45 protein-coding genes and 2 pseudogenes (1 of these 47 running past the window's edge) are annotated in these 57,671 nt (G+C 46.1%); 22 read left to right on the forward strand and 25 right to left on the reverse strand.

Features of this window, described 5'->3' with window-relative positions:
• On the forward strand, nucleotides 1–1,028 hold a 1,028-nt coding region (locus QUA42_RS07630), incomplete at its 5' end, for a tetratricopeptide repeat protein (RefSeq protein ID WP_333136542.1).
• An 87-nt stretch (nucleotides 1,029–1,115) separates the two neighbouring features.
• Entirely contained in the window at nucleotides 1,116–2,465 is a 1,350-nt protein-coding gene (locus QUA42_RS07635; RefSeq protein ID WP_333136544.1) for a 16S rRNA (cytosine(967)-C(5))-methyltransferase, read from the forward strand.
• 23 nt (nucleotides 2,466–2,488) lie between these two features.
• Here the strand turns inward: QUA42_RS07635 and QUA42_RS07640 are convergent, their stop codons facing one another.
• From QUA42_RS07640 to QUA42_RS07665, 6 genes are all read right to left on the reverse strand, one after another.
• The gene (locus QUA42_RS07640) at nucleotides 2,489–5,068 is read right to left on the reverse strand and encodes a PBP1A family penicillin-binding protein (RefSeq protein ID WP_333136546.1); all 2,580 of its coding nucleotides are present in this window, start codon (nucleotides 5,066–5,068) and stop codon (nucleotides 2,489–2,491) included.
• Between the two features lie 239 nt (nucleotides 5,069–5,307).
• Nucleotides 5,308–6,318, reverse strand: coding sequence for a chlorophyll synthase ChlG (gene chlG, locus QUA42_RS07645; RefSeq protein WP_333136548.1), 1,011 nt, complete (start codon nucleotides 6,316–6,318; stop codon nucleotides 5,308–5,310).
• 630 nt (nucleotides 6,319–6,948) lie between these two features.
• Nucleotides 6,949–7,653 carry a helix-hairpin-helix domain-containing protein gene (locus QUA42_RS07650; protein WP_333136550.1) on the reverse strand — a complete coding sequence of 235 codons (705 nt, stop codon included), beginning with the start codon at nucleotides 7,651–7,653 and terminating at the stop codon, nucleotides 6,949–6,951.
• 94 nt (nucleotides 7,654–7,747) lie between these two features.
• Entirely contained in the window at nucleotides 7,748–8,095 is a 348-nt protein-coding gene (locus QUA42_RS07655) for an NINE protein (RefSeq protein WP_333035309.1), read from the reverse strand.
• A gap of 94 nt (nucleotides 8,096–8,189) precedes the next feature.
• Entirely contained in the window at nucleotides 8,190–8,402 is a 213-nt protein-coding gene (locus tag QUA42_RS07660; protein ID WP_333067199.1) for a hypothetical protein, read from the reverse strand.
• Nucleotides 8,403–8,754: 352 nt separating this feature from the next.
• The gene (locus tag QUA42_RS07665; protein ID WP_333136552.1) at nucleotides 8,755–10,347 is read right to left on the reverse strand and encodes a CPBP family glutamic-type intramembrane protease; all 1,593 of its coding nucleotides are present in this window, start codon (nucleotides 10,345–10,347) and stop codon (nucleotides 8,755–8,757) included.
• Nucleotides 10,348–10,588: 241 nt separating this feature from the next.
• Between QUA42_RS07665 and QUA42_RS07670 the strand changes: the two genes are divergently transcribed.
• The 3 genes from QUA42_RS07670 to QUA42_RS07680 all read left to right on the forward strand — a co-directional run bounded on the left by QUA42_RS07670 (nucleotide 10,589) and on the right by QUA42_RS07680 (nucleotide 14,323).
• Complete coding sequence (locus QUA42_RS07670) at nucleotides 10,589–11,950, forward strand: histidine phosphatase family protein (protein ID WP_333136554.1); 1,362 nt, start codon at nucleotides 10,589–10,591, stop codon at nucleotides 11,948–11,950.
• 181 nt (nucleotides 11,951–12,131) lie between these two features.
• Nucleotides 12,132–13,445: a dihydroorotase gene (locus QUA42_RS07675; RefSeq protein WP_333136634.1), complete on the forward strand. Its 1,314-nt coding sequence runs from the start codon at nucleotides 12,132–12,134 to the stop codon at nucleotides 13,443–13,445.
• A gap of 122 nt (nucleotides 13,446–13,567) precedes the next feature.
• Nucleotides 13,568–14,323: a 4'-phosphopantetheinyl transferase superfamily protein gene (locus QUA42_RS07680; protein WP_333136556.1), complete on the forward strand. Its 756-nt coding sequence runs from the start codon at nucleotides 13,568–13,570 to the stop codon at nucleotides 14,321–14,323.
• A 308-nt stretch (nucleotides 14,324–14,631) separates the two neighbouring features.
• On the opposite strand, the gene QUA42_RS07685 is transcribed toward QUA42_RS07680, so the two are convergent.
• Nucleotides 14,632–15,372, reverse strand: a complete 741-nt coding sequence (locus tag QUA42_RS07685) for a response regulator transcription factor (RefSeq protein WP_333061476.1) — start codon at nucleotides 15,370–15,372, stop codon at nucleotides 14,632–14,634.
• A 533-nt stretch (nucleotides 15,373–15,905) separates the two neighbouring features.
• Between QUA42_RS07685 and QUA42_RS07690 the strand changes: the two genes are divergently transcribed.
• On the forward strand, nucleotides 15,906–16,652 hold the full coding sequence (locus tag QUA42_RS07690; RefSeq protein ID WP_333136558.1) for a creatininase family protein: 747 nt from the start codon (nucleotides 15,906–15,908) through the stop codon (nucleotides 16,650–16,652).
• 153 nt (nucleotides 16,653–16,805) lie between these two features.
• On the opposite strand, the gene ndk is transcribed toward QUA42_RS07690, so the two are convergent.
• Nucleotides 16,806–17,255 (reverse strand): nucleoside-diphosphate kinase, encoded by a 450-nt coding sequence (gene ndk / locus QUA42_RS07695; RefSeq protein WP_333127444.1) that lies wholly within the window; start codon nucleotides 17,253–17,255, stop codon nucleotides 16,806–16,808.
• A gap of 634 nt (nucleotides 17,256–17,889) precedes the next feature.
• On the opposite strand from ndk, the gene QUA42_RS07700 reads away from it, so the two are divergent.
• The gene (locus QUA42_RS07700; protein ID WP_333136560.1) at nucleotides 17,890–18,648 is read left to right on the forward strand and encodes a hypothetical protein; all 759 of its coding nucleotides are present in this window, start codon (nucleotides 17,890–17,892) and stop codon (nucleotides 18,646–18,648) included.
• 1 nt (nucleotide 18,649) lies between these two features.
• On the opposite strand, the gene proB is transcribed toward QUA42_RS07700, so the two are convergent.
• From proB to QUA42_RS07735, 7 genes are all read right to left on the reverse strand, one after another.
• On the reverse strand, nucleotides 18,650–19,822 hold the full coding sequence (gene proB, locus QUA42_RS07705) for a glutamate 5-kinase (RefSeq protein WP_333136562.1): 1,173 nt from the start codon (nucleotides 19,820–19,822) through the stop codon (nucleotides 18,650–18,652).
• A gap of 75 nt (nucleotides 19,823–19,897) precedes the next feature.
• Nucleotides 19,898–20,419: a YqeG family HAD IIIA-type phosphatase gene (locus QUA42_RS07710; RefSeq protein WP_333035333.1), complete on the reverse strand. Its 522-nt coding sequence runs from the start codon at nucleotides 20,417–20,419 to the stop codon at nucleotides 19,898–19,900.
• A gap of 149 nt (nucleotides 20,420–20,568) precedes the next feature.
• The gene (gene mltG, locus QUA42_RS07715) at nucleotides 20,569–21,693 is read right to left on the reverse strand and encodes an endolytic transglycosylase MltG (RefSeq protein ID WP_333136564.1); all 1,125 of its coding nucleotides are present in this window, start codon (nucleotides 21,691–21,693) and stop codon (nucleotides 20,569–20,571) included.
• A gap of 244 nt (nucleotides 21,694–21,937) precedes the next feature.
• Nucleotides 21,938–22,516 carry a DUF3727 domain-containing protein gene (locus QUA42_RS07720; RefSeq protein ID WP_333136566.1) on the reverse strand — a complete coding sequence of 193 codons (579 nt, stop codon included), beginning with the start codon at nucleotides 22,514–22,516 and terminating at the stop codon, nucleotides 21,938–21,940.
• A gap of 313 nt (nucleotides 22,517–22,829) precedes the next feature.
• The gene (ruvX, locus tag QUA42_RS07725) at nucleotides 22,830–23,291 is read right to left on the reverse strand and encodes a Holliday junction resolvase RuvX (protein WP_333136568.1); all 462 of its coding nucleotides are present in this window, start codon (nucleotides 23,289–23,291) and stop codon (nucleotides 22,830–22,832) included.
• A 249-nt stretch (nucleotides 23,292–23,540) separates the two neighbouring features.
• Entirely contained in the window at nucleotides 23,541–24,872 is a 1,332-nt protein-coding gene (locus QUA42_RS07730) for a GNAT family N-acetyltransferase (RefSeq protein ID WP_333136570.1), read from the reverse strand.
• Nucleotides 24,873–25,063: 191 nt separating this feature from the next.
• A complete protein-coding gene (locus QUA42_RS07735) occupies nucleotides 25,064–26,245 on the reverse strand; it encodes a F420-0:Gamma-glutamyl ligase (protein WP_333136572.1) in 1,182 nt (393 codons plus the stop codon).
• 831 nt (nucleotides 26,246–27,076) lie between these two features.
• Here QUA42_RS07735 and QUA42_RS07740 point away from each other — a divergent pair.
• On the forward strand, nucleotides 27,077–28,507 hold the full coding sequence (locus QUA42_RS07740) for a hypothetical protein (RefSeq protein ID WP_333136574.1): 1,431 nt from the start codon (nucleotides 27,077–27,079) through the stop codon (nucleotides 28,505–28,507).
• A 527-nt stretch (nucleotides 28,508–29,034) separates the two neighbouring features.
• Here QUA42_RS07740 and QUA42_RS07745 read toward each other — a convergent pair.
• Entirely contained in the window at nucleotides 29,035–29,775 is a 741-nt protein-coding gene (locus QUA42_RS07745) for an SIMPL domain-containing protein (RefSeq protein ID WP_333136576.1), read from the reverse strand.
• Between the two features lie 644 nt (nucleotides 29,776–30,419).
• Here QUA42_RS07745 and QUA42_RS07750 point away from each other — a divergent pair.
• Nucleotides 30,420–30,557 carry a hypothetical protein gene (locus QUA42_RS07750; RefSeq protein WP_333136579.1) on the forward strand — a complete coding sequence of 46 codons (138 nt, stop codon included), beginning with the start codon at nucleotides 30,420–30,422 and terminating at the stop codon, nucleotides 30,555–30,557.
• Nucleotides 30,558–30,714: 157 nt separating this feature from the next.
• A pseudogene (locus QUA42_RS07755) lies at nucleotides 30,715–30,915 on the forward strand (IS630 family transposase); the annotation flags it as partial.
• A 13-nt stretch (nucleotides 30,916–30,928) separates the two neighbouring features.
• Here the strand turns inward: QUA42_RS07755 and QUA42_RS07760 are convergent.
• The 3 genes and pseudogenes from QUA42_RS07760 to QUA42_RS07770 form a co-directional block, all read right to left on the reverse strand.
• Nucleotides 30,929–31,124, reverse strand: a pseudogene (locus QUA42_RS07760) (IS5-like element ISAva5 family transposase); the annotation flags it as partial.
• 145 nt (nucleotides 31,125–31,269) lie between these two features.
• Nucleotides 31,270–32,310 carry a glucokinase gene (locus tag QUA42_RS07765; protein ID WP_333136581.1) on the reverse strand — a complete coding sequence of 347 codons (1,041 nt, stop codon included), beginning with the start codon at nucleotides 32,308–32,310 and terminating at the stop codon, nucleotides 31,270–31,272.
• A gap of 208 nt (nucleotides 32,311–32,518) precedes the next feature.
• Nucleotides 32,519–34,579 carry an amylo-alpha-1,6-glucosidase gene (locus tag QUA42_RS07770; RefSeq protein ID WP_333136583.1) on the reverse strand — a complete coding sequence of 687 codons (2,061 nt, stop codon included), beginning with the start codon at nucleotides 34,577–34,579 and terminating at the stop codon, nucleotides 32,519–32,521.
• Between the two features lie 317 nt (nucleotides 34,580–34,896).
• Here QUA42_RS07770 and treZ point away from each other — a divergent pair, with 317 nt between their 5' ends.
• The 9 genes from treZ (at nucleotide 34,897) to QUA42_RS07815 (ending at nucleotide 50,476) form a co-directional block, all read left to right on the forward strand.
• Nucleotides 34,897–36,726, forward strand: coding sequence for a malto-oligosyltrehalose trehalohydrolase (gene treZ / locus QUA42_RS07775; RefSeq protein ID WP_333136585.1), 1,830 nt, complete (start codon nucleotides 34,897–34,899; stop codon nucleotides 36,724–36,726).
• Nucleotides 36,727–36,954: 228 nt separating this feature from the next.
• Nucleotides 36,955–39,750, forward strand: a complete 2,796-nt coding sequence (treY, locus tag QUA42_RS07780; RefSeq protein ID WP_333136587.1) for a malto-oligosyltrehalose synthase — start codon at nucleotides 36,955–36,957, stop codon at nucleotides 39,748–39,750.
• A 544-nt stretch (nucleotides 39,751–40,294) separates the two neighbouring features.
• A complete protein-coding gene (dnaK, locus tag QUA42_RS07785) occupies nucleotides 40,295–42,211 on the forward strand; it encodes a molecular chaperone DnaK (protein WP_333136589.1) in 1,917 nt (638 codons plus the stop codon).
• Nucleotides 42,212–42,409: 198 nt separating this feature from the next.
• Complete coding sequence (locus QUA42_RS07790; RefSeq protein ID WP_333136591.1) at nucleotides 42,410–42,922, forward strand: DUF4112 domain-containing protein; 513 nt, start codon at nucleotides 42,410–42,412, stop codon at nucleotides 42,920–42,922.
• A gap of 722 nt (nucleotides 42,923–43,644) precedes the next feature.
• Nucleotides 43,645–44,253 (forward strand): PadR family transcriptional regulator, encoded by a 609-nt coding sequence (locus QUA42_RS07795; RefSeq protein WP_333136593.1) that lies wholly within the window; start codon nucleotides 43,645–43,647, stop codon nucleotides 44,251–44,253.
• A gap of 270 nt (nucleotides 44,254–44,523) precedes the next feature.
• Complete coding sequence (locus tag QUA42_RS07800; RefSeq protein ID WP_333136595.1) at nucleotides 44,524–46,389, forward strand: efflux RND transporter periplasmic adaptor subunit; 1,866 nt, start codon at nucleotides 44,524–44,526, stop codon at nucleotides 46,387–46,389.
• A gap of 189 nt (nucleotides 46,390–46,578) precedes the next feature.
• Nucleotides 46,579–49,782 carry an efflux RND transporter permease subunit gene (locus tag QUA42_RS07805; protein ID WP_333136597.1) on the forward strand — a complete coding sequence of 1,068 codons (3,204 nt, stop codon included), beginning with the start codon at nucleotides 46,579–46,581 and terminating at the stop codon, nucleotides 49,780–49,782.
• 201 nt (nucleotides 49,783–49,983) lie between these two features.
• A complete protein-coding gene (locus tag QUA42_RS07810; protein WP_333136599.1) occupies nucleotides 49,984–50,112 on the forward strand; it encodes a hypothetical protein in 129 nt (42 codons plus the stop codon).
• Nucleotides 50,113–50,203: 91 nt separating this feature from the next.
• Nucleotides 50,204–50,476: a hypothetical protein gene (locus QUA42_RS07815; RefSeq protein WP_333136601.1), complete on the forward strand. Its 273-nt coding sequence runs from the start codon at nucleotides 50,204–50,206 to the stop codon at nucleotides 50,474–50,476.
• A gap of 98 nt (nucleotides 50,477–50,574) precedes the next feature.
• Here the strand turns inward: QUA42_RS07815 and QUA42_RS07820 are convergent, their stop codons facing one another.
• From QUA42_RS07820 to QUA42_RS27650, 3 genes are all read right to left on the reverse strand, one after another.
• A complete protein-coding gene (locus QUA42_RS07820) occupies nucleotides 50,575–51,216 on the reverse strand; it encodes a hypothetical protein (RefSeq protein ID WP_333136603.1) in 642 nt (213 codons plus the stop codon).
• Between the two features lie 15 nt (nucleotides 51,217–51,231).
• Complete coding sequence (locus QUA42_RS07825; protein ID WP_333136605.1) at nucleotides 51,232–53,277, reverse strand: pentapeptide repeat-containing protein; 2,046 nt, start codon at nucleotides 53,275–53,277, stop codon at nucleotides 51,232–51,234.
• A gap of 145 nt (nucleotides 53,278–53,422) precedes the next feature.
• A complete protein-coding gene (locus QUA42_RS27650; RefSeq protein ID WP_445301294.1) occupies nucleotides 53,423–53,533 on the reverse strand; it encodes a hypothetical protein in 111 nt (36 codons plus the stop codon).
• A 424-nt stretch (nucleotides 53,534–53,957) separates the two neighbouring features.
• Between QUA42_RS27650 and QUA42_RS07835 the strand changes: the two genes are divergently transcribed.
• Nucleotides 53,958–54,986 (forward strand): hypothetical protein, encoded by a 1,029-nt coding sequence (locus QUA42_RS07835; protein WP_333129130.1) that lies wholly within the window; start codon nucleotides 53,958–53,960, stop codon nucleotides 54,984–54,986.
• 60 nt (nucleotides 54,987–55,046) lie between these two features.
• Here QUA42_RS07835 and QUA42_RS07840 read toward each other — a convergent pair whose 3' ends face one another.
• The 3 genes from QUA42_RS07840 to QUA42_RS07850 form a co-directional block, all read right to left on the reverse strand.
• Nucleotides 55,047–55,295, reverse strand: coding sequence for a transporter suffix domain-containing protein (locus tag QUA42_RS07840; protein WP_333136607.1), 249 nt, complete (start codon nucleotides 55,293–55,295; stop codon nucleotides 55,047–55,049).
• Between the two features lie 198 nt (nucleotides 55,296–55,493).
• Nucleotides 55,494–56,312, reverse strand: coding sequence for a carbohydrate ABC transporter permease (locus QUA42_RS07845; protein ID WP_333136608.1), 819 nt, complete (start codon nucleotides 56,310–56,312; stop codon nucleotides 55,494–55,496).
• 229 nt (nucleotides 56,313–56,541) lie between these two features.
• Complete coding sequence (locus QUA42_RS07850; RefSeq protein WP_333136610.1) at nucleotides 56,542–56,739, reverse strand: hypothetical protein; 198 nt, start codon at nucleotides 56,737–56,739, stop codon at nucleotides 56,542–56,544.
• 64 nt (nucleotides 56,740–56,803) lie between these two features.
• On the opposite strand from QUA42_RS07850, the gene QUA42_RS07855 reads away from it, so the two are divergent.
• The gene (locus QUA42_RS07855; protein ID WP_333136612.1) at nucleotides 56,804–57,496 is read left to right on the forward strand and encodes an aldehyde oxygenase (deformylating); all 693 of its coding nucleotides are present in this window, start codon (nucleotides 56,804–56,806) and stop codon (nucleotides 57,494–57,496) included.
• A gap of 148 nt (nucleotides 57,497–57,644) precedes the next feature.
• On the forward strand, nucleotides 57,645–57,671 hold the start of the coding sequence (locus QUA42_RS07860) for a long-chain acyl-[acyl-carrier-protein] reductase (RefSeq protein ID WP_333136638.1). It continues 999 nt past the right edge of the window; only the first 27 of its 1,026 coding nucleotides appear in the window; it begins with the start codon at nucleotides 57,645–57,647; the stop codon falls past the right edge of the window.

Raw genomic sequence — 57,671 nt, forward strand, 5'->3', positions numbered from 1 at the left:
CTTTCGATCACGCGCTCAAACTTGACGAGAATGATCCGTGGGCTTGGGTTCAGCGAGGGGATGTACTCGACAACCTCCAACGCTATGAGGAAGCCTTAGAATCCTGTGATCGCGCGCTCAAACTTGAGGCCAATTATCAGTGGGCTTGGGCTAAGCGAGGCGATGTACTCGACAACCTCCAACGCTATGAAGAAGCCTTAGAATCCTTTGATCGGGCGATCGCACTTGATGACAATTATCAGTGGGCTTGGACTAATCGAGGCAATGTACTCACCTACCTCAAACGCTACAATGAAGCTTTAGAATCCGTTGATAGGGCGATCGAACTTGATGCCAGTTATCAGTGGGCTTGGGCTAAGCGAGGCGATGTACTCGACAACCTCAAACGCTATGAAGAAGCCTTAGTATCTTACGATCGGGCGCTCGAACTTGATGCCAATGATCAGTGGGCTTGGTTTAGCCGAGGCTGGACGCTGGATAATCTCGGCCGCTATGAAGAAGCTTTAATATCTTGCGACAAAGCGATCGAACTTGGTGATAAATCTTCATCCGTCTTCTTCAATCGTGCCATTGCCATTCTTGGATTAAATCGTTGGGATGAAGGCATCGCCACCTTAGACGACGCATTCCAACGCCTAGAACCAGGCGATGAAGCTGAGGCAGATGATGCCAAGTTAATTATCAACAACCTATTCGCGAACACGCAGGATAAAGCGATATGTCAGACTCGCATCACCAGCCTGATTGCAGTTTACGAAAAACACAAATATCTCTCAGTCTTAGGACAGGGAATTGTGCGAAACATCCCCGCGCTAATGTCAGAAATAGTAAGCGACAAATCCGCACGCACTTGGTTAGAATTGTGGCAAGAACTAACCAGCAAGTACGAACAATTCCAAATTCCTATCCGCCTGCTGAATGCGGCTGTCCGCTATAAAGAAACAAAGGGCGACAGACGAGTTTTGCTAGAACTTGCCATAGAAGAACGCCATTTATTAGAACCATTGGTGTCAACCAAACCAGAATAAGCAGAAAACTAAACTTGCAATAATTTAGATAAGCAGCAATTTACACTATACACTTAACATTGTGTAAGTCCTTGTATGTAATATGTTATGCAAAATCCCCGCCAAATAGCCTTTCTCGCACTCCGCGAAGTCCACCGCCGCGGTGCATTCGCAGATACCGCACTCGATCGCGCTTTCAGCAATTCTCAACTCAACGACCTCGATCGGCGTTTAGTGACAGAATTAGTTTACGGTAGCGTCAGGAGAATGCGATCGATCGACTTCATCATCGACAAACTAGCTACAAAGAAATCCTCCCAACAACCACCCGAACTCCGTACCATCCTACATTTAGGGTTATATCAACTCGAATATCTAAACCAGATTCCCCCCTCCGCCGCCGTCAACACCACCGTTCAACTAGCAAAAGAAAACGGATTTTCCGGACTCAGCAGTTTTGTCAACGGTTTGTTGCGCCAATACATCCGTTTAACAGATAACGGCTTAAACCCATTAACAGTTACTAATTATAAATCAACCGTTGAACGCCTAGGTATTTTGCACAGCTTTCCCGAATGGCTGGTGAAATTGTGGATCGAACAAATAGGCGAAACCGAAACCGAACAACTCTGTGAATGCTTCAACCAATCCCCCACAATTGACCTAAGAATCAATCCTTTAAAAAGCTCGATCGCCCAAATTGAAACCGCCTTCAAATCCCAAAACATTAGTGTTAGCAGAATCCCGCACTTACCACAAGCATTAAGACTAAATGGCAGCATCGGCGCAATTAAAAACCTCCCTGGATACAGCGAAGGTTGGTGGACAATCCAAGACAGCAGCGCTCAATTAGTCACCCATTTACTAGCGCCCCAGCCCGGGGAAACTATCATCGATGCCTGCGCTGCGCCGGGGGGAAAAACCACCCACAGCGCCGAATTAATGCAGGATACAGGCACTATTTATGCCTGCGACAAAACCGCCAGCAGACTCAAAAAACTTAAAGAAAATGCAGACAGACTCCAGATGAAATCCATTAAAATTCATACCGGAGACAGCCGCCATTTCCCAGAGTTTGTTAACCTCGCAGACAGAGTTTTACTAGACGCACCTTGTTCCGGCCTCGGAACCCTCCACCGCCGCGCCGACGCCCGCTGGCATCACACGCCCGAAAACATTCAACAACAATCTCAACTGCAATCGGAATTACTAGCAAATGCAGCGACATTTGTCAAGTCCGGCGGCGTATTAGTTTATGCAACTTGCACAATTCATCCCTTGGAAAATGAAACAGTCATTCGATCGTTCTTAGACAGCAATCCTGACTGGCAAATAGAACCGCCAACAATTGATTTACCCGTACAGTCATCACCCGAAGGATGGGTGAAAGTTTGGCCGCACAGACATCACATGGACGGCTTTTTTATGGTGAGGCTAAAGCACTTGAAAAAGCAGTAAAGTCCTTACTCCAAACCGATAGTTTAATATCCCGGTTCTTGATAAGCAGGTTCTTCATAAGCAGGCTCTTGATAAGCAGGTTCTTCATAAGCAGGCTCTTGATAAGCAGGCTCTTGATAAGCAGGCTCTTGCGGTGGGTAATACTTCGGTTCAGGATTAGGATTGTAAGGCACGATCGCACCATCCTCATTCACAATCATCCCCCGAATAATCCTCTTAGGCTCCACCGGTTTCGCCTTAATACTGCCTTTGCGGCCCTCCAACTGCGGCAACTTTGGAAACTTCTCAACCGGCATTCCCTTAACTGCTTGACTCATAAAATCGCGCCAATTGTAAGCTGCCGTACCGCTAGTTCCCCAGGTGGGATAATTGTCATCATTCCCCAACCAAACGCCAGTCACTACCTGCGGAATGTAACCAATAAACCACAAATCCCGCACGTTTTCCGAAGTACCGGTTTTGCCCGCTACAGCGCGATCGTTTAAAGCAGCAGGTCCCCCCGTACCCTCTTGCACAACGCCCTCCAACATCCAAGTCGTAATCGCAGCACTATCCTTATCCAAAACCCGCTTCGGTTTAAATTTAGCCTGATAAATCACATCTCCCCGCTGATTAATCACCCGCTTAATTCCGTGGGCTTCAATAAAATTCCCTTGGGCTGCTAAAGTACCGTAAGCATTAGTTAACTCCAGCAAATTCACCTCTGAAGAACCCAAAGCCAGGGAATAAATCGGACTCAATTTAGACTTAATCCCCATATCGTTGGCTACTTTGATCGCCGGTTCAAACCCCACATCCATCAACACCTTCACAGCTACGACATTCACCGAACTCGTCAAAGCATCAGAGATCGATCGCCAACCGCTAAATTTTTTGCCATAATTATTCGGTTGATAGCCGTCGATAATAATTGGTTCGTCTTCGTAACTGTCATAGGGAGAAAAACCAGCCGCCATCGCTGCGGCATAAACCAACCCTTTAAACGTCGATCCGGGCTGCCGCAAAGCCTGCGTAGCACGATTAAACTGACTTTCCTTAAAATTTCCACCTCCTACCAGCGCCTTAACTTCCCCAGTCTTAGTGTCCATAGAAACTAAAGCGGCCTGTTCAAAACCCTGACGGCGACCATCAACTTCGATCGCATCTTTAACCACCTTTTCCGCTATTTTCTGCCACTTCAAATCCACCGTCGTCTCGACAGTCAAACCGCCCGCTTCCAAAGCATCCAGAGAAACATAGCGCGGCAATTCCTTGCGAATGTAACTAGCAAAATAAGGGGCCACTACATTAAATCGCTTCGGCGGACTTGGTTTAACCGCTATAGGTTCCGCCATTGCCTCCTTCGCCTGAACCTCTGTAATTACCTTCGCTTCCTGCATTTCTTGTAGCACAAGATTGCGGCGTTTCTTAGCCATATCCGGATTAACTAAAGGCGAATATTCGCTCGGTGCCGGCGGCAAACCCGCCAAAGTTGCCATCTCTGCCAAAGTTAATTTATCGACTGTTTTGCTAAAGAAAACCAAAGCTGCATCTGCCACTCCGTAAGCATCCGAACCCAAATAAACCAGATTTAAATATCTTTCTAAAACCTGGTCTTTACTCAATTCCCGCTCTATTTTCTGAGCTAAAAGAGCTTCCCGAACTTTCCGCCTAATACTTCTTTCCTGATTAAGAAAAACCACCCGAGCCAATTGTTGCGTAATTGTACTGCCGCCCTGCACTAAATCTCTGGCTACCAAATTAGAAACAATCGATCGCACAATACCTTGATAATCCACCCCGCGATGTTTGTAAAAACGGCGGTCTTCTATGGCAATAAAAGCTTGAACCAACTGTTCAGGAATTTCTTTAAGTTTCAGTTTATCTCTAGTTGCAGGCCCCGACTGCAACAAAATCGTATTATCTGCCGCCTTAATTGTCAGCGTTCCGTCGCGGTTAAACGCTGACAAATCGTTAACATCCGGCAAACCTTTGTCTAAGGTGTACAAAATCCATAAACTGTAGATTAAAGCGCCCCCGCCTATACTGGCCACACCTAAACTTATCCAAAATCGAGGGGGGCGGGAGATCCGTTTTTTAATATTTGCCTGAGGTGCGCTATTTTCCTGTAGTGCCGTATTTATCTGCAGTTGGGTGTTCTGCGATTCGCTATTTTCCGGCAATTCGCTACTATCCGATTTTTGGGGTGATTTAGTTCCCAGCAAAGTTAATCCCGGCCGCAGCAATTCTTTTCCCTTGGTTTGCAAGCTGGTAACTTGAGGTTCAATTTCCAACCAAGCAATTAAGCGCTTCAACCCTTCCCACTCGCGTTTGACTATTGGATATCTATCGTATTCTGGTTCTAAATATTCTGATTCTAAATATTCTGATTCTAATTCAGACTCTTCTAGAGGTGCAGCCTCTTCTGATACCACATACTCCGATCTTTCCGCCGTTGTCCCTCTATAAAATTCCGCCTCCGATTTCGGCGAGTTGAGCTTATTGCCCTTCGCAGGCTTCGGCGGTTCTCGATCGGAATTACCGCTTATTGCGTTAGTGACTTTGCTCAATGTATCTTTGATATTTGAGAAAAATTCTGCCACGTTCAGACCTTCAAACCTCATCAAGTCCGATTAAAAATTAAAAATTTAAAAAGCTAGCATTCTTAAATTCTTAATTTTTAATTCGACATTTTTTATTGAATAACACGCTGCCTTGAATTAGATTTTTTGAATTAAAAACTTTTTAATTCAAAACTCCAAATTCAAAACTTTTCTTAACGCTGCAGAGCTTGGTATTTTTTTGAGAAGTGAATTATATTTTTTGTATTCAAAATTTTTTAACTCAAACCTCAAAACTCTGCTTAACTCGCATGACCCAGTGCCAAGGCTGCTACCAGCATACCCAAAACCAGGAAAGGCTGAGCACTTGCCTGATATTTAACATCATTTTCCAAGGGATTACGCAAAAAGTACATATCCTGAAAAGTAATTTGGGGAATTATCAGCAGTAGCAGAATGACAGCGTAAAGGTTTTGGTGGATGCTGATCAGGTAGCCTGCAATCCCAGCTTGAAATATGTCGATCATCAACACGCAAATCCAAGCTGCGGTGCTAATGCCAAACATCACTGGCAAAGATTTTAACCCTAATTGCCGATCGCCTTCCACACTTTTGAAATCATTGACGATCGCAATCCCCAGCCCTGCCAAACTATAAAACAGGGTCAAGATCATAATGGTGGGATCTAGTGTACCAAACAAAGCTTGACCAGCCCACCAAGGCAGGGCAATGTAGCTAGCACCCAGGGCATAATTTCCCAACCAGCCATTCTGCTTGAGTTTCAGCGGGGGCGCAGAGTAGATATAAGCTAGAAACGCGCCGCCGAGAGTCAAAACCGTCATTATTGGGAATTCATGACCCGCCCACAAGTCTAGAGCATAAGCCACCCCAATGCCAGCCGCTAATAATACCAAAATTTGCGTTACTACTTGGGGAATCGAGATAATACCGGAGGGAATCGGACGGTAGGGCTCGTTAATGGCGTCGATGTCGCGATCGTAAAAATCGTTCAAAGTTTGAGTGTACCCGGTCAGCAACGGCCCTGACATCAACATACAAGCTGCTGCGATCAAGAAATTCTCTAGGTTCCAAACATAGTTTCCAGAAGACGCCGCCCCGCACACCACGCCCCAAATTAGGGGAATCCAGGTAATCGGTTTCATCAATTGCAAGCGAATCTTCCAGATGGAAGTTTCCCCGCTAGCGGCCCCTTTCATGCCCAACAGTTGCCTAGTTTTGGCAGTGCGGTTTTCGGTAGCAGCACTTTCCGGTGCAGCTTCTGGGGAGATTTGGGATGGAGGAGAGTCAGACATAATTTGATGTTAGCGGTACTGCTACTATTGTGTCGTTTTGCATTTCAATAATAATAATTCAGATAGCTTACCACTGATATTTAAGGCAGATTCTTGAAAACTTACCCTGGTTTGGAGTTGATGCTAGGGAAAAGTACGAGTTTCACAATATATTGAAATATCATTATTTTTTGTAAATGTCAAGAGGATAAATACTTTTTTTATAATTTCGCTGAGCCCGCCTGCTGGGGGAGATTTTTGCCAGCAGGTGCATTTAATGTCAATTACCAGGAGGCGATCAAGTTTTTTGCCATAGTACCCTTGAATCACCTCATCTGGCAGAAAATCAATCCATTTTAGATTTTATCTTTTAGATTTTAGAAACGCTACCGCTTCTTTGATCCGGTTTAAATTGCCATTTAAGCAAGTGCAGGAGAATTACCACCAGATTACTCTCTCAACTCCGGCGTTCACTTGGCCCCATCTCTTCTATTTCTGCAATCAGATTTTCCCAGTTAACGTTTTAGAAGTCGCGAACCTGCAACTTTTCCACAGTGGTTTCCATCCATCTCAGGTAATATGTATCATACAACTTTTGTCGGTAAACTTCTAATTTTTTTGGCATAAGCGGTTAGTGCTAACAACTCCAAATTAACAAATATGGCGATAGGAATCAAAAGGCAGTCCCGTCCGTCGCTTGACTTCGACAACTGATTTGTAAGCGCCTTTTCTCTGCCTTTCTCTAACTATTTTTTCCGCAACATATCGATCTAAACCGCTGGCAATTAACTCTTCCGGCGAAAGAATATTTAACCGTTTCCAAGTAAACTGCGATTCTTTTTGATAATTGTAGCTGAAGCAAATCATCGGGGCGATTCGTCTGACGTGACTTTCGGGAACTCCGGCTATTTGTGATAACTCTTCGGCGTAGGTAAAAATGTAGCCTTCGTTTTGCAAAGATTCAATATCGTTGGCGTAGACGATCGGCAAACCCAAGATTCTGACCATATCGTCTTTGGTACACTCGTTAATATCTATTTGGCCGCGCACGTTTGCCAGTTCTTCGGCATTCGTCGCACTCGCCGGAACCAGTAAACCTCTGGGTGCGGTTTTGATCAGATAGCGCTTTTTCAAACTAAAAGCAGTGACAATTTGAGCAATCCACACGATCGTACCCAAATTAACTGAAGAAGATACCGCTAGTGCTGCTAAAGTAATGCCAACACCCCATCCCATCCAACTACGAATATTTGACTTTTGGCCTGCATAGGCGATCGCCAATCCGCCGAAGTAGGGAATAAAAGAATACCACACCCAGTTGGGAGTTTGACGCAGCCAGTATAAATCTTGAGACACTTTAATTTTACCCTTAAATAGCTGTGATCTCACACTTACTTATTTCAATCCCACTTTTTAATAGTGGGCTTTCTTCTTCCTTCTTTCTTCTTAATTACAATTCTCGCAACAGTTTTTGGCGTTTTTCTTCATATTCTTCGGCCGTAATTGCGCCCATATCGTAAAGTTTTTTCAATTCGCCGATCGCCCCGGTTACATCTTTTGCCGCTCTGAGGACATACCCAGATGGCAACGTGCCGCCATTGTACTGAACCTGAAAAGCTTGTTCCGACATCAGCAGCAGCCCAAGAAAATCGAAAAACGCGATCACGAACGGAATTAATGTGCCAGAAAATAGCAAGTATAATACCCCTGCTAAGTTATTGCCCAAATAAAATTTGTGAATTCCGAAACCTCCTACAAAGAAAGCTAACAGAACTGCTACGGTTTTATCTTTTACCATTTTTACTTTCCCCAGTTTTTTATTTTAACTTCCGCCATCGACTTTGAATGCACGACCTTGAACGATCGAGGTAAGTAATTTTACTAATTTTTACTCATTTATTGGGGTTTTTGCGAAACTTAGACATCGCAAAATACAGTAGAACTATACCGGCTTGAGCTTGTAGAATAACCAAGTAGCCTCTCAAGAAATAATTTAGTTCGCTGCCTGAATTGAGAGAAAATATTAAAATGCCCAAGGCTGCGTAGGGTGCGAAACGCATCCAACTAGGCGTTCCCTCTAAGTTGCGGCTGTTCAAATTGCTCATGGGTTTAAGCCTCATCCTAAATTAAAATCTAGCTATAAATTAGCCGGATTGTCAACTTCCGTTTGGTGCGATCGCCCGGGTGAGTCTCTCAATCATCAGCCGACCAGATATTACTTCCATGTTAAACCCTGTTTTTCCGCTCAAGTAAGGAACCGGGGCCCGTCGAGCTGGATCTGTGGCTGATATTACAGATTAGGGTGAAGCCGCCCCTAATGACATTCCGGTTATTTTACCGGACTACATATCAGGGGCGCACCGATCACCCTACTGCTGTTTTTGGCAAGAGTCGATCACCCTGACCATCGCTGTCAAAAAAAACCAATTAATTCACAATTATTAACAACCGTCCCAATTAACTCGCGCCGCCGCCCAAAAGAAACAGACTCAGGAGAGTACCGCTGTTCCAAAGACTGTGGAGAAGCATAGGAGCAAGTAGATTGCGCGAGCGCGTGTACACAAACCCCAAAACCGCACCCAAAGTCGCCAAAGGCAGAATCTCAGAGACACTCAAGTGAGCCACAGCAAACAAGAAAGCAGAAGCTGCGATCGCCCCCCAAACGGGCAAATAGCGAGTCAGAGAAGGCAGCAGAAAGCCCCGAAACACGATTTCCTCAAAAACCGGAGCCGCGAGCGCAGCAGTGCCGAAAAACACCACCAAAGCCACGTTGTCCCTACCTTCGAGAACGATCGGCAAAATCGGATTACTGCCACCTTGTCCCTGCCAAAATTGCTGATTGATCAGCGACACCAAAACTACCAAAGGCAAAGCAACAAAATAGCCGCCAAAACCCCACAAAAACCAATTTCCCCGCCAATTAATCCGAAACCAACCTTCCGGCAAAGGCAAAAAAGACTTAACCGAAAAATACAGTACCGAAAGCCCCCCAGCCGACAGCAACAAATAAGTAGCAAAGATATAAAAAGCCTTGTCGCGCGGGTCAAAAGTAGCTGGGTTGAGTTTTAAAACAGCCAGAGAAACAGGCAGCAACAAATAGGGAATCAAGATTTGCCCGACAAAGAAAAAGCCGACCACAAGCACCTGCCAAACAATCTCACCGTCCCAAGGCACATCCCAAGTCAAGCTCGCATTGCGCGCCAACAGTGGCCCCGGATCTGCTTTCTCTAACTGCTTCCGCTGCAACAGCCACTGCACGGTCAAACCAACCAGCAAAACCGTGCCAATACAAAGTGCGATCGCCGGAACCCCAACCACAATTGCCAACTTTTCTACAGCTTGCTGGGCCGTTACTTGCTCTGCGGCTTGCAGCGCCACCAGTTCTTTAGAACGTTCTTGCAGCTTGTAAAGTTGAGCGAGAGCGCGATAGCGAAACCAGCCATCCAAAGACTTTTGAATGCGCGGCTCGGCATCCGGCAGCAGTTGAGCCGGATTGCTCCAAATTCCCGTTAAAACTTGAGCAGTTACCACCGAAGAGTCGTCATCTATTTTAGTTTTGTAGCGCTCAACTAAATTTGTCCAAGTTTCGAGCGCAGCCTCAGTTTTGCCGCTGCTTGCCTGCAAAATTCCTAAACGCAAGTCAAGTTCGTTTAGCAGCCCTGACTGTTGCTTGATTGACTCTGACGCCGCCTTATTTTGAGCCAAACTCAGAGTATTATCATCAGACTTAGAGGCGATGGCAGACTGAATTTCTTTAACTTGTGCTTGAGTTGTTTCGAGAGTTTTGCGAGTCGAGTCTCGCGCTTCTTGATATTGCGTCAAAGCCGTATTTAAAGGATCTGCACCGACAATATTGTTGCGCGCCGAACTTAAATTAGCACTCTGATTATTTTCTCCTTGCCACTCAGAGGCGTGAAGCAGCAAATTTGTCTGGTAGAGTTCCAGCCGGCTTTGAATTTGCGGCTGGTTCCAACTAGCAAGTAAAGATAAACCGACCAGGGCGATCGCGATCGCCGTTAAAATACCTAAAATAACCCGCTTCAGTGTCATTCCTGCTTTTCCGTCCCGCGCGAATCCGTGGCTAAATCTTTTCCGTCTTTAATCATAGGTCGTTGCAGACGAGAGTATCCCGACAACTGGTAAAATTTCACTGGCTCATCTTTTTGACTCGCCTCAACAAGACTTACGCCACAAATCCTCGCTCCGCCATGTATGGGTAAGGTGTGTACAGCGCACGCGCAGCGGGGTAGCAGGCTAAATCTAAAATCTAAAATCTAAAATCTAAAATCGAATGACTCGCATTATCTTAGTCCGTCACGGCAAAAGCACCTACAATCAAGAACGCCGCATCCAAGGCCGCCTCGATAAATCAATTTTGACAGAAGCAGGCCGCAACACCGCCCTGCAAGTAGGCGACACACTCAGCAGTATCGCCTTTGATGCCGCCTATACCAGTCCCCTGCAACGAGCCAAAGAAACAGCGGAAATCATCCTGTCGCGCTTGACAAATCCGCCACAACTCGAACCAACTGATAATTTGATGGAAATCGATTTGCCTCTGTGGGAAGGAATGTTGCGCCAAGATGCGATCGACAAATTCCCCGAAGCATATCAGCAGTGGCAAAAACAGCCAGACAAATTTTCCATGAAACTGCCATCTGCTGACGGAGAAATCGAACACTTTCCCGTATTGGCAATTTTTGCTAACGCCCGTCATTTTTGGCAAGAACTTTTATCGCGCCACCGGGACGGCACAATTCTAGTAGTAGGTCATAACGGAATCAACCGCGCTCTCATCGCTACAGCGTCGGAAATTAACCCGAATTACTACCAATCTATTCAGCAGTCAAATTGCGGCATTAGCGTCCTTAATTTTGGATATTCCCCTGTTACCACCGACGAGCCAGGAGAGCCAAAAAAGAAAGTTCCAGTTCAATTAGAATCCCTGAATTTAACTTCCCATACCGGGGAAATTTTTCCCAAACCGAGAGACGGACACCAAGGCCCGCGATTGTTGCTGGTGCGTCACGGCGAAACCGACTGGAATAAAGCAGGTAAATTTCAAGGGCAAATTGACGTGCCTCTCAACGATAACGGCCGCGAACAGTCTCGGCGGGCGGCAGAATTTCTCAAGGATGTAAAATTAGATTTTGCGATTAGCAGTTCCATGCTGCGCCCGAAAGAAACTGCGGAAATTATTCTCAAATATCACGGCGGTTTGCAACTGGAACTGCGCGACGAGTTGAGAGAAATCAGCCACGGACTTTGGGAAGGAAAGTTTGAATCAGAAATCGAACAATCCTATCCGGGTTTGCTTGCAGAATGGAAAACATCTCCTGAAACAGTGCAAATGCCTGAAGGAGAGAATTTGCAGCAAGTTTGGCAGAGAGCGATCGCAGCTTGGCGAGAAATCGTACAATCAGTTTCTGGTACTGGGATTGTCGTTGCTCACGACGCCATTAACAAAGCAATTCTCTGCCACCTATTCGGTTTAGAACCCGAACATTTCTGGAAATTCAAACAAGGAAACGGAGCCGTTAGCGTGATTGATTATCCCCACGGCCCCGATGGTTTGCCGGTATTACAAGCGATGAATGTCACAACTCATTTGAGCGGCGGCGTTTTTGACAAAACAGCAGCCGGAGCACTGTGATCGGTAAATTGCTGGGCGCGAACCCGTAGCGGAAGGAATGCCCACCGCTACGCTTCGCCCGCCTGAAAAATGTTTGAATTTTGATAACAACCGCGCCCGACGCTTAGGAAGTTCTTAATTCCTGAAACTAATGCGGTGGATTGCTTCTTCCTTCTTCCTTCTTCCTTCTTCCTTCTGCTATATGAGCCGCGAACTGCTACAAAATGTACGGGTGCTAGATCCAGTTTCAGGGAGCGATCGCATCGCTGATATTCTGATTACTGAAGGTGATATCAAAGCAGTTGAGGAAAAAATTGCTGAGTTTCCCTCAGACACGGAAGTGCGGGATTGCCGGGGACTGATTTTGGGGCCGGGGTTAACTGATATCTACAGTCACAGCGGAGAACCGGGTTTTGAGGATCGGGAAACCCTGGAATCTTTGATGCAGGCTGCGGCGGCTGGGGGTTTTACGCGAGTGGCGATTTTGCCGGATACCTCGCCACCTGTTGACAATTTGGCCGGTTTAGCTTTGTTGCAGCAACATATCCGCAATTTGTCGCCCGGGCTGCCCCGCTTGTATTTTTGGGGCGCGCTGACAGCGGGCGTTAAAGGGCAGCAGATGGCTGAGTTGGGCGAGCTGGCCTCCTGTGCAGTGGTTGGTTTTGCGGACGGTTCGCCGCTGTCTAATCCCGCTCTGGTGAGGCGTTTGCTGGAGTATATCAAGCCTTTGGGCAAATCTGTGGCTTTGTGGCCGTGCGATCGAACTTTGGCAGGAAATGGCGCGGTGAGAGAGGGTGCGGTGTCGGTGCGCTTGGGTTTGCCTGGAATTCCGGCGAGTGCGGAAACTGCGGCTTTGGCTGCAATTCTGGAGTTGGTGGCATCTGCGGACACTCCGGTGCACATTATGCGCGTTTCTACGGCGCGCAGCGTGGAATTGATTCGAGATGCTAAGGCGCGGGGTTTGCCGGTGACTGCGAGTGTGACTTGGATGCACTTGTTGTTGAATGTCGGGGCAATTTCAGGCAACTCTAAAGATTCCGGCGGGAGAAATGCTCTGACTGCTTCGTTGCCCTACGATCCGAATTTACGCCTAGAACCGCCGTTGGGCAATCTCAGCGACCAATTAGCGCTGATTCAAGCTGTGAAAGATGGGGTAATTGATGCGATCGCGATCGACCACAACCCGCATACTTATGAGGAGAAAACTGTGGCTTTTGCTGATAGTCCGCCCGGGGCGATCGGCTTGGAATTAGCTTTGCCTTTACTATGGCACGGACTGGTAAAAACCGGCGAATTTTCTGCTTTAGAACTGTGGCGAGTTTTGAGCGCCGGCCCTGCCCTTTGTCTCGGACAAACTCCCCCCACGGTAGCAGCGGGAGTCTCTGCAGAGCTGATTTTGTTTGACCCAGAAATGAGTTGGACTGTTGATGGGCAAAGTCTGAAGTCGCGATCGGCAAATACGCCTTGGTTAGGACAGCAATTAGCGGGAAAAGTTGTGCAAAGCTGGATTTATTGACCCTTGCGATTGAAATTCATCTGTTGTAGAACAGGCATCTTGCCTGTTTCTCAAAGTAGAACAGGCATCTTGCCTGTTTCTGGGAATACTGGATGAGGTGACTCAGAAAAGAAGATAAATACATGATTGCTGCTTTTGATTCGTGGAAGTGCCCACCACAAAACCTGACATTGGAGCTGGGCGAAATTCATGTTTGGCGCGTCTCTCTGGCTCAAACAGAATCTTGCTTGCAGAGTTTACAACAGACTCTCTCTAAAGACGAGCGGACAAAAGCCGAGGGTTTTCACTTTCCCAAAGGTCGATCGCAATTTATTGTGAGTCGTGGCGCACTCAGAGCGATTCTGAGTAGATATCTTAACATGAATTCTCACATTTTGCGCTTTGACTACAATCCCTACGGCAAACCCTCTCTCATCGTCGCCCAAGGGGGAAATACCCTGCATTTCAATTTGTCTCACTCAGGGAACATGGCTCTAATTGCGATTACCAGAAATCGAGATATTGGTGTCGATATTGAAAGCATAAATCCCCACTTTCCTTGCCTGGAAATTGCGAAAAAATTTTTTTCACCCTTAGAAAATTCTGTGTTGCTTTCGCTTACAGAACATCTTCAATCCCGTGCGTTTTTCACCTGCTGGACTCGCAAAGAAGCCTACATTAAAGCAGTTGGCAAAGGACTTTCTATTCCCCTGAATCAGTTTGATGTCAGCCTCGCACCAGGAGAACCTGCCGCGCTGTTAAATGTTGAAGACAACCCCGAAGAAGCATCGAGATGGTCTTTAATGGAATTAATTCCGAGTTCAGATATGGTCGCGGCTGTTGCGGTTGCAGGAGATTGCTCGAAACTTCATTGTTGGCAGTGGACGGGGGAGTTTTGATTTATACTGAGATGTTGCACCATTATCAATAAGCTTTTTATCCACAGGCTTTTCGGCCTGTTCCACAAAGAGTGAATTTTCTTGTGGAACAGGCCGAAAAGCCTGTTCTTGAGAATGGTGCAAGATGTGAGTTTATACCGATCGCCCAGGGTAAAAGACAACGGCAACTGTCGCTGGAATAGCTCTACTGGTTGCACCTCCAAGCTATTGTATTGCACACCCTCCATTGACAAATAAGGAGATAACATTTTTTTGTCCTTATTTGTCTATTCCACTGCAATTTGTCACTCTACAACTGATTTAATAATTTAACCAAATCGATAGCCAAACCCGCGTACCGTAATGATATATTCCGGTTGGGCCGGATCTATTTCCAACTTTTCGCGCAGCCAGCGGATGTGAACGTCAACTGTTTTGCTATCTCCGATAAAATCTTGACCCCAAATTTTTTCCAACAACTGATCGCGAGACCAAACTCGCCGGGGATAACTCATAAATAGTTCTAGTAAGCGAAACTGTTTAGGAGAAAATTTCACTTCCAGACCACGAACCAACACGCGGCACTCTTCAGGATACAGAGTTATGCTCTTATATTGCAGCGTCCTCGGTTCCGGTAATCTACTGAGGCGCTGGCGTCGCATCAGCGCCCGACAGCGAGCGATAAACTCCCGCATTCCAAAAGGCTTGGTCAGATAATCATCCGATCCGGCTTCTAGGTAAAAAGCGCAATTGTTGGCACTTCCTCTAGCACCGATAATCAAAATAGGTACGGGATTTCCTTGATGCCGTAACATTCGGCACAGATCCAAACCGTTAATTGAATCCATAATTAACAGGTTAAAGGCAAATTCGCCGTGGTATGACGAAGAAGCCTGTACAGAAGGCAGAGCGTTGCGCCCGTCGCTAGTAACCACCACCTCGTAGCCCTGTTCTTTAAGGGCTAAAGCTAGCATTTCCCGCAACAGATCTTCACCTTCTAATAACAAGATACGGCCGGCTTGTCCAACAGCCAACCTTGAAGGACTTTCGCTTAATTCAGCAGAAGACATAAATATCAGTGGGAGTGATGTTTGTATGTGGCTAGCGCCAGGTACCTTCTTCAGTAGCTGAGGCACTCTCGCGCTGCGATCGCTTGTACGATCGCCATTTGTTCGATCGCTTAGAATCCTTCGCCAGTCCATCCCACAGACACGCGCTCGACCTTTGCTACTTGCTCATGCAAGGAATACAGCCGTAGAGCAGTTGCCGGAAGCGCGCTGTCTGCCTGCGTCCAGGCCACAGAAGTCTGGTCATTTTTCGGGGTCGGTGTTAATTTCATAAAACATTGCCCGCTGTTAATTGACCACGTAACACCCAATCTAGAGGGATATGCTTGTTATACTACTCTTAAAAGGTTATTAAAAGGTAAAGTTTTGGCCATCAAGTGGTTAAATTATTAACGTTAAGTAATATAACGGTAAAGTTGCGAGCGCACTTTAGAGCTTTTTTTAAGAATACAATAATAAGTTGGTCGAAATTCCTTTTTCTTCCCGTGCCGGCTACGATCGACGATAGCAAGTAAAAATTCTGTAGACTGCCTATCATGTTGCTGCATTTGAGTACCTGGCCCGAGGTAGAAGCTTATCTCGAAAGCTCGCGAGGCATAATTATCCCGATCGGCTCCACCGAACAGCACGGGCCCACCGGCTTGATCGGGACTGACGCCATTGCTGCCAAGGCGATCGCCAGCGGTGTCGGCGAAGCTGCCAATGCCTTAATCGGCCCGACAATTAATGTAGGGATGGCCTTGCACCACACCAGCTTTCCCGGCACAATCAGCCTCCGACCGCAGACCCTGATACTGGTAATCAGGGATTACATCACATCTTTGGCAAAAGCGGGATTTGAGAAATATTTCTTCATTAACGGTCATGGTGGCAACATTGCGACAATGAAAGCAGCATTTTCCGAGACATACGCCCATTTGTCGGACTTAAATTTACCAAATGCCGATCGAATCCAGTGTCAAATCGGCAACTGGTTCATGTGCGGTTCCGTCTACAAACTAGCAAAAGAATTATACGGAAACCAAGAAGGTTCCCACGCCACCCCCAGCGAAATCGCCTTAACCCAGTACCTTTATCCAGAAGCAATTAAGCAAGCTCCGCTTTCGGAAGAAGTCGCTTCCGGGCACAAAATTTTCGGTGGTGCTGACTTCCGCCGCAGATTTCCCGACGGGAGAATGGGTTCAAATCCGGGCTTAGCAACCCCCGAACACGGTCAACAGTTTTACGAATTAGCAGTCAAAGAATTGACTAATAATTATTTGGAGTTTTTAAGTTCCGATTAACGTTTTTTATCCTCGTTACTATAAATAGCTTGGTAACGAGTAAAAATGTCAAACTATTCTATATTTTACGGTTATGAGTGAGTCAGCAACATGATATTTCATCTATCTGAGAAAAGCTATATCTCCCGATTAACCACCGGGAGAATATCAAAACTATTCCACAATCCAAGGAGTTAAAGAAGGTGTCCAAGCACTCAATTCTTCTTCCTTGAACCAAAGGCTAATTTCCGCCTGGGCAGTTTCCACAGCATCAGAACCATGAATAATATTGCGACCAACATTCACAGCCAAATCGCCGCGAATTGTCCCCGGTTCTGAATTCAGAGGATTTGTTGCGCCAATCATTTTCCTCGCCGAGGCCACAACGCCGTCGCCTTCCCACACCATCGCCACAATCGGTCCGGAAGTGATGAAGTCTACCAGTCCCGCAAAAAAGGGTCTTTCTTTATGTACGCCATAATGCTGTTCGGCAAGTTCGCGACTAGCCGTCATTAGCTTCATGCCAACTAGCTTAAAGCCCTTGGCTTCAAAACGACCGATAATTTCGCCGACGAGTCCGCGCTGTACGCCGTCGGGCTTAATCGCTAAAAAAGTCCGTTCCAAGATTAACTCCTATAATTGTGTTAACTGACCCAAAAGATAGAGTAACTCACAACGCACCTAAAGGCAATTCTGAGAATGGAAAATTGTCATTTGGAGGCTTATAGCCGCAGGAAGAAGGAAGAAGGAATAAGAAGAGGGAAGAGAAAAGAGGGAAGAAGCAATAAAAGCAAGGGTTAAAGAAACCGGGTTTGTCAGAAAAATTTTTGTTGAGCAGCTATGAATCTCCGAAGAAATCTGGTTTCGAGACTTCTATGTGTCTAGGAGTGATTTGCATGGATCACCGCGATTTTGTAAAAGGCATTTTTTAGCAGTGCGAACAGGATGCTCACTTGCCCATATAAGTTAATCATCCTTTAAATTATCGGTAAATAATCAAACTCTTGTGGGGTGGCTTTGAGCAACGCCTGAAATATGCAATCTAAATTTAGAACATTTTATCTCTAGGCAACAAGATGCTCGAACTTCTGGCACAATATGATACAAGTCACTGTTTCCTGTGACTGCCAACACTCTTACCTATGATCTCAAATACAACTATATATGATAATAAACACAATTCTTTAGGCGCTAAAATATAGATAATTAACGGAGATATGAAGATGATCTTGACAGCAACCATTCAGGCGAAAAAAGTATGAAAGGCATTGTAGCATTCATTGAATCCAAAAAGCAAGAGTTTGCAAAATTGCCCTTGTTTGACTTTCTCGCCAATAGACACATTCACGCGAATCAACGACTAATTTTTGCACCTGTACTCGCTCCTTTGGCTGTGGGATTGAGCGATTTAAATAAATATGTGCTCCGAGAATCTTCTAGTAATAACAAAGTTCAGGAGCTCCTTAATAAATATACTTATAAAAAAAACTATTATTGGCACGACTATCTAGAATACCTAGAGGAACTGGGCTTAAACCAATTAATGAGTTACGGCGATTTCAGACTGCTTTGGGGTGAAGAAACTAAAAAAACTCGATCGCTTTGTTCAGTGATCGAACGCTACGCTTGGAAAGCTTCTCCCATTCAGAAACTGGTGTTAGTGGAAGTCCTCGAAGGCACTGCGCAAGTTTTTTTTGAGGCGGCGCTAGCAGTGGTAATGGAATTACAGCAAATTAACCAAAAAGAATCTGTTGATTTTGGAGGCTCTTATGGGGGTTTAGAAAATTATCACCTTTTAAACACGCCAGAGATGTTGCAAATTTTAGCAGAGATCAAACTTACAGATGCGGAATACCAAGCAGCTTTAGAATTAGCACAAAATTTATTTGAACTGTTTACAGAAGCGATGAACGAGCTGTTCAGACACAGCCAAACAAATTCTTGCAAGACTGTGCTGCAAATATCTTCAATTTCTGCCTTCGCTCATTGCGCGATCGACTGTCTCGATATTTGTTAGTTTAAACAATCACTAAATTATCTCGGTGTACCGCCGTTTCTACGCCTGCATAGCCTAAAATCTCAGCAATTTTATCGGACTTGCAGCCCTGGATTTGTCTCAATTCTAAACTGCTATAATTCACAAGTCCTCTAGCAATTTGCTTGCCTGTTGTGTCGCACAACTGCACGGAATCATCAGCTTGAAATTCTCCTTCTACTTGAGCAATACCCGCAGCTAAAAGCGATTTTCCGCCATGAGAAATTGCCTTGACAGCACCCGCGTCTAAATATAGTTTCCCTGCCGGAATTAGCACGTTAGCTATCCAGTGTTTGCGAGCGTTTACAGGGCGCGGTTGAGGCTCAAATTGAGTGCCGATCGACTCTCCGTTAAGTATTTTCTCGATATTACCAGGAAAGCAGCCGTCAGTGATGACAGTCCGCACTCCCGATGCAGTTGCTATTCTCGCTGCTTCAATTTTTGTCACCATACCGCCGGTTCCCCAACCGCTGCGGGAATCTCCTGTTTGCACCTGAAATTCTGTGAGCTGTGCCATACTTTGGACTAGGGCAATCGGCTGCGCGTCGGGATTGCTGCGCGGATCTGCGGAATACAGCCGATCAACATCTGTGAGCACAAACAACCAATCTGCTTCTACCAAACTCGCTACTAGCGCCGAAAGCGTATCGTTATCGCCAAATTTGAGCTCGTCTACCGCCACAGTATCGTTTTCATTGACGATCGGAATCACGCCCAACCTGAGCAGTTGCTGAAAAGTATTGTAAGCATTAACATAACCGTTACGCTGCACTAAATCGCCCCTAGTGAGCAATACTTGAGCGATCGGCTGTTGCAGAGTAGTAAACAAGTCATCGTACACCCGCATCAGCCGCCCTTGACCCACAGCCGCCACAGCCTGTTTCAGAGCAATGTTTCGCGGGCGTTCCGTCAAACCCAAGCGCGCGCAGCCCACCCCAACTGCACCCGAAGAAACCAAAACTACTCGATGGCCTTGCTGCCGCAAATCAGCTAAAATTTCGACCAATGCAGCAATAGTTGAAAGAGCTAAATTTCCGGTAGTCGATCGAGTCAGAGTCGAAGTTCCAATTTTAACAACAATAGTTTTAGTCTGTTGTCGGTTGACTGTTGACGGTTGACTGTGGACTGTTGACTGTTGACTGTTGTCTGTTGCCATTAGTTACCAATTCCTAATTACCAATGCCCAATGCCCTATGCCCCATGCCCTATGCCCAATTCCCGATGCCCAATTTTAATCTTTAATTTTCAGAGATGCCCCCAAAGCTTGAGAAACCCAAACTTCAAAAGAGCGCACCGGATACTTGCGAAGCGCATACCCAGCATCAACCATTGGTTCCACTAAAATAGTGAACATACCCAAACGATTGCCTGCTAAAACATCAGTAAAAAGTCGATCGCCCACCATCGCCACCTGTTCCACCGGCAAATTCATGGCAGTCACTGCTGTTCGCAACTTGCGGCGCGACGGCTTAGCCGCACCCGTGATGTAAGGTAGATTCAAAGAATCAGCAATTCGACCGATCCGATTTTGACTTAAATTATTGCTCGCCAACCATAGCGATACCACGGGTTTAATTTCTTGCACCCACAAGCTGAGTTCAGGAGAAGCATTCATTGCCGTAATGGGAACAAGAGTTTCGTCCACATCCAACACTAATCCTTTTATCTGATATTTCTGCAGAATGTCAGCCGTTAACTTCATGACTGAATCGCCTAGAACTAAGTCAGGCTGTAGTAGTTTACCCCAAGTCATAATGATTTTAGATTTTAGATTTTAGATTTTAGATTGAGAAATAAGAAATTGGGAGTTAAAGATTGACAAAGTAAAAAATCAAAAGTGAATAATTATTGCTTTTCCTTGGTTACTTTTGACTTTTTACTTTTTTATTAGTCATTGCCCATCTATTGACCCGATCGCACTTGTCTATCCACTTTAGCCACAGCAGCATCGTGTTCGGCCTGAGTGCGGCTAAAAATGTGAGTGCCGTCATACCGCGCCATAAAATACAGGTATTCTGTATTTTCTGGAGTCAGAGTCGCCTCCAAACTTGCTATTCCCGGAGATGCGATCGGAGTTGGGGGTAGTCCTGGATTTATATAAGTATTGTAAGGAGAAGGCGTTTCTACTTGCTTAAAAGTCAGAGGCTTTTCCTTAGTTTGCCTGATGCCCAGAGCGTATTCAACTGTCGGGTCAGATCCCAACGCCATACCCTTTTTCAGACGGTTGTTGAACACTCCAGAAATGCGGTTCCGCTCGGAAGCAACCACAGCTTCTTTTTCTACAATACTCGCCAAAGTCACCCATTCTTTGAGAGAGAGCTTCGTATTATTCTGATTTTTTTGATATACCGGCAAAGCTGTCTGCTCGAAACGGGTGAGCATTTGTGTGATCGCAGCTTGAGGAGTAATTCTATCGCCGTCTAGTTGATAAGTATCCGGGTACAAAAAACCTTCCAAATGAGGCAATCCGCTCGGCAGCCAAGGGAATTGAGCGTAAGGAATTTGACTCGCGGCCGCCATAAACTCCTTAGCCGGGAAAAAACCTTGCGCTTCAAAATAAGCGCTCATTTGTTGCAGCGACCATCCTTCTGGAATCGTGAAACTCTGCTGTACGACTTCGCCCTTCCAAATTTTGTCAGCAACTGCACTCAGAGGCTGAGTCGGCGACAGTTGGTAAGTTCCTGCTTGAAAACCTCCCTCGCGGTTTTGCAGAGTCAGCCAGCGGGCCCACATATTCCATGCCGAGCTCGATCGAATCAACCCGGCTGCCTCTAAATCCCGGCCGATTTTTTGACTGGGAGTGCCCTCCGGGATTTGGATCGAAACTACAGCATCCTCTGGCGTGGAAGTTGACGTTTCAGCTATTTTAGGAGGCGCCGAAGCCCAGCTCCACCAAGCCCAGCCTTGCCAGGCGCAAACTCCCCAGATTGCCGGCAGCAACGCCAGATAAAACAACCATTTAGAGACTTGCGGAGTACCTTTTCGGCTCTCGCGCGCGCTGCCTTTTGTCATTTGTTCTTTATTCATAGTCCGTTGTCCTGGATAAGCGGCGGTTAACTAGCGACTCATGACTGATGACCTGCGATTGATGACCGAAAAGTTACGAATACAAGCCCTTTAAAAGACCCAATTCACGCGGCTCAATTCAAAAGCCCGATCGCGAAGGCAGAAGCGGCCACCTCGAAAAACTTTGATCGGGCGAGCAGTTTACTGTTTTATAAAATAGTAAAAAATTCTGCTTTTTGCCATCAGGGCTTGTGCCTGCTAATATTTAATCAAGCTCGTCAAAGAACTGGTCTTCCAGCATAGGTAACATCGGTTCCAGCCTTTGGAACTCTTCTTCCGAAAGCAATTCTGGCTTGCCGTCGTCATCCATTCTAGCCAATATAAAGAACGGGTCGAGAGGCGTATAAATGGCATATTCCTGTTCTTCGTGGTAGAAGCTGGTCAGCCACATCAGTTCCTCGAATTCGGACTCCTCATCTGGATCGACATCAGATGCCATATCCTCTTCGGGAAATTCCGGCAATTCGCCCACAACAGTCAGCGTCACCGCCGTGCGCCGGAGCGTCAAGTTCTGCTCTTGCAGGACAACTTTAGCTGTATCAAAAATTTTGTCAATTTCGGTCTCGTCTTCTACAGGAATTGCGGCTTCGTCGTTATCGTCTCCCTGCCAAGTAAAAATTTCTACTGGTGAGTCAATCGGAAGCAGCAAAGCGTATTCTTGACCTTCGAGATTCATAGAATATTCTATGTTGCAAGTCAGCGATCGCCCAACTTCATCCGTCAAGGTGACGGACTCTTCGTTGGAACTGCCATTCTCTTTTTTGCGGTATGGGGATGAGGACATCGCGTGTATCTTAGTTTTCCGTCAATAATTCAGTAACGTTTGCTTGACAATGGGGAATTTTCGTGGCGATATTCTGGCTAAGTGGGCGATCGCCAGTCCACCAGCTTAAACCGCGAGACTCGCGGCCTTTTCCACAGGCGAGGAGTGCAGCGTTTAAATCTCAGTCGAGTCAGCAAGCGACACTGAGGACAAATCACGATTTTGTGCTTCTTCAGTACCAAGGGTACAGCAGAATTTTCTCCAGTTTGTCAAGGGTTACAGGTGTGCGTAGCAAACTTGCACAACCAGGATATCACGCCTTTGTTACCAGCTATCAAGGATTGGGAAGGGCGGAGATATTTTGCCTCCGCTCGTCTAGCCACTGCTGCAAAATCAGGGCTGCTGCTTTGCGATCGATCGAACCCTTATTATTTTGCGACGGCGAAATCCCTGAAGCTTTCATCAATTCCTCTGCCTCAACCGAAGTCAGGCGCTCGTCCACGTACTCTAGGGGGAGCTCTAAGGCTGTGGCGATGCGATTCGCATATTTCTGCACCTGTCGGGCTTGAGCACCCAATTCTCCGCTCAGAGAGTAGGGCAAGCCTGCCACCAAAATTTGTACTCTCCGCTCTCGCACGAGTTCTCGGAGATAAGCTACGTCTCGATCAAAGGACGATCGTACCAGTGTTGTAATGCCCGTAGCTATTAAACCGGTGCCGTCACACCCGGCGATGCCGACTCGTTTGAGGCCGATATCTAATCCCAGTGCAGAAATCCATAATTTATCGTTGGACATTATCAATCCATCTATTTTAGATTTTAGATTTAGATTTAGTGTTTTTTTGCGAAAATAATCTTATTGGACGAACCGCGAAAACGCGAAGTAATAAGAGAATAAAGTAAGAAGAAGATAGGGAATCTTAGGTTGATATCCACAATCAAAAGCAGAAGGGATATTTTGGGATTATGACAGAAAAAATAAATTTCTTGGATGACTAATTTTATTTTTTTCTGCCTTATACCTTTTACCTTCTGCTTTCACTTATTAAGAATTGAGTTCTCCGGGCCAGCCCCCGTCAAGAGGCAAATCCGACAAATTTAAAGGCAAAATGCTGCTGCCATCAGTTGCTGCTGATTCGGAATTCTGAGCGCCCAAGGGGTTAACTTGATTTGTTTGGCTGTTTCCTGAGTCAGTCAACAGCGGTTTAATCTCAGACGACGCAGACCCTGCTGTGGCTTCCCCAGCCATCGGGCCGAGCCAGGACATCCGGCCCGGTACGGGTTTGCGAGTTGGCTGGAAGCTTTGCAACATTTCTGATAGCTGGAGTCCTTCGAGAGAGACCAATTTGGACTCGCGCAATTTGTGCCACACCGATCGAGACATCAGCAAACTGTGTTCCACGCGCACTGCTCCAAATTGCTCTAAATAAGCTTCCCGTTCCGGCTGATAGTCAGCGGAAGCCAGTTGCAGGCTTTGAACTGGGAAATCTTGAACAAGGCGCGCCATCTGGGACAGAAGTTCTGGGTAAAGCCAAGTGTAAGCCGGGTGTACAGTCAACTGGGCGACGTGCGGTTGCTGACCATTGCGGGATAGCTGCACCTGAAAATAGCCGATCGCGGCTTTGCGCTGCGGTTCAAACACGTAGCCACTGACTACCTCGGTTTTGCCCAGCCACTGTCTGACACCTTCGACTAAAGCGCCGAAAAAACTGGTTTTGAAATCTTGAATGTGGCGATCGAATACTTGGCGCACCAGCGGCGGCATAGACGCGGTATCCAGTTGGTATAGCAACTGAGCGTCTGCGTTGCTGACGGGCAGCAGGTTGGGCAAATCGGGGGTCGAGGAAGCCATTTCTTGCAGGCGTTCTGGGGCGATCGTCCAGTAAGTCATCTGGGCCAAAGGCTGAAACCCGTTTTGCCGATACAAGGCCAAGGAAGTTTTGTCGCCGACATTCACTTCCAACAGCCACGTCCGCGCCTCCCAGACTGCCTCAAAGCAGTACCGCAGCAGCATGGAACCAATTCCTTTGCTGCGGGCTTCCGGGTCTACTCCTATGCGATCGATCCGCCAAGTGCTGCGGGTGCGGTTGAAAGGAGAAATCTGAATTATGCCCTTAACACTCCCCTCTTCTTCGGCAACGTGGGCACGGAACAGGGACTGACAAGGGTTGGGAAACAAGCTAAAAATCTTTAGTAGTCCGTACCAGCGACGAATCTGCTGCAACTTTCTACCTAGTACCACGTCGCAGCTTCCGCCCTTGCTGTTTTCTGGCTCTTCGGTTGTTTCCGCGCACAGTTGTTCCATCACCTCGATGTCGCGATACTGAAACGGGCGAATCACAACCTGGTTTTGGTTTTGGGAGGGAAATGAAGTCATAGCATACAAGTGGAGAATGGAAATTTAAAAATAAAAATTCAGAAAGGGGAAGAGTTAGAGAAGTTTTGAGTTTTGAATTGGTAAATTTTGATTTCAAAACTTATAACTTTTGATTCTTCTCCCTTTCTTGCGCGATCGAAAATTAAAAATTTCAAATCATCTTTTTGAATTTTTAATTTTCTGTTTTCAACTCAAGATTTTTGTTGCAGAGGTCGAATTACAACGACTGGTGTGCGCTCGTCAGCATTCCCGGCGGGGTTGCTTCGCAAGGCTTGCTCTAAGAATGTTACCGATAAATCGGAGGTCGCTGCTAATATCTTAACTGCTTTCAAGTCATTAGCGTCTACGATCGCCGCCGCAAGTCCGGTTTCTCGTTGAATTTCTTCTACAACTTGCTGAGGATTGTCCGGGCCTAGGACAATAAATTGGTCGAAGGGAGGCAAAGTCCCCGTAACGTCGTCGATCAGCCTTGCTTGTTCCCCTGCAAGTTGGTAAAAGACTCCCGGTTTGCCGAATATTTTGGCCACAGCGCCGATCGCAAATGCCGCTACTACGCGCCAAGGGCCGACTACATCAACCAACGTCTGCATTCCGCAAGCCGTGGCCAAACTCGACGTGGGCAAGAAAAACAAACACACTCGCTTTGCCGCCCATCCGGGTTTGACTTCGCTGGGATGGCGGTAGCGTCCCTGCATCAAAGCTAGGGGAGTTTCTGCCAAGGCGACAATATCGCCTTTCTGGGCGCGCGGCAGCACGTACCGTTTGACAATTTCGACTGGATTGTCCAATTCCGCCAGTATGTGAGTGCGAATCGGCAAGACTTCTGCAACTCCGACATTTCTGGCGATGGGTACGGTGTCCGAGTTGGGAAATTGCAGGGGAACTACTACGTTACGGACTTTGGGGATGCGCCCGCCCGGGCCGTAGGTGACGAAGTGTACTTGCACCCAAGCTGACTGCAATTTGGTTAAATCTTGCCCTTGAATGTCTACAGAGACTTTAATTTTCGTGTTTTTTTGGGCTTTAACAATATAGCCGAACCAGTAATCGTCTGCTCTGGCTCCTGCCTCTTTGTGGCAAGGAATCACCTTTGTCTGGGAAGTAACGCCATCCAAACTTCCGTCTGACAGCAGTTTCACTTGCGCCCGCACTTCCGGCAACATAATCTCAAAGCGCTGTGTCAGGTTGCGGAACTCCATTTCCCCGACTAAAAGATAGCGGTTGGGTTCCGAGATGGCTAAGTGCCATTCTCCGGCTGTTAGTTCTAGTTTATTTGCACTTCCAGTCCGGCGATAGTTCAACTCTAGGCCCAATCCGCCCAATGCTAGCAGCGAACCGGCTGCTGCGATTCCTGTTGCTAAAGTCTCAATCACTCAAATCACCGCCAATAATATTTTGTGTTTACTGTAGTCGATCTCGGGTACTTTGAGCCCCGATCCGGTAGTAATTGGATTGTGCTCAGTTTGTTGGGGGCGATCGAACTTATGCCAAATTACACGTAAGTGCGAGCGCCTCTGGTGGCTACAACGGTCAAGTTGCTGTTCAAAGAGCTCGATCGTGAGTTAGATCGCTACAAAATCTGGCGTTGCTTAATCAGGGCATGAAAAAAATAACTTGAAAATCCTGAATCTTTGTGGATACTGGTTTCTATAAGTTGCATATTTAGCCTTTCAGACTGTAAATCAGCTACGTCTGCAAAACCAATCAGTTAATTCAATCATTTATTATGATAAATTTTTAAACATAAAATATATTGGAATAGTTTTTAACGTTAATTTGTAATCGAAAATCAACTTTTTAACTCCCTATTTATTAAGTATTTACACCTGTAATCATAAGAGATATTTAATAACCATTCCTTAGTTTTAGATATAAATAGTTAATCTCTTAACAACTCTGTATACATGAGTTATTTTCGCCCGTTGTCTATCCATCGCTCGTTGTCTGTCCCTCGTCAAAATATCTCAAATGGGTTCAAAAGAACCGCTATTGACAGGCTCTTCCTTTATATCTTGCCCTTTTTGTCAAGTACGATTTATACCAAATTAGATGAGCTTACCCTGCGAGCCGCTAGCGCCGTAGTGATCAGTACCTTTAAGAATCTACTTCTTAAGTAACAGTCAAAATCTAGTTCTTAGGCAGTAGATTTTCTGATAAATAGATAGTTAGCCTAGTAAATGTAGCAGTAATACCCAAGGATATCTATGACTGATAATAAGCAGCCTTTTAACCAGCCTGAAGCCAATCCTGACTTCCAGGAAAAGAATGTTGACAATAGCGAAAACCAGCAGCTTCAGGCTCAGACTAACGAAAATGCAGAATCAAAGGAAGAGCAATCATCAGGCTCAGGCCTTGGTGCGAGGATAGCTGGAGCAGCAGTCGGTGGTATATTGGGTGCTCGCTCTGGAGGCATTGTTGGTGCTGTAGCAGGCTCAGTTGCTGGCGCTATGATTGGTAAAGGTACTGCTGATACTGTTAACCGTGCTGTAGATAATTTAGGGGATGCAGCACACGCTGTAGCAGACGGTATTACACACACTGTAGAAGAGCTAGGGACAGTAGTAAAGGAAACTGCTGAGGAAGTTAAACCATCTATCAAAGCTACAGCAGAAGCAGTCAAGGAGACTGTTGAGGAAACTAAGCCTTCCATTAAAGGTATAGCCGAATCTGTCAATGAGACAGTTAGGGAAGCTAAGCCTTCTGTAGTAGATGCAGTCAAGAGTGCATCCGAGGAAGTCAAACCTACGATTAGAGAAGTAAAAGATTCAGTCAAGCAGACAGTCGAAGGTGTCAAGCCTTCTATACAAAGTGCAGCGGACTCTATTAAGAGCACTGCCGATGAAGTTAAGCCTTCTGCCAAAGCTGTAGCTCAAGAAATTGAGGGGGCAACTAAGGAGTTTAGATCGACTGTAAAAGATACAGCCAAGGCAGTTGAGCCATCTATAAAAAGTGCAGCCGAATCGCTTCAGTCATCTGGCAAGAGTGCAGCCGAATCAATCAAGTCATCTGCTCAAAGCGCAGCCGAATCTGCTAAAGGTGCAGCGCAGGATGTTAAGTCATCGGCCCAAAATGCAGCCCAATCTGCTAAAGATGCAGCGCAGGATGTTAAGCAGGATGTTAAGTCATCGGCCCAAAATGCAGCTCAATCTGCTAAAGGTGCAGCGCAGGAGTTTAAGCAGGATGTTAAGTCATCTGCCCAAAATGCAACCCCATCTCCTCAAGGTGTAGCGCAGGATTTTAAATCATCTGCCCAAAATGCAGCCGAATTTGCTAAACCTCCAGTGCCTGATTTTAGGTCATCTGCCCAAAATGCAACCCCATCTCCTCAAGGTGCAGCGCATGATTTTAAATCATCTGCACAAAATGCAGCCGAATCTGCTAAACCTGCAGTGCCTGATTTTAGGTCATCTGCCCAAAATGCAACCCCATTTCCTCAAGGTGCAGCGCATGATTTTAAATCATCTGCACAAAATGCAGCCGAATCTGCTAAACGGGCAGCGTACGATGTTAAGTCATCTGCCCAATATCTAGCCGACTCCGCAGAGGAAAATAAGGATAGCGATATTCACATCTCCGGCAGTCCTGAATTCAAAGACCAAGTGGTCATTCATGACAAGAGAATCATTAAGGACTAGGTAAAGTAAGGGCTTAACTCCAGCTTGTTAAAGCTAGCCCTAAGAGAGTTTAACAGAGAGTGGATCTTAGAAAAGAGTCCACTCTTTTCTGTTTAGGAGGAATGCGATCGCCTAGAGTTTAACAGGCAGTCTATTTATTGAGGGACTCTCCCCCTGAAGAAGGAGAGATTCCGTTCATAGTTCATAATAGGTTGTAGCCATTAGTCGTAACTGCTCACCGCAACAAAGTTGGGGTGAGCAGTTAAACTTTAACTCAGAGTGCGCCACTTAATATTTCCTTAGATAATTATGAATTTTTCCACCGACTTACTTAGAGTGAAACTTTGTTGGGCACTAAAATTGTTAAGGATGTGATTGTTGTGGCTCTTCCAGGCGAAGATACGAAAATATTTGTGTTGGACGCGAACAATTGCTCGACTACTGGCAGAAGTGGTTAAAACGGCTAAAGTTTTTTGTAGAAAAAGCTGCTTAATAAATCGAGAAATAGTTAGGGTCAAGCTGAGGTGGCCAGTTCAACCCCTAACTATTTAATATCCAAATTGCAAAGTCACAGAAGCTTCTACCTGCTGTTCCCCTCCCACCACAGGCGTTGTAGCATTAGCAGCAGCAGCGCGATCAGCAGCAAACTGCCGATACATAGGAGGCGGCGCGCTAGCACCGTTGACTTGAATGCCCAGAATCTCTCCCCGCTTCAGGTTGAGGGCGCTAAAGACTGCATCCGCTTGCGCTTGAGCATCTTGAGTTGCTTTTTTGATTGCTTGTTTCTGAGCAGATTCGATCGCACTTTCGGCGGCGGCAAAACTCACACCGTCGATGCGTGTGGCTCCGGCATTCACCGCATCGTCGAGCAAAGTGCCGGCAGATGCAGTATTAATCCGAAAACTGACGGTATTCGTCGCCGTATAGCCCGTCAAGCGCTGCTGGTTGTTTTCGTAGCTGTAAGTCGGGCTGAGGGTGATCCCTGCAGTTTCGAGTTTTTCGACTTGGCGCGATCGCAGCAACTCTACCACAGCGGACGATCGTCTCGCCGCTTCCTGCTGCACCTGGGCCGCCGTTTTGCCCTGCACCTCAACCCCCAGGCGCACTTGCGTTTGAGTTGTAGGAATCGCTTCCACACCCCGCCCAGTAACAGTCAACGTTCTGATCCGCTGTTCTTGAGCCGCCGCCGGATCTAATCCCACGAAACTGACGAGAGTTAAGGTTAAACACAACGCTGTTACCAGACTGCGGAAATTAATGCGATCGCCACGTTGCAAATTTGAACTCATAAACTTGATTCTCCTCACATACAACAGATGCTATACTTTACCTTCCCACTGAAATTGCTAAATATCCGGGTTGTTACATTTTTAGCAACTAAAAAAATAGTTAGTAATTCTGAAGAAATTGTGAGTTATTATACTGTCCGCAGGACGCTCCACTAAAAAATCGGTGTTCTGGGCAAAATCAGAGGTTTGGCAATCATAAATAACGATAAATATAGAAACCTACCGGGTTTCTGAAACTGTCGGCACAACTCCTAGTTCATTTTAATTTTAATGCTTAATAAATATTGACAGTAGTTAAGTTTTGTCGCATCTCCTAGGTAGTGCAGTTAAAATATTCTGATTATAAATGTTGTCAATTGAATCGGTGAAAGCTGGATCTATTATTAACTCAAAAAGAGTAGAAAATTTTACAGGTATGGTTTTGGGACGACATTGGATTTAGTTTAAGAGTCACCAGCACAAAAAAACTGGTGTAAAAAAGGAAGCCAAAAAAAGGTCAGAAGAGACCGAAGAAAAGGCAGAGGTAATGTAATGGGAGGAGGGAGGAATTTGTATCAAAAAATGTAAGTAGAGTTTCTCAAAATAGGCAATTAATATAAGCTTTATCAATTGCTAAAACTTTTTTATGAAGAGCTAATCAATGAATGGTATTAGCAAGTAACCAAGCCTCACAATTTGCTGAAAAAGTAGCAAAAATAGTTATCATTCTTGATAATCCTAGTTTTCCTAAGAAAGAAGAGTACCTGAAAAAACTTGAAACAGAAATGCCTAATCTTTATTAGACCTCTTGCAAAATAATTTTATGCTATAATAAAGGGTTTGGCTTAAATGAAGCAGATTGCAGTTCTATCAGCACTTTACAATTATGAGTTAGCTCTCAGGTCTAAAACTCAAAACCTTTAATTGTAACATAGATTTTTTTTGCAAGAGGTCTATTGAGAATTTCTCCCCGAATACAGCCTATACTCTAACTTAATTGAATTAGTATGGCATTCAACAAAAGAATATATACTCACCCGACTTTTTACCTCAATTGAAGAGCTAGAGTATTTATTGCCGATCCTCTTAAATGAACGAGAATTAATAATTAAAGGAGGGCGCAAAATCAAAAATAAGGGCAATGCTTGTATCACAGTTTAAATATGCAAGAGCTTAATGCTAATAGCCCTGGAGAGCAAGCACTTTGACCGCAGTTAGATCGACACAAGGTAACAAAATCACTATCTCAGTACAAGACTCCGAGTTCGTCGCGCATTTTCATATACGGGTTTCCTTTCCGAAAGGAGGTTCGTGTTCTATTAAGCGGTGATTCCTGGAATCAATGACGAGTACCGGGGGCGAAGAGTCATAATCAATTATTGAATGTGGTGCACGATCGCACAATCATTCTCGCTATTAATGGTGACTAGACCTGATGGTTTCACCCCTCAGATCGAGCCAACAGTCTCTTTTAACCGCCGAGTAATCAATGAGATAACTTCTACTTGAAATCTCCTAAAGACCGGCCGCGCAAACAGCCGCACCAATTAACCCTACATTGGGATTCAAAACCAATCGAACTGGCATCATTTCTAACAGCGAATCCATCCGGCCTTTGTGCGTAAACGCTCGCATAAAACCCCCTTCTTGAATCAGCGGCAAAATTTTAGCAGCGATGCCACCAGCTACGTACAAACCGCCGTAAGGTAACAGTGTCAGAGCCAGATTTCCGGCCACTGCACCGTAGGCTTCTACAAACATTTGCATTGTTTGTTCGGAAAGCCTATCGCACTTTTTGAGTGCCGCCTGTGCAATTGTCGCCCCCGGATCGACACTCTTCTCGCTTTTACCGATTTCTGACTCCCATTTTTTGATAACTTCCCCTATCTCCGGCGATTCAGGAGCAAACTTTCTGTCCCGCAAAAACTGGTAAATTGAAACAATCCCTAGTCCCGAAACTACACGCTCGATCGAAATTCTTTGAATGTCGTGTTTTGCTAACAAATATTTCAGCAATTCAAATTCCAACTCCGAACGAGGAGCAAAGTCACCGTGTCCCCCTTCCGAAGAAAAAACCTTGATGCCATTTGCCTCGGGAATTCCATAACAGTTTCCTAAACCTGTACCCGCACCAATCACAGCAATTGGATCGTGCTCGCGAGGTTTTCCTACTTGCAAAGTGTGCAAATCTTTAGCATCCAAAGCCCACACGCCGTAGCCAACCGCGACAAAATCATTAATTAAACTAACGTGTGATATTCCTAATTCCTGTTCCAGACGCTTCGCATCCAACATCCAAGGCAAATTAGTCAGTTTTGCAGTGTTGTTAACTACCGGGCCTGCGATCGCAAAACAAGCTTTTTCAGGCAATGGCGTCAAATCCAATTTCGTAGCAGCTTCCCTCAAAAACTGCTGCACCATCGGCACTAAATCGGGAAACTCCGCGCTCGGATAGCGAAACTCGTAAAGAGCGTTCATTTCACCGTTAACAGTCCTTTCCACTAACCGCAAAATTGTCTTAGTTCCGCCAATATCGCCCGCTAATAATAATGCCATAAATCTCCTATTTTATTAGTAGTTGTCTTGATTTCGTTGCCGAACAACCCACCTATTTTATAACAATTACAGGCAGATTGGTGAACTCTTTTTTTAAACGAACCGCAGAGGTACTCTTGACGCAGAGAAAGAGAACAGACAGAGAAAGAGAGATTCTCTTGAGGGCTTGAATTTGCGATATTACCAAATGATTGATAACACTACTAATTTAAACACCCACAGTATTAATTGCCAACCAAGCCCGCAGCACCTCAGCCACAGTCCAAGCTTGAGCCGTGCAGCCCCGAGGCGAGTGAGGGGCGTCGCCCTCAAAAATTTCACCCAGACTGCCAACTCCGCCGCCCCTTATATGATGTGCCATCGGTTCCAGGAATTCGCAAGCTTGTGCTGGATCTTTGTATACGTGCAAGTGCGCCAAGACAAACGGGCCAATCAGCCAGCCCCAAACTGTGCCCTGGTGGTAGGCGCTGTCGCGCTGCAATTGGTCGCCTCCGTATGCGCCGCGGTATTGCGGGTGCTGCGGCGAGAGGCTGCGGAGGCCGACAGAAGTTAGAAGCTGTTGAGCGCAGGCGTCCACCACGCCGCACTGCTGGATGGGCGTCAGTAAGGGTGTATAGCGAGTTTCCTGGCGCATCCCCGCTGAAAAGGAGTTGGCGGAGTGAGGAGGAATCGAGTCTAGGGGCAAGGATACGGCGAATATTTGGTTGGGCCGCAGCGAACTATCGTGTCCGTCTGGGCCGTCGAGAACGTCGTAACAGTAACCGGTTGAGGCGTTCCAGAAGCGAGGAAATCCGGCGGCTGTTCGATCGCCCAATTGTTGGTATTCATTGTGAGGCTTGCCCAGTTTTCGAGCAAAACTTGCCATTGCTTGTATAGCATTGTACCAAAGCGCACTGAGTTCGATCGGCTTACCAATCCGAGGCGTCACCACCCAATCGCCGATTTTCGCATCCATCCAAGTCAGTTGCACGCCGGTTTCGCCCGCGTAGACTAAACCGTCATCGGGATCGACGCGGATGTTATACCGAGTACCCTGCAAGTGCCAGTCAACAATCTCACATAACACCGGCCAGAGTTCGGTCAAAAGTTCGTCGTCGCCCGTGGCATCGATATAAGCGCGAATTGCCTCAAAGTACCAAAGCGTGGCGTCGGCGGTGTTGTATTCCGGTTCGCCGCCCGCATCCGGGAAGCGGTTCGGCAGCATTCCCCGATCGACATACCGCGCAAATGTCCGCAAAATCGATCGCGCAATTTCCGATCGCCCGGTACAGATTGTGAGACCTGGCAGGGCGATCGTCGTGTCGCGCCCCCAGTCGCTGAACCAGGGATATCCGGCGATGATCGTTTTGCCTTCGCGTTCCTCCGCTAGCGGGCGGCTGACGATAAATTGGTCGGCGGCGAGCACTAAGTGATCGATCCAGTCGGGAGATTCGCTGACTTTTGACCAGTTGTGCAGCAGTTGTTGGTCATAAGTGTGACGCCTTTCTAAAGCTGTACCGCCGTTGAGTTCGGGATTTTTCTCGGTGCTGGCTATCAATGTCAGAGAACTTCCCGGCGCGATCGTCATGTGAAAAGTCGCCGCGTGCAAGTGATCCTCGCTGCAATCCAATCCGCGGCGCTTTTCGGCCGCGAGGTCCAATCCGTAATGCCAATTGTATAAAGCCGCAGAAACTCGAAATTTTGCCTCGGCTTCGGCATCCGTCAGCAGGTACAGGGGTGCAGCCTTGGGAAATGCAGTCACGCAAACCCCGCTTTCCAAGGTTTCTAGGCTCATCTGCCAGTCGCCGGCGCTTGTCGTGTGGTGGTAGTCGCGGTAGTTGACTAGGGCTTTGACAGCGAGGGCAATCGGTTGTGAGGCGCGGTGCAAGCGGTATTGAATATATGTTGTGTTAGCACCTTGCTGCATCCAAATCCGCTTTTCCAGGATAGCGTCGGCGAGAGCAAACCTCCAAACAGGCGTCGTGCCTTCGAGGTGAAAGCTTTCGATGTATTTGTAGCCGTGGGGTTCCATCGTCGCGTCGGCCCAGCGGTTTGTATAAAGCGGATATGCGCGATCGTGATACACAGCCGTCTCGTCCAGCTTGGCGAGCATCAAAGTGCGTCCCAGCGGGGGTTTGAGGGCAGCTACCAGCAAGCCGTGATAGCGGCGGGTGAGGAGATTTGCGATCGTCCCGCTAGCGTAACCGCCGATCCCGTTTGTGACCAACCACTCCCGAGACTCCGCCGAGTCGAGATTGCAGCAGATTTCCCGTCCAAAAGCCATAACCATAAAATCCACACTCGCGCTGATTTTTGACCTACCTTTAGGTAGATTTCCGACATGATATTAACCAGAAATATTAACGCTTCCAGACCGTTAATTTAGCGATCGCCCCCCTGCCGATTCCTGCTCTAATTTAGACACAACCAACCGCTAATTTTGCCCCTTACATAATTTTAGCCTTTGATGCCTCTGTCTAAAGTTAGTTGTTTGTTATATTAAGTAATATTACCGTCTAAACAGGCGCTGAACGTTAAGGGCAAAGCATTTGATAGCGCGTCGGGCGATCGAACTACCAACCTATTTTATAAGGAGAACAGCTCAAAGTGAAGATAGGAGCAAATTACCTCGGCAATAACCAATGTGAATTTACCGTTTGGGCGCCCACCCTCAAACAAATCGCAGTCCAAATTGTTTCCCCAAAAAAACGCCTGATACCCCTGCAACAATCGGCAGAAGGTTATTGGCAAACCACAGCTACAGACATCGAACCAGGAACCCTTTACACCTACCAAATCGAAGGAAAAACCGACCGACCAGACCCAGCTTCAAAATATCAACCCCAAGGCGTACACGCCCCGTCGCAAGTAATAGATGAAAATATTTTTACTTGGACTGACACAAATTGGCAAGGCGTGCCGCTAGCCGAAATGATTATTTACGAACTGCACGTCGGCACGTTCACCAAAGCCGGAACCTTTGAAGCAATAATTCCCCAGCTAAAACAACTTAAAGAATTGGGAATCAACGCTATCGAAATAATGCCAGTAGCCCAATTCCCCGGCGAGCGAAACTGGGGATATGACGGCGTATATCCCTACGCCGTTCAAAACTCTTACGGCGGCCCCGAAGGCTTCAAAACACTCGTCAACGCCTGCCACGAACACGGCATTTCAGTAATTCTCGATGTAGTTTACAACCACCTCGGCCCCGAAGGAAATTATCTCAGGGACTTCGGCCCCTACTTTACCTCAAAATACGGCTCGATTTGGGGAGACCCCCTCAACTTCGACGATGCCTACAGCGACGGCGTGCGTAACTACTTTATTGAAAACGCCCTCTACTGGTTTCGAGACTATCACATCGATGCCCTGAGATTAGATGCAATTCAAGCAATATTTGAAGTAGGTGCAAGACCTTTTTTACAAGAACTATCCGATGCCACAGCCGAGATTTCCCAAGAACTAGGACGGAAACTTTACTTAATAGCCGAAAGTGACTTAAATGATGTCCGCACTATACGTCCTAAAGAACTGGGGGGTTTCGGATTAGACGCCCAATGGTGCGATGATTTCCACCACGCACTGCACGCCTTGCTCACTGGAGAAGACGACCGATACTACCAAGATTTCGGCAAGTGCGAACACTTAGAAAAAGCCTTCAAAGAAAGCTTTGTTTACTCCGGCCAGTATGCCCCCCACAGAAAGCGGAAACACGGCAATTCTGTTAAGGATGAACCGGGTCATAAATTTCTGGTGTTTGCCCAAACCCACGACCAAATCGGCAACCGCATTTTGGGAGACCGACTATCCAAAATAGTTGACTTGGAAGGATTGAAACTTGCAGCCGGCACAGTCTTAATTTCTCCCTACATTCCCTTCTTTTTTATGGGAGAAGAATATGGAGAAGAAGCACCGTTTTTTTACTTCATCTCCCACTCGGACGAAAACTTAATTGAAGCTGTCCGCAAAGACAAACAACAAGAATTTAAAATCTTTGAAGGCCGAGGCGAGTTTAACGACCCCCAGAGTCCTGAGACTTTCGATAAGTGTAAGTTAAACTGGGAAAAACAAACCGAAGGGAAACACAAAATCCTTTGGGAATGGCATCAACATCTGATTCAACTGCGGCGGACAATACCGGCCCTTAAAAAACTCGACAAAAACAGTCTAGAAGTGTCCAGCATTGAAGGGGAAAAAATCTTATTTCTACGTCGCTGGACAGATGACAGCCAGATATTCTGCATTCTAAACTTCAACAGGCAAGAGGTAGCTTTTACGGCTGCACTTCCCCAAGGCAACTGGAACAAAATTTTAGACTCTGCTGATGAAAAATGGATGGGTTCAGGTTCTAGCTTGCCTGAAAAGATAACTTCACAGCAAGAATTGACTGTTAAACCCCAGAGTTTCGCGCTTTACGAAATAATACAGAAATAGTAGGTTGAGCGGAGCGAAGCGTAGGGTTCGCTCCCGCTCAACCCAACAACTGATTTTAGATTGGCGATTTGAGATTTTAGATGGGAGCAAAAATCTCAAATCTCACTTAAATCTCAAAGTGAAGGGCTTGGGCGGAGTGAAACGGAGGGTTCGTTCTCCACTCAACCTAACTATTTCTAATTTTAAACAACAAACCCAACCAACTAATTAATTAGGAGTAAAATTAAGGTGAGAATTCCCACAACCACTTATCGGCTTCAATTTCATGCAGGTTTTAACTTTGAATCCGCCAAACAAATCCTTAGCTATCTGGAAGATTTAGGAATTACCGACGTTTACGCTTCACCGATATTTAAAGCAAGAAAAGGCAGCTCTCACGGGTACGATGTCGTTGACTCAAATCAGATCAATCCCGAATTGGGAACATCAGAAAATTTTGAAGCCCTCACATACGAAATCAAGAAACGGAACATGGGATGGCTGCAAGATATTGTCCCGAACCACATGGCTTACGACACTCAAAATTTGCTGCTGTTAGACGTATTGGAACACGGGCCAGATTCCGACTATTTCGATTACTTCGATATTGAATGGAATCACGCTTACGAACATCTCAGAGGTCGTGTTTTGGCTCCGCTGCTGGGCAATTTTTATGGAGAGTGTCTGGAAAATGGCGAGATTCAACTCAAATACAGCGAAATTGGGCTGACCATCAATTATTATAGCTTACAATTGCCAGTAAGAATTGAATCATATGCTAAATTTATCAGTCATAATTTGGGGCATTTAGCCAGAGAATTAGGCAGACGCCATCCAGATTTTATCAAGTTTTTGGGAATTCTTTATTTGATTAAAAATACACCTTCAGAAACTAAAGGTAAAACCCGATACGATCAGATAGCTTTTGTCAAAGGACTGCTGTGGGAGCTCTACAATCAAAATCCCCTTGTACAGGAATTCATTGATGAAAATATCAAAGTTTTTAACGGAGAAAAGGGAAATGCCGAAAGCTTTAATCTGCTAGACGATTTGCTTTCCGAGCAGTTTTACCGTCTGTCTTTCTGGAAAGTGGGGGCAGAAGAAATTAACTACCGAAGGTTTTTTACAGTCAACGAACTTATTTCGGTAAAAGTTGAAGAGATTAAAGTTTTTCACAAAAATCATGCTCTGATATTCGACATGGTTGATGAGGGAAAGTTTACTGGATTGAGAATCGACCACATCGACGGACTGTACGACCCCACAGAATATTTGAAACGACTCCGGGAGAAAGTCGGAGACACTTATATTACTGTTGAAAAGATTCTGGAACACGAAGAAGATTTGCCGTCATATTGGCCGATTGAGGGAACGAGCGGCTACGACTTTTTGAATTACGTAAATGGCGTTTTTTGTCGGTGCGATCGCGAGCAGCAATTTAGCGAAATATATCAGAGATTTACTCGCTTGAATGTTCCCTACGAACAGTTATTTTTAGATAAAAAAGGGCTGATTGTTGAGAAAAACTTGGCGGGAGATGTAGACAATCTAGCTCAACTTTTGAAGAATATCTCCGGTCAATCCAGACAGGGAAACGACTTTACTCGTCCCGGTTTGGAAAAAGCATTGGCGGCGGTTTTGACGATTTTTCCAGTCTACCGAACTTACATCAATCAAGACGGTTTGAGAGAGTCCGATCGCACTTACGTAAAATATGCGATCGCCCATGCCAAAGAACAAGTACCGCGACTCCTCAAGGAACTTAATTTTATCGAAACGGTGCTGTTGCTCGAAGAAGAAGAAACTCTAACACCAGAACAAAAAGAGCAACGCCGGCACTTTGTAATGAAACTCCAGCAGTTGACAGGCCCCTTGATGGCAAAAGGCATTGAAGACACGCTTTTATACGTCTACTATCGGCTTTTATCCCTCAACGAAGTCGGAGGAAATCCCAGTCAGTTCGGCGTGCCCCTGGGAGATTTTCACGAGTTTAACACACAGCAGCAAGCCGCTTGGCCGCACAAAATGAATGCGACAGCTACCCACGATACCAAACGCGGCGAAGATGTGCGAGCTCGAATAAACGTTTTGTCAGAAATTCCCGATGAATGGGAACAGCAAGTCAGGTCTTGGAGAGAGGTAAACTCTTCTAAGAAAGTCAACTTTGTGAATCGAATGGTTCCCAATACTAACGACGAATACTTCTTGTACCAAACTCTGATCGGCAGTTTTCCATTTGAGGGAATTGAAAACACTAATTATGTCGATCGCCTGAAAGATTATGCCATTAAAGCCGTCCGCGAAGCCAAAGTTTTTACGGCTTGGTTGAGACCGGATAACGACTACGAAGCTGGTTTTATGACCTTTATCGATAGCGTTCTCGAACCTTCGGAACAAAATCAGTTTCTCAACAAATTTATACCTTTCTGCAAAAAAGTAGCTAATTACGGAATTTTCAATTCTTTATCTCAAACACTGCTGAAAATCGCGGCTCCGGGCGTTCCCGACATTTATCAAGGGACGGAATTCTGGGATTTAAGCCACGTCGATCCGGATAACCGCCGTCCCGTTGATTTTGAGCGCAGAATCGAGGTTTTGCGGGAAATTAAAGAGCAAGCTCAGACGGATATTTTGCAACTGATTGAAGATTTGATTGCGACGCGAGAAGACGCGAGAATTAAGTTATTTTTGACGGCAAGAGCGCTAGAAGCGAGAAAAAAATACTTGCAAGTTTTTCAATCTGGCGATTATCTGCCCCTGCAAGCAGTTGGGACATTTAAAGATAATGTTGTTGCCTTTGCCAGAAGCTTTGGAGAGACTACCGTTATTGTCATTGCTCCCCGGTTTTTGACGGGAATTGTCAAACCGGAAGAAATGCCGCTCGGCAAACAAGTCTGGAAAGATACTAATTTGAAATTATCCGAGCAAATGCCGTCGGTTTGGAAAGATGCAATTACAAATCAGGCGGTAGAAAGTAACGGTACGTTGGCAATTGGTGAAGCTCTGACTTACTTTCCAGCAGCTCTGCTGATCGGTGAAAGATAGCAATTAAAAGCTGGAAAATTCCCTAATAATCCGAGATTGCCAGCAGGCGGACTTGAGGCTCTCCCTCAATAATATATTCCTTCCCAGGCACAGCCTGGAAGCAAACTGATAGGGACAGGGCATTGCCGTGTCCCTTTTCAGAATTGAAATTAAACCTGATTTGAAGTCAAAAAACCGATCGCCCCTACCAACCAAACAAAATTTATACAACAAAGACGGCAAATACAACACAACGTATACGGTTTGCCACAATACCCGAATGGATCGCACACCGTACATTGGGAAGAGTAAAGAAAAGCAAAGCAGTCAACAACTGTAGCGGTGCAAGCCTCACGGATGCAACCGTCCCCCAATAGGTTCGGTAAATACCCCTTCATCGCAAGGTCTACCGCCCGCAGTATAGAGATCAGCACCCTATCGAAGACTGTATTAAAGCAGGACTCACTACCCGTAAACCGCGAGGTAAAATCGCAGTCCTGAATAACCAGACTATCGCACAGATAAAACACCAAAATTTTGTAGAGATTGGAGCCGGAACACCCCTATGGGAAAAGTAGTTGGAATTGACTTAGGTACGACAAACTCCTGCGTCGCAGTTATGGAAGGCGGCAAACCCACCGTCATAGCCAACGCCGAAGGGGGTCGCACCACACCTTCTGTAGTAGCATATGCTAAAAATGGCGATCAACTTGTCGGACAAATCGCCAAGCGTCAAGCCGTGATGAACGCCGAAAACACCTTTTACTCAGTAAAACGGTTTATCGGGCGTCGGGTTGATGAAGTAGCTCATGAAACCACTGAAGTTTCCTACAAAGTCCTCAAAGTTGGCAACAGCCTTAAACTAGACTGTCCCGCCCGTGGCAAGCAATTTGCCCCAGAAGAAATTTCTGCACAAGTTCTCCGCAAACTGGTAGAAGACGCCAGCAAATACCTCGGCGAAACAGTTACCCAAGCGGTAATTACTGTTCCCGCTTACTTCAACGACTCTCAGCGCCAAGCTACGAAAGACGCGGGAAAAATTGCCGGTATAGAAGTGCTGCGGATTATTAACGAACCTACAGCAGCAGCTTTAGCTTACGGGTTAGATAAAAAGAGCAACGAAACCATCCTCGTATTTGACTTAGGTGGCGGTACTTTCGACGTATCTATTCTCGAAGTAGGTGACGGCGTATTTGAAGTGTTAGCAACTTCTGGAGACACTCACCTAGGCGGTGACGACTTCGACAAAAAAATCGTCGATTACATTGCTAACGAATTCCAAAGAGCCGAAGGCATTGACCTCCGCAAAGACAAACAAGCACTGCAACGCCTGACGGAAGCAGCAGAAAAAGCCAAGATTGAGCTTTCGAGCGTTACCCAAGCAGAAATCAACCTGCCGTTTATTACCGCGACTCAAGACGGGCCAAAACACTTGGACACGACTTTGACGCGGGGCAAGTTTGAAGAACTCTGTTCAGATTTGATCGATCGCTCTCGCATCCCCGTAGAAAATGCGATCCGCGACGCCAAATTAGACAAATCTGCAATTAATGAAGTCGTCTTAGTTGGTGGTTCTACGCGGATTCCTGCGGTGCAAGAACTGGTCAAAAAAATCCTCGGCAAAGAGCCAAACCAAACGGTAAACCCGGATGAAGTGGTCGCAGTCGGTGCAGCAATTCAAGCCGGCGTACTCTCCGGCGAAGTCAAAGATATTCTGTTGCTCGACGTTACTCCGCTGTCTCTGGGCGTCGAAACCTTGGGCGGCGTGATGACCAAAATCATTCCCCGCAACACCACCATTCCTACCAAGAAGTCGGAAACTTTCTCGACTGCTGTAGACGGCCAAACAAACGTGGAAATTCACGTTTTGCAAGGCGAACGGGAAATGGCGAATGATAACAAGGATTTGGGAACCTTCCGCTTAGATGGAGTTCCTCCAGCCCCCCGTGGCGTACCTCAAATTGAAGTTACTTTCGATATCGATGCTAACGGTATTTTGAATGTAGCTGCTAAGGATAAAGGTACTGGCAAGGAGCAATCGATTAGCATTACTGGTGCTTCTACTTTGCCCAGCAATGAAGTCGAGCGCATGGTGAAGGAAGCCGAATCGAATGCTTCTGCTGACAAAGAGCGTCGCGAAAGGATCGATCGCAAAAACCAAGGGGATTCTTTAGCCTATCAAATTGAGAAGCAGTTGGCAGAATTGGGTGATAAAGTTCCCGCTGCTGACAAGACTAAGGTTGAAGGCTTGATCAAAGACTTGCGCGATGCGATCGCTACTGAAGATGACGATCGGATCAAAACCCTAACCACAGAGTTGCAGCAAGCATTCTACGCTGTCAGCAGCAACCTGTACCAGCAAGCAGGCGGTCCAACTGATGGCCCTGGCGGCCCTGGCGGCCCCGGTGGCTATGGAGACGGCGGCCCCACTGGCGGCGGCGACGACGTGATTGACGCCGACTTCACAGAAGGCAACAAATAGAAGGCTCAACTAAAAGCCCGTAGCTAGAAGCAAGAAACCCGGTTTTGAACAGAAACCGGGTTTCTGTTCATTCAAAAACAAACCAAAGCCGATCGGCTAAAATTACTAAAAATCTTGCTTGAGGCATATAGACAAAACTAGAATATGCTTTAATAAATTTCATAAACTAGCAGTAATAGCGCAACCGAGAGTAATTAAATGTCACGTTCTCCTATACAAAATTCCTCCCCAAATACTCCCAGCCAATCTCATGTTGCATCCTTGCGCCGAATCCGCCGGATCAGCCATTTACTAGACAATGCAATTCCGATTCCTGGCACAAAATACCGCATTGGACTCGATCCAATATTAGGACTGATACCGGGAGGCGGCGATTTAATTAGTTCAATTTTTGCCGGCTATGTTGTCTTCAAGTCCGCTCAAATGGGAGTGCCGCGAGAGACTTTAGTACAAATGGCTGCTAACATCGTGTTTGATACATTTGCCGGTACTGTACCCGTTGCCGGAGACTTGTTGGATGTTACTTGGAAAGCTAATGTCAAAAATATAGAATTGCTGGACGCTCATTTAGGTTCCCCTGAACCTGGGAAAAAAGCCGATTGGCTATTTGTGGCGGGGCTGCTTTTGGGTTTGATATTAATTGTCGGAGGCGTGATTTTCTTGAGCGTGATGCTTTTTGGGTGGGTATTTCAAGTAATTACAGGGCGTTAATCTTTGGTTTGATGTTCAAGATAAATCACTCTGTTTGTGTCATATTAATAGCATATAATCGGGGAAAGTATTCCTTAAAAACCATCTTAGAGGATGATTAATAGCAGGGAAAAACATCTGGGTTTAACTACCCGTATGCTGTATTGCTTTTTTTTATACCTCAACAAAGAGCCAGAATCTCACATATTTGTACATTACAAACAGGGCGAGTAAAAACAAACCCAACCCTTTTTTGGGGGCAATACTTGAGAAGAATAATATCAGTATCAGCTACTAAAAAACAGGGGGTGCGATCAATCTTCAATAAATACTAAAATGTGTCAGCGTTTTAAAATTTAACCCACCCATACCAAGAAAAGTTCTGAGCCTCTTACCAAGAAGAGATATGTGGCAGAAATCGGATCGGTTGAGCAAAGTTTATTAAAGCACTTATTAGGCATCAAAGACCAGACAGCATCTCACTTTTGAAACAACTGAGATTCTGTCTGGTCTTTGAACGATATCCAGGTGAATCCCCACTCTTGTTATATCTCAAATGAATTTTATAATAAAAAGTAAAGCGATCGCCCTTTGTTGAACTCAAAAATATATCTTAAGAAGATTGACAAATATTATTTAATATGCTTTCGACTCTAAAATTTCTTTCAAACTCGGTATTGACCCGATAGCCGTTGAGTCCGATATAATGATATAATCCAGACTATAATATCAAATTGATATAAATGCTTGAATTATCAGCCCTTGGGCTGCTACAGTTGCAACCCCTGCACGGCTATCGGTTAAAGCAACAACTGGAGCTGTTTATGAGCAGTTGCATCAGCGTCAACTACGGAGCGATTTACCCGCTGCTGAAGCGCTTGGAAGAGCGAGGGGAGATTTCGGTAATTGCCGAAGAAGCGGGAGATGCGGGCTGTCCGCGCAAAATCTACGGAATTACCGCCAAAGGGCGCGAACTCTGGCGGCAAAAAATGCTCGAACACCCTCAAGAAAGCTGGGTTAACAGTGGTTCCCGGTTCCGAATTAAGTTTTTCTTTTTTGGTAATTTAGAACCCGAAGAACGGCTGAAGCTATTGGAACACCGCTTGCGAGCCTGTTACACCCGGCAAGACTACATTGAAAGCCTCAAGAGCGAATATCCACTAACCGATGACTATCAATTCGCCTCTCGCGATCGCTGCAAGTCAGTGCTGGCGTCAGAGATAGACTGGTTAACCGAGCAACTAGCCAAGGAAAAAAGCGCGATCGCCGGAGTGCGTGACTCCCCAACCTCCGTTGAACCCGCCAACTCCAAGGAAAAATCCTTCCAACTCACCCACTCAGGTGAGTCATAAGAAGGATGTGTAATCATTCCTGCCATCGTAACTTTTGAGAGATAACAAAAAGCTTTCCTAAAAATAATCACTCCCTGGCTTGGCTAACTGCGATCGGACTAAAGCCCTGCACATACCCCAACCCCATTAAAAAGGGACTTTCCAGATTCCATCCTGTTTAAAAGCGCTTGTCCTTATTCCCGCTCTGTTTGAGGGGGGTACCGGAAGAATCAAAGATTCCGCCAAAGTCTCAGTAAGTCAGAAGTTAAAAAAATCTAAGTGGTGCTGCCCATGAGTTATTCTAAATCCCCAGAATCGGTCGTTGAAGCCCAAGAGCAAAAATCTCCCACACCGGAACTGCACCCAACCGATGCAGGCAGGGAGAAACAGCAGGATTCTGCAGCCGTTGCCGATCGCCCACAACCTGTTGCTAAACCGGAACTGCACCCAACCGATGCAGACAGCGATCGACCGCAGGATTTTGCAGCCCTTGCCGATCGCCCCGAACCTGTTGCTAAACCACGATCGCGCTGGCCCCTAATTGCCGCGATCGCGATCGCCACAGGCGCAGCAGGTATCGGCTGGTACTCGTGGCAATCGGGTCATAATCGCGCACAGCCACCAGCAGCAGCAGCCCAACCCCCAGGCATACCAGTCAAGCTCGCAGCCGTACAAACCAGCTCAGTCCAAGATGCCTCGGAATTTGTCAGCAGCTTAGAAGCCAAGCGTTCGGTAGAAATCAAACCCGAAGTAGAAGGGCTAGTCACGGAGATTTTTGTCAAATCCGGGGACTTCATAAACAAAGGGCAAGCCATCGCCCGCATGAAAAGCGAGAGCGCCCAAGCTGACTTGAGGCAATCCCAAGCCAACCTGATCCGCGCTCAATCCCATTTAGCCGAATTGCAAGCAGGAGCCAGGCCCGAAGAAATCGCCCAAGCTCAAGCCCAAGTCGCCCAAGCCCAAGCCAACCTCGCCCAACTGCGATCGGGCTCTCGGCCAGAAGAAATTGGTCAAGCCCAAGCCCGAGTTAGCCAAGCTGAAGCCGACCTCGCCGACGCCCAAACAGGTAGCCTCTTAGAAGACATTGCCCAAGCAAGAGCGCAAATAGAGGCAAGCACAGCCGAAGCAAAATTAGCCAGCCAGCAGTTGGCCAGATATCAGGCATTGGCAAAAGAAGGCGCAGAATCCGCCAACACCCTCGAACAATACACCCAAAAAGAAGGCAGCGCCAAAGCCAACCTCCGAGAAGCTCAAAGGCGGTTCGAGCAGCGGCAAAAGAACAGACAAGCCGAGATCGAGCGCCGCACAGCGGCCTTGCAACAGCAGCGGCAAGCTTTGCGGCAATTGCAAAACGGTTCGCGCCCAGAGGAAATAGCCAAAGCCGAAGCAGAAGTCGCACAAGCCAAGAGCAGATTAGCCCAGTTAGCCAACGGCACTCGCCAAGAACAGCTCGATCAAGCTGAAGCGCAAGTTGCCGAGGCCGCGGCTCAAGTGCGCGGCTTTGAAGTACAACTACAAGAAACTGCTGTCATCGCGCCCTTCGCGGGAGTCATCGGCGACATACCAGTGAAAGTAGGTGATTACTTGCAAAAAGGTAACGCCATTGCCACCTTGACAGAGAACCAATTGCTAGACTTGCGGTTATCAATTCCTTTGGAACGGCAGCCTCAATTACGCTTAGGGCTGCCAGTACAAATGCTCGACGCTCAAGGTAAGGCGATCGCCCAAGGTCAAATCAGCTTTATCTCCCCCAACGTCAGCGCCAATTCCCAAACAATTTTAGCTAAAGCCACCTTTCCCAACCCCACCGGCGAACTGCTTAATCTCCAGTTTGTAAAAGCTAAAGTCATCTGGAAACAGAACCCCGGAATTTTAGTTCCAGTCACAGCAGTTACTCGCTTAGGTGGGCAAACTTTTGTCTTCACAGCTCAAAAGCCGGAACAGCCAAAACCTGGAATGCCACCTTTAGTAGCGCGACAAAAGTCCGTGAAATTGGGAGCCATTGAGGGGAATAATTATCAAGTTATCGAAGGTTTGCAAGCAGGCGAAAAAATTGTTACCGCAGGCATCCTTAACCTGACAGACGGTGTTCCGATTATGGCTCAAGAGGAAGAGCAAGGAGCAGGGAAAAAATTACCAGTAGAAAGCAAAAAATAAGGTAAGTAGTTGCGCTTCAGCGCTCTTAATTCACGTATGAAGAGAAGAGCGCTAAAGCGCAACTACTTACCTTACGTGAAACTAAGTGATTGCTCCGCTCTACAAAAGGGGGCTATTTTAATTTTTGACTGAAGTGCATGCAATTAGGAATTAGCAATTATCAACTAACAACTACCCATTACCCAAATAATGTTTGCAGATTTCTTTATTAAACGACCTGTCTTTGCTAGCGTCTGCGCCTTTATTATTGTTTTGATAGGCGCAATCAGCATTCCCACTTTGCCGATCGAGCGCTTCCCGGACATCAGCCCCACCCAAATCAACGTCACAGCAAACTATAGCGGTGCGAATGCTGAAGTTGTCGAAAATGCGGTAACAAACATCCTAGAAAGGCAAATCAACGGCATTGAAGGACTGAAATATCTAACTTCCAGTAGCACCAACAGTGGAACTAGCACCATTACAGCCACCTTTGATACTTCCCGCAACAAAGATATCGCCGCCGTCGATGTGCAAAATCGAGTGGCAGTTGCTCAACCACAACTGCCAGATGTCGTACAACGCACAGGAGTTACAGTTACAAAACAATCTAACAGCCTGCTGCTGGCTATAGGATTATTCACCGAAAATAAAGAATACGATACCATATTTTTAAGCAACTACGCCGACCTCTATTTAGCAGATACTTTAAAAAGAGTAAAAGGTGTTGGCGACGTGCGAATCTTTGGGGAAAGACGCTATGCTATGCGCCTGTGGATCGACCCCAATAAATTAGCGGCTCGTAATCTAACAATGCAAGATGTAACAAGAGCAATTAACGAACAAAACTTGCAAGTTGGTGTAGGAAGAATTGGCCAAGAACCCGCCCCAGAAGGCCAAATGTATCAGATTGATTTGACTGCCGAAAGCCGTTTAAAAGACCCCAAAGAATTTGAAGAAATTGTTATAAAAAGCGAAACAAATGGAACTTTAGTTAAGTTAAAAGATGTCGGTAGAGCCGAATTAGGAGCAGAAAATTATAACTCTTTCCTGCGATTCCGAGGTAATGACGCGGTGGGTTTAGGGATTTACCAATTGCCAGGAAGTAATGCTCTAAATGTTGCCCAGGCCGTCAGAGCCGAAATGGCAAAATTAGCTAAAAACTTCCCTCCCGGGGTGATACATAGAACCGCACTAGATACGACTCAATTTGTCCAAGAGTCAATGGCAGAAGTAGTCAAAACTCTGTTTGAAGCAGTCTTGCTAGTGGTGATAGTTATTTTTGTTTTCCTGCAAGATTGGCGCACTACGATTATTCCCACCCTCACAATTCCCATTTCCTTGATTGGGACATTTGCCTTTATCAAAGCTTTCGGCTTTACGATTAACAGTTTGTCTCTATTTGGTCTTACCTTAGCAACAGGTTTAGTGGTTGATGACGCTATCATCGTAGTCGAAAATATTGACCGTCTAGTCCGCCAAGGTATGAATGCCCGCCAAGCAGCTTCCGAGTCAATGCGGGAACTTTTTAGTGCTGTAATTGCCACTTCCTTAGTATTGATGGCGGTGTTCGTACCAGTGGCATTTTTCCCAGGGACAACGGGAGCACTCTATAAACAATTTGCCCTGACAATTGCTTTTTCCGTTCTGCTTTCTACCTTTATGGCGGTTACTCTTACTCCCTCACTAGCCGCTATATTGCTGCGCCCAGGTAAGAAGTTTGGCGGCCCGTTGGGTTGGGTGTTTAACCGGATTAATATTTTTCTGGATTGGATACAAAAGAAATATAGAGATTCCTTAATATTCTTAACACGATTTAAAACCATTGTTACCCTGTTGTTTATTGCTTCTCTGGGATTCACCGCTTGGCTTTATTTAGCAGTACCCACGGCATTTATCCCAGAGGAAGACCAGGGTTATTTTCTGACAATTATTCAAGGGCCTCAAGGGGTTTCGCTGCAATACACCCAGCAGGTGATGGACAAAGTTGAACAAGAAATCCTCAAAGTTCCTGAAGTTGTGGGGACTTTTTCTGTAGGTGGCTTTGGTTTTAGTGGTAACAGTTCCAACCAGGGGATTATATTTACTACACTTAAAGGCTGGGAAGAACGTCACGGAGAAGATCAAACTGTACAAGCAATTATTGGTAAGTTGCGGGGTAAGTTTTTCTCGATTCCCGAAGCGAGAATTTTCCCCGTGAATCCGCCTGCAATTCAAGGTTTAGGTCAATTTGGGGGTTTCCAATTTCAATTGCAAGACCGCAAAGGTAACAGCGGTTTAGATGGCTTAGTCCAGACTATGGGCGGGATTTTGAAGCAGGCAAATCAGACACCGGGATTGCAAGCGGTATTTAGTACGTTTGCTGCGAATACACCTCAGTTAGTTGTGGAAGTTGACCGAAATCGAGCTAAGGCTCTAGATATTCCCATTAATGATGTTTTCAGTACGCTACAAACGGCTCTGGGGGCTCAGTATGTGAATGATTTTAATCTCCAGCAGCGCAATTATCGGGTGTATGTTCAGGCGGATAAACAGTTTCGCGATAACCCTGAAGATATTGGGAAATTGTATGTGCGTTCTGGAAAGAATGAAATGATTTCTTTGAGCAATTTGGTGAAGATAACTCCGGTGGTGGGGGCGCAAAGTGTTAACCACTACAATTTATATAGGTCAATTGAAATTACTGGCACTCCGGCTCCGGGAGCGAGTTCTGGACAGGCGCTAAAATCGATGGAAAAGGTGTCGGCTCAAGTTTTGCCGTCGGGTTTTGGGTATGAATGGTCGGGGAGTTCTTTAGAAGAAATTGAGTCGGGGGGTCAAGCACCAATTATTTTTGGTTTGGGACTGATTTTTGTGTTCTTGGTTTTGGCGGCTCAGTACGAAAATTATGTCGATCCTTTCATTATTTTGCTATCGGTGCCTCTGGCGATTTTGGGTGCACTTTTAGCTCAGTCGTTGCGGGGTTTGGCGAATGATGTTTATTGCCAGATTGGTTTGGTGATGTTGATTGGATTGGCTAGTAAAAATGCGATTTTAATTGTGGAGTTTGCGAACCAGTTACGGGAGCAGGGATATTCAATTGCTAAGGCGGCAGTTGAGGCTTCTCAAGAGCGTTTACGACCGATTTTGATGACTTCTCTGGCTTTCATTTTGGGTATTGCTCCTCTGGTTAACCCAGAAGGTGCGGGTGCAGCTAGCCGCCGATCGCTAGGGAATGCGATCGCCGGGGGGATGGTTGTTTCTACTGTCTTGAGTTTGTTTATAGTGCCGGTTCTGTATGTGGTGGTTGTCTCGGCTCGCGATCGCTTTAAGAAGCGCGATCGACTAGACAATCTCCCCGAGGATGGTACAACTTTGAACGGGAAAACAGCTTCCCACGAGGAGATTGAACGCGATAAAGTATCGCCGTTGTAGTTGGTAAGTTGAAAAGGCGATCGTTCGTTTTGTGAGTAGGATTGGTGCGATCGCCCAAAACCCGCCAATCCCGCATCAAAACTCCCAAAGTCCCCAGATTAGTCCGGGGATCAATTCTTCAATCCACAATCCAAAATCCAAAATCCAAAATCGATTGACGGCGGCCCCCATCTGCGGCTACGCTTTGAAGTGAGAGGTTGCTTGCTTGTAGAGGAGGCAGCCCGCGTCGCCCAAAAATCTAGTTGCACTGCCCAAAGCTGCTACCAACAGCAATGGACAGCTAACCGCCAAACTGGTATCAGCAGTCTGGAGGCTAACGGAGCATCATAACATCCTCTGTAGCCGCCCTGCTATGCGTTGAAATGCGGGGCGGCTGGGTTTTTGGGTTTTTCTAGAAAACCCAAAACCAGGAGAACATATTATGTCACAGGAATTCGTGCCTGACGACAACAAATTCGATCGCCCAAATGACGACTCAGCAGCAGTATCGGAACAGGAAGTGGTGCTGTTAACGGTTGTCGGTTCGCCCAAGGGTGTCAGGGAAACCATACTGACTTTGTACCGGCTGGGATTTGCCCAAGTCGGCGATTGGAGTCCCGTACAACGTGCAGCCAATCCGAAGCAAGTGATGAGCGTGCTGATCCGTCGGAAGCGATCGACTGATGATACACCGCCGAGAAAATCTGGACGGTAAGCTGCGCTGTCATTTTGATTGAAGCGAAGAATCTTCGTGGGGTGGGCGTCTCGCCCGCCCTAAAAATACCATTACTTACTGGGCGTTGATATTGGATTTCAGGGTAGAAGTAAGAGACTTGCGATCGCAGGCAACAATTTACTGCAAGCTTCTACCAACGTCGCCGCACTAGGTAAACCAGCAATAGTCCCTTTCAAAATTTTCATTGCCGTTTTCCCCGCCTTTTGCATTGTACTTTTTTGGGGATTTTTCCCTACTTCTGCCAAAGTTTTTACCTGTTCCAATGCTTCAGCTTTATCATCATCAGATAAATCAGTTTCAGCCTCGATCGCTGTTTGTAACTGGGTCAATAATTCTTTTATTCCCGGTTCATCTGGTTTAGCAGAATCCGATAATTGATTAATTGTATTGGCAACAGTACCGCTGATATCACCTAAACTTAAAGCTCCAGCACCGCTAGCGTTAACGGTTCCACCTGTAATTTCTATTTTGCGACTTTGGTCGATTTGGTCACTCATACCTTTACTCTTCGATCTAGATTTAACTTCATTAGTAATTTTAACATTAACAGGCCGCTTAGCCAACAATTTTACAAATTCATTTAGCTCCAAACTTTTCTGACGGTAGATTTCTATTTCTCTGTCTTTAGCTTGTAGTTCAGCTTTGTGCTTGGCTTCTAAAGATTGTATAGTCTGTTCATAAAGTTTTATAATTCGACTGAGGCTTTCGTCACTTTGCATAGTGATGCTAGTAGTTTATGCTTGCCTCTCCTCCTGATTGATATTAATCTCTATGGGTTCTTTAGCTAAAATTTTAGCTATTTCTCTCAGTTCAGCTATTTCCTGGCGATATAAAGCTATTTCTTCATCTTTAGCTTTTAATTCTGCTTGCTCTTTAGATCGTAATTTTTCTTGGTATTTGTCTTCAATCGCTTTTTCTAATTTATCTATACTGCGATCTTCAGACAACTGATTGATAGTATTGGCTGCTGTACCGCTAGTATCTCCTAAGCCAAATGCTCCGGCAGCGGTAGCATCAACCGTTCCCCCTGAAATTTCTACTTTGCGACTTTGGTCAATGTTGTCCCTTGCGGCTTTACTGTCTGCTGTAGATTGATTGTGATTGTTAATTATCAGGCTAGATGGCTGAGGCACGGTTGAAGGATTTGCCAAATATTGACTAAACACTCCTCTCACTAAGTCTTCAAAGACATCGCTATAATATTTTTGAATTACAATAATTTCATCTTTAGCTTTTAATTGCTCGGCTTGTCTTTGAGCTTCTAGCCTTGCTTGATAAACTTCGTCCCAAATTTGCTCAACTTTACCCTTATCCGTTCCTTCGGGAACTTTGAGAGTCAGTAAAACATCGTTTTCTTTCTTCTCAACTCCTTGAATTGACTCCGGTGTAATGTCGGGAAATTCTCGCATTAACTTCTGAAAAGCGGTAACAAAAGCTTCGGGGTTAATCCCATCTTTGAGGAGGATTTGCATCGTTGCCATAATCTTTTTATATAGTTTCTCGAAATCCCCCGGTTCAAAACATTTACTGATGTGGTGAGGGCGGCGATCGCGATCGTCAGTTCCCGGTTTGGCATTTTCTAGAAGATAAACAAACCGACAGTCAACGCGATCGAGCTTTGTAGTAGCGTCAATGTTCCAAGCTTCCAAACAAGCACCTGTAAAATAAGCTTCTGTAAAATCTGTTGCTAAGGCTTGAGTTTCAGTCAGGTTTGCGAATTCCAAATTACCTTGATATAAAGTTGCTTCGCTGAGATTAGCCTGCTTGAGATTAGCCTCGTTAAGATTAACGCGTGTCAGGTTTGCTCCTTGGAGATTCGCACCAACATAGGATTTGTTGTAGCCCTTGCCAGTGATGAGTAATTCTCGGACGCGGGTATCAGCTAATATCGAATTACCGACACGCGCGCGATCGAGTTTTTCTGTTTTGCGGAAGCAAGTGCGAGTCAAGTTAGCTTTTCTGAAATCTGTGCTTTTCAGCATTGCTTCAGTGAAATTAGCATCAGTTAGATCGGCATTACGAAAGCTAGTGCCACCTGTAGTGGCAAAGGCAATAGCAACGGTGCGAATCCATGCGTGTTTCTCATCCCCAGCCAAGGCACGCCAAGCAACGTAAATACCTAGTCCTGCCACTGCCACTGCCACTGCCCCTGCCCCTGCCACTGCCACTGCCGCTGTCCCTGCCCCTGCCGCTGCCACTGCCACTGCTGCTGCCCCTGCCGCTGCCCCTGCCACTGCCGCTGCCCCTGCCGCTGCCCCTGCCGCTGCCACTACCGCTGCCGCTGCCACTACCGCTGCCACTGCCGCTGCCCCTGCCCCTGCCACTGCTGCTGCCTTTGCCGCTGCCCCTGCCACTGCCACTGCCGCTGCCGCTGCCACTGCCGCTGCCCCTGCCGCTGCCGCTGCCGCTGCCACTGCCACTGACCCTATACCTTGGCGGATAGTAGCTATAAAGAAGATTGCCAAAACTATCAACACAAGCACACCAGGAATAATGGTGTACTGTTTGATGATCTCTGGAGTGAAAAAAACTGCTACCCAAGAACTAGCAAAGCCTGAAATTAATCCCGATATTAACGATAGAAATAGCGAGACAGTTACTAGAAAAATTGTCCAGCGCTGTTCCAGTCCTGCTTTGGCACGGGTAAAGTCAGCTTCTTTGAGGATGGCATTGGTAAAGTTTGCGCCTCGGATGTCTGCATAGCTGAAGTTTGCACCTGTGAGGTCTTGACCTTTGAAGTTGTGGGCTTGGAGATTTTTACCGGAAAAGTTTTGGGGCATGACTTTACGCAGGGAGATAATATTATGTCCGGTCAATTAATGACGACTACAGTGCAAGCTTCTAGCTCGCGAGCCTTACGCTCTTACTACAGAATCATTATTAGCGATTACCGAAACATAATATGATAACTATTTAATAAAAACTCTAATAATTCCACATATCATGTTGCGTCATATCCGAAAAAGCCTTTAAAGTTTGTTCATAACTAATTCCATTCTCTAGATATTTCAACAGGTCATAAACCGTAATTATCATGCCTAGAATACAAGGTTTACCACCTCGCTTACCCGGTTCGATCGTAATGATATTAGCGATGTCTTGTTCTGAGATGGCACTTTCCCTTTAGCTTATTTTCTCACTTTTAGGCTAACAAAGGGATAGAGCGCTCGTAACGTTTGGTAGTTTCCAGCATTTTATTAGTTCCTTTAATTTCCTAATTCACTTTAACTCAATCCCCCCACAGCCACCACTCGCCTCAAGTCCCATCAGGGGCGTACCCGGAGTCTTTTTGGGTATCTTTTCGCCGATCGCACCTCATCGTGCAATAATGATATGACTTGCACAAAAACTCTATTAGTAGGTAAATCTTGCCTACCTTACCGCTACATATAGCGTCTCAACTGTCAACCCGTGCAAGTTACCAATTAAACCGGCTGTTGCACTACACCAATTTTTCCTAATGGCTGAAGTCCCCCTAAATCCCGCAGAACTTGCAGAAGCCCTCAACGGCTTTACCGATATCAATTTCCAATTGCCAGACCCCGAAGACGAACAAATACCAGAATTTGATTTTGAAAATCAGGTTGACAATGCCTGGAAAGTGTGCGATCGCTTCGACTTGCAAACCGACATTTGGCGGGGACGCATTCTCCGAACAGTCCGAGACAGAGAAAAAAAAGGCGGCGAAGGACGCGGCACAGGCTTTTTGAACTGGCTCAAAGAAAGAGAAATTGGCAAAAGTCAAGCCTATTCTTTGATAGAATTAGCTAATAGTGCCGATACTCTGATCCAGCAAGGAGATTTAGACCCAAATTCCATTAGAAACTTCAGCAAAAGAGCCTTTGTAGAAACAGCCAAAGCATCTCCCGAAGTGCAGCAAATGGTAACAGATGCCGCAGCAAGTGGCGATCGCATCACCCGCCGCGAAGTCAAACAACTATCCGACGAATGGATGGCAATGAACTCAGATTTATTGCCAGAAGAAGTCAAAGAAAAAGCATCTACTGGTTCTCTACCTTCCCGCTACCTCGCTCCTTTAGTCAAAGAAATGGAGAAACTTTCCCCATCTCACCAAAGCGAAATTCAAAAAGAAGTAGCAGAAAATCCCGACGTAGATACTGTGAAACAGCTAACTTCCGATGCCAAAAATTTATCAAAATATCTCGACGCCGCTGCCCAAGTGCAAGCTCTCAATCAGTCTCACTTAGACATGGAAATGGCTTTAGAAGAATCTTTGCGAGTCGGCTGTTTGGGAACCACCGCAGACGTTGTAAAACAAGCCGCACAGCTAGAACAAACAGTAGTCAAACTCTACACGATTTGGAAGCGTTTAGGCAGTTTGGCAGATAGATTGTACGTGGATACAGGAGCAAGCACACCCAATTTGCGGTTGCTTTTGGGATGCTTGGACAGTCTTTCGGGAGAAAAGATTGAAGTGGATTTTGGAGACGGAGAACGCTCTATTCGCTTGCAAATTTTTAGCGAATAGCTCAACCTTGACCGCAGATAAACCCCCACATCCAGGCTGAATATCTGCGTCGAGTCCTGTTCATCTGCGGTGAAAATTTTTGATTTTTTTCCAAAGATATCGGGGATCCAAATAACGCCGATATTTGGTAACTACTTCTTTCCCCAACAGCACCACGCTAATCCAAAAACAAACCTCTGCCCCAACAGCCAGAACGACAGATAAAGTAGTTTTTTGGGTAATGTCCAGCGGCAGGAAGGGCACAACAAAAAAGACTGCCAACCACGGTAGAAAAGATACGATAAATAAAAATAAACCGAGCTTCTGCATAGATTCACATAATACCGTTTTGATATGCCCTTTATCTTTTAGTCTGCTGAAAGTAAACTTCGTTTGTATAGTAGCGAGTTCAATCGCCGAGTGACTACAAAATCACATTTGGCACCATTCTCAAGAACAGACCCGAAAGCCTGTGCTTGAGAATGGTTCCACAAATGACTACAAACTTAATTGCCAAGCATCTCCAACTCAATTCTTAATCCCCGTCGCCGCAATCCCGCGAATAAACTGCCGTTGACCCGCCAAAAACAGCAACACTACCGGCACAGTTCCAATTACCACCGCCGCCATCAACAACTGCCAACTGCTAGTAAACTGTTCCTGAAACTCAGCCAGAACCAACTGCACAGTCCGCAACTCCGGCCGCGTCGTAAACACCAGCGGCTTAAACAAATCGTTCCACTCCCCGATAAAGGTAAACAAAAACAGCGTCACCAAAGCAGGGCGGGCCAAAGGTAACATCACCTGCCACAAAACCTGCCAGCGGTTAGCCCCATCCAGAATTGCAGCCTCCTCCAACTCCACCGGAACAGTCATAAAATACTGGCGCAGCAGAAAAATCCCAAAACCGTTAGCCGCCGTCGGCAAAATCAGCGCCCCGTAAGTATTCAGCAGATGACCCCACTTCAAAACCAAGAAAATCGGAATCACCAAAAGCTGAAACGGAATTACCAGCGTTGCCAAAACCCCCAACACAATCGCCTGTCGCCCGCGAAACTTCAGCCGGGCTAAGGCGTAACCGGCCAAAGCAGAAGTTACAACCTGAAAACCCGTCACTGCGATCGCCACTAGAGTAGAATTAAGGAATGCCAACAAAAAATTGCCCCGTCGCCAAGCCTCCTGATAGTTCGCAAAAGTCAGGCCTGTGGCCTTGACACCCACACCAGATGGTGATAAAGAAACCAAAAATACAGCAGCCAGCGGCAGCAGCACCAGCGCAGCCCCCGCCAGCAACAAAATAAAACTCAGCAGTTGCAGCGCTTGAGACCTGTCAAAGGATTTACCCATAAATTTGTGAATTAACCTAAAATAATAAGCCTGTGAGGTTCTCCAACCCGATCGCCTCCCAGATTCCCATACAACATAATATGTCGTAGAGGGAAAAAAGGAGTACCCAGGGAGGAACTTGTAATTAAGATATAATGTTATAGATAGAGTTGGTACTGTAAAACCCTTAAGGGTGGAGACATAGACCGTCTTTCTATAATCTATTTTCCGGCAAAAGAGCGGCTAACGACTAATTCAAGTAATTAGTAAATAGATAGCATTCTAGCGATAGTCTTTCTGGAGTGTTCGACGGCAAAACTCCGCCAAACACGCTGAGTACGCCAGTTTTTCCCGGAGCGTCAAAGAAAATTTCTTTGTCGAAAGAATCCTCAGCTATAATCTTTGATTTAGATGGGGTGCGTTCAAAATAGGTAAAGTGTACTGTCACTGACCCCCAAATTTAAAGGGGTTTCCCAACATCCCACAAGCTTGTATTAGGAGACTAAATATCTATGCCCCAGCTTGAGGCTAGCCCAACAATTGACTTTCAAACCGAAACTTACAAAGATGCTTACAGCCGCATCAACGCCATTGTGATTGAAGGCGAACAAGAAGCTCACGACAATTACCTGACACTGGCCGAACTGTTGGCTGACAAAAAAGCAGAGTTAATTGGCTTGTCCAAGATGGAGAACCGCCACATGAAAGGCTTCCAAGCTTGTGGCCGGAATCTTAAAGTCACGCCGGACATGGCATTTGCCAAGCAGTTCTTTTCGGAATTGCACAAAAACTTCCAGACGGCAGCGGCCCAAGGTCAGATTGTAACTTGCTTGTTGATTCAATCGCTAATTATCGAGTGTTTTGCGATCGCAGCTTACAACATCTACATCCCCGTCGCCGATGATTTTGCTCGCAAAATCACCGAAGGCGTCGTCAAAGAAGAATACACCCACCTCAACTTTGGGGAAGTCTGGCTGCAAGCTCACTTTGAGGAATCCAAAGCCGAACTCGAAGCTGCCAACCGCCAAAACCTGCCCATCATCTGGAGACTGCTAAACTCTGTCGCAGACGATGCCCGCGTCTTGGGAATGGAAAAAGACGCTTTAATCGAAGACTTTATGATTGCCTACGGCGAAGCTCTAGGCAACATAGGCTTTAACAACCGCGATATCATGCGGATGTCAGCACAAGGCCTCGCAGCCTAGTTAATTGGGAAATAAGGAATGGGAAAAAAATTAAAAATTAAAAATGGGATACCTCATTTTAGAATATAAATTTTTAATTTTCCTTCTTCCTTCTTCCTTCTTTCTTCTTCCTTCTTCAATCTTCAATCTTCCTTCATTTGACAACTTAATGTTTGGTCTAATCGGTCACTTAACC

Origin of the sequence: Microcoleus sp. Pol11C2, from assembly GCF_036701505.1 — a bacterium.
GTDB lineage: Bacteria > Cyanobacteriota > Cyanobacteriia > Cyanobacteriales > Microcoleaceae > Microcoleus.

Excerpts from the sequence above, each read along its gene's own strand:
- QUA42_RS07790 (WP_333136591.1), top strand. The coding sequence starts at position 42,410 with ATGTCACGTTCTCCTATACAAAATTCCTCCCCAAATACTCCCAGCCAA.
- QUA42_RS07670 (WP_333136554.1), top strand. The coding sequence starts at position 10,589 with ATGACTCGCATTATCTTAGTCCGTCACGGCAAAAGCACCTACAATCAA.
- QUA42_RS07685 (WP_333061476.1), bottom strand. The coding sequence starts at position 15,372 with ATGTCTTCTGCTGAATTAAGCGAAAGTCCTTCAAGGTTGGCTGTTGGA.
- dnaK (WP_333136589.1), top strand. The coding sequence starts at position 40,295 with ATGGGAAAAGTAGTTGGAATTGACTTAGGTACGACAAACTCCTGCGTC.
- QUA42_RS07635 (WP_333136544.1), top strand. The coding sequence starts at position 1,116 with ATGCAAAATCCCCGCCAAATAGCCTTTCTCGCACTCCGCGAAGTCCAC.
- QUA42_RS07745 (WP_333136576.1), bottom strand. The coding sequence starts at position 29,775 with ATGAGTTCAAATTTGCAACGTGGCGATCGCATTAATTTCCGCAGTCTG.
- QUA42_RS07720 (WP_333136566.1), bottom strand. The coding sequence starts at position 22,516 with ATGTCCTCATCCCCATACCGCAAAAAAGAGAATGGCAGTTCCAACGAA.
- QUA42_RS07710 (WP_333035333.1), bottom strand. The coding sequence starts at position 20,419 with ATGACTTGGGGTAAACTACTACAGCCTGACTTAGTTCTAGGCGATTCA.
- QUA42_RS07795 (WP_333136593.1), top strand. The coding sequence starts at position 43,645 with ATGCTTGAATTATCAGCCCTTGGGCTGCTACAGTTGCAACCCCTGCAC.
- QUA42_RS07680 (WP_333136556.1), top strand. The coding sequence starts at position 13,568 with ATGATTGCTGCTTTTGATTCGTGGAAGTGCCCACCACAAAACCTGACA.
- mltG (WP_333136564.1), bottom strand. The coding sequence starts at position 21,693 with ATGAATAAAGAACAAATGACAAAAGGCAGCGCGCGCGAGAGCCGAAAA.
- QUA42_RS07675 (WP_333136634.1), top strand. The coding sequence starts at position 12,132 with ATGAGCCGCGAACTGCTACAAAATGTACGGGTGCTAGATCCAGTTTCA.
- QUA42_RS07855 (WP_333136612.1), top strand. The coding sequence starts at position 56,804 with ATGCCCCAGCTTGAGGCTAGCCCAACAATTGACTTTCAAACCGAAACT.
- QUA42_RS07825 (WP_333136605.1), bottom strand. The coding sequence starts at position 53,277 with ATGCCCCAAAACTTTTCCGGTAAAAATCTCCAAGCCCACAACTTCAAA.
- QUA42_RS07690 (WP_333136558.1), top strand. The coding sequence starts at position 15,906 with ATGTTGCTGCATTTGAGTACCTGGCCCGAGGTAGAAGCTTATCTCGAA.
- QUA42_RS07820 (WP_333136603.1), bottom strand. The coding sequence starts at position 51,216 with ATGCAAAGTGACGAAAGCCTCAGTCGAATTATAAAACTTTATGAACAG.
- QUA42_RS07700 (WP_333136560.1), top strand. The coding sequence starts at position 17,890 with ATGAAAGGCATTGTAGCATTCATTGAATCCAAAAAGCAAGAGTTTGCA.
- QUA42_RS27650 (WP_445301294.1), bottom strand. The coding sequence starts at position 53,533 with ATGATAATTACGGTTTATGACCTGTTGAAATATCTAGAGAATGGAATT.
- ruvX (WP_333136568.1), bottom strand. The coding sequence starts at position 23,291 with ATGTCCAACGATAAATTATGGATTTCTGCACTGGGATTAGATATCGGC.
- QUA42_RS07660 (WP_333067199.1), bottom strand. The coding sequence starts at position 8,402 with ATGAGCAATTTGAACAGCCGCAACTTAGAGGGAACGCCTAGTTGGATG.
- chlG (WP_333136548.1), bottom strand. The coding sequence starts at position 6,318 with ATGTCTGACTCTCCTCCATCCCAAATCTCCCCAGAAGCTGCACCGGAA.
- QUA42_RS07655 (WP_333035309.1), bottom strand. The coding sequence starts at position 8,095 with ATGGTAAAAGATAAAACCGTAGCAGTTCTGTTAGCTTTCTTTGTAGGA.
- QUA42_RS07730 (WP_333136570.1), bottom strand. The coding sequence starts at position 24,872 with ATGACTTCATTTCCCTCCCAAAACCAAAACCAGGTTGTGATTCGCCCG.
- QUA42_RS07740 (WP_333136574.1), top strand. The coding sequence starts at position 27,077 with ATGACTGATAATAAGCAGCCTTTTAACCAGCCTGAAGCCAATCCTGAC.
- QUA42_RS07805 (WP_333136597.1), top strand. The coding sequence starts at position 46,579 with ATGTTTGCAGATTTCTTTATTAAACGACCTGTCTTTGCTAGCGTCTGC.
- proB (WP_333136562.1), bottom strand. The coding sequence starts at position 19,822 with ATGGCAACAGACAACAGTCAACAGTCAACAGTCCACAGTCAACCGTCA.
- QUA42_RS07640 (WP_333136546.1), bottom strand. The coding sequence starts at position 5,068 with ATGAGGTTTGAAGGTCTGAACGTGGCAGAATTTTTCTCAAATATCAAA.
- QUA42_RS07815 (WP_333136601.1), top strand. The coding sequence starts at position 50,204 with ATGTCACAGGAATTCGTGCCTGACGACAACAAATTCGATCGCCCAAAT.
- QUA42_RS07665 (WP_333136552.1), bottom strand. The coding sequence starts at position 10,347 with ATGACACTGAAGCGGGTTATTTTAGGTATTTTAACGGCGATCGCGATC.
- QUA42_RS07840 (WP_333136607.1), bottom strand. The coding sequence starts at position 55,295 with ATGCAGAAGCTCGGTTTATTTTTATTTATCGTATCTTTTCTACCGTGG.
- QUA42_RS07765 (WP_333136581.1), bottom strand. The coding sequence starts at position 32,310 with ATGGCATTATTATTAGCGGGCGATATTGGCGGAACTAAGACAATTTTG.
- QUA42_RS07845 (WP_333136608.1), bottom strand. The coding sequence starts at position 56,312 with ATGGGTAAATCCTTTGACAGGTCTCAAGCGCTGCAACTGCTGAGTTTT.
- QUA42_RS07770 (WP_333136583.1), bottom strand. The coding sequence starts at position 34,579 with ATGGTTATGGCTTTTGGACGGGAAATCTGCTGCAATCTCGACTCGGCG.
- QUA42_RS07835 (WP_333129130.1), top strand. The coding sequence starts at position 53,958 with ATGGCTGAAGTCCCCCTAAATCCCGCAGAACTTGCAGAAGCCCTCAAC.
- QUA42_RS07750 (WP_333136579.1), top strand. The coding sequence starts at position 30,420 with ATGGTATTAGCAAGTAACCAAGCCTCACAATTTGCTGAAAAAGTAGCA.
- QUA42_RS07800 (WP_333136595.1), top strand. The coding sequence starts at position 44,524 with ATGAGTTATTCTAAATCCCCAGAATCGGTCGTTGAAGCCCAAGAGCAA.